The organism is Streptomyces sp. NPDC057099 (assembly GCF_042671245.1).
Lineage (GTDB): Bacteria > Actinomycetota > Actinomycetes > Streptomycetales > Streptomycetaceae > Streptomyces > Streptomyces purpurascens.
This window is the reverse complement of record NZ_JBHUTX010000041.1, coordinates 1-56858: the sequence shown is the minus strand read 5'-3', so window position 1 is coordinate 56858 and position 56858 is coordinate 1. Positions and strand designations below refer to the sequence as shown.

Here is a 56858-nt window from a genome sequence, read left to right as displayed (position 1 = left end):
TGGGGTACGTCTTGATCGCCTTCTGGTATTCGGCGTCCGTGAGCTTCTTGTCGTTGTGCATCTGCTGGAGGATCCAGCCCCAGCGCTCCTCGGAACGCTTGCGGTTGGCGTCGGCGGTCGCCGTCTTGTCAAGGCTGTCGTTACCCGCAGGGTCGTAGTACGTCGGACCCTTGAGCAGGGCCGCGAGGAAGGCGCACTCGCTCGGCTCGAGCTTGACCGCGTCCTTGCCGTAGTACGTCTGGGCGGCAGCCTGGATGCCGTAGGCGCCGCGGCCGTAGTACGAGGTGTTGAGGTACCCCTGGAGGATCTCGTCCTTGGTGAGCTTCGTGCCCACCTTGATCGAGATGAACATCTCCTTGAACTTACGGGTGACCGTCTGGTCCTGGCTCAGGTAGGTGTTCTTGACGAACTGCTGGGTGATGGTCGAACCACCCTGCGTGTCGCCGCCCCGGGCCATGTTCGCCAGCGCTCGGGCGATGCCCATGGGGTCGACGCCGGAGTCCTGGTAGAAGCTCTTGTTCTCGGCCGAGATCACCGCCTGCTGCATGGCCTCGGGGATCCGGTCGATCGTGACGTTCTGGCGGTTCTGGCCACTACCGGTCGCGATCATCTGCTTGCCGTTGGCCCAGTAGTAGACGTTGTTCTGCGACAGGGCCGCCGCGTTCTCCTCGTTGGGGACGCCCACCATGGCGTACCCGATGCCCGCCACGGCCACCAGGCTCCCGAAGAAGCCGATGCACAGGCCGGAGACGAGCCTCCAGGACGGCACCCAGCGCTGCCAGCCGTACTTGCCGGCCCGCGGATAGTCGATCAGCCGCTTCTTGTCGTACATGGCCGGGCGCCCTCTGCCCCTGCCGGGCCCGGCAGGCCCGCCCGGAGCGGCGCGCCGGCCGCCTCGTGTCGGTTCGGCCGCTCTGCGGCGGCCGCCCCCACTTCTCTGCGCCGCACGCCGGGCATCCGCACGGCCGCCGTACTGGCGCTCCTCACCCCCCGAGTCGTAGGAGTCCGACCCATAGGAGTCGGACGGAGACCCGGTGGCGCCTCGCGGTGCCGCGCGGCGGCCGGAGGACGAGCCGGACTGGCCGCGTCGGGCCGCGGCACGTCCGCCTCCCTGCGGCTGCGGCGGTTTGCGACGGTGCTCGCTCATCGAACGACTACTCCTCGGGCAGGCGCACCCCTGCGCGCCTGGAAACGGTTGCTAGTTTCCGGTCCCCCCGAAGTACGGATGCGGTCGGCTCCGCATTCATCGGTCCCGCGTGCACCCGTACTACACCGAAGACGAGGACGCCCTCAGGCGTCCCACGGTTCCCGGTGATGTGCATGGCGCACAGACTACGCACCGCCAAAACCTGCCGAGGACCGAAGTTCACCTCAAATCAGGCAACTCGCGTCTGACGAATCAGTGATGTGACCCCGGTCACCACACCCCCTCTTGTCGCATCCGTAAGGCCGTTCTATCGTCGTGATGTATCGAGTCGATACATCAGCTCGACACATCTGACCGAGACATCGGTACCGCGGGAGAGAGGAGGCGACGATGAGCCGGCGTTCCGGGATCCTCGAGTTCGCCGTACTCGGCCTGCTCCGCGAATCTCCGATGCACGGCTATGAGCTGCGCAAACGACTCAACACATCACTGGGTGTGTTCCGTGCGTTCAGCTACGGGACGCTGTACCCCTGCCTCAAGACGCTGGTCGCCAACGGCTGGTTGATCGAGGAGCCGGGGAACACCACCGAGGACGCCCTCGCAGCCCCCCTCACGGGGCGGCGCGCCAAGATCGTCTACCGGTTGACGGCGGAGGGCAAGGAGCACTTCGAACAGCTGCTCTCGCAGACCGGGCCCGACGCGTACGAGGACGAGCACTTCGCCGCCCGTTTCGCATTCTTCGGGCAAACCTCACGCGATGTACGCATGCGCGTGCTGGAAGGCCGCCGCAGCCGGCTGGAGGAGCGCCTCGAGAAGATGCGCGTCTCCCTGGCCCGGACCCGGGAGCGCCTCGACGACTACACGCTTGAGCTTCAGCGCCATGGGATGGAGTCCGTGGAGCGCGAGGTGCGCTGGCTGAACGAGCTCATCGAGAGCGAGCGGGCGGGGCGGGACCTCAACGGTTCCTCCTCCGGAGAGCCCGCTTCGCGTGACACCACATCTGGAGCGTCGGGCGGCCTGCCCCGGCCGGGGGACGACCCCCGTCCGGATACGCCCGACGACACCGCCACGTGAGAGCCCCTGAGGGCCTCACTCATACACACAGGGAGCAACCGGAATGGGTTCGGTTCGCGTAGCCATCGTCGGCGTGGGCAACTGCGCCGCATCGCTGGTACAGGGAGTCGAGTACTACAAGGACGCCGACCCGGCGTCCAAGGTGCCGGGCCTGATGCACGTCCAGTTCGGCGACTACCACGTCCGCGACCTCGAGTTCGTCGCCGCGTTCGACGTGGACGCCAAGAAGGTCGGTCTCGACCTCGCGGACGCCATCGGCGCCTCCGAGAACAACACCATCAAGATCTGCGACGTGCCCAGCACCGGCGTGACGGTCCAGCGCGGCCACACCCTCGACGGCCTCGGCCGGTACTACCGGGAGACGATCGAGGAGTCCGCCGAGGAGCCGGCCGACGTCGTCCAGATCCTCAAGGACAAGCAGATCGACGTCCTGGTCTGCTACCTGCCCGTCGGCTCCGAGGACGCGGCGAAGTTCTACGCCCAGTGCGCCATCGACGCCAAGGTCGCCTTCGTCAACGCCCTTCCGGTCTTCATCGCCGGCACCAAGGAGTGGGCGGACAAGTTCACCGAGGCGGGCGTCCCGATCGTCGGCGACGACATCAAGTCCCAGGTCGGCGCCACCATCACGCACCGCGTCATGGCGAAGCTGTTCGAGGACCGGGGCGTCGTCCTGGACCGCACGATGCAGCTGAACGTCGGCGGCAACATGGACTTCAAGAACATGCTCGAGCGCGACCGCCTCGAGTCGAAGAAGATCTCCAAGACGCAGGCCGTCACCTCCCAGATCCGCGACCGCGAACTGGGCGAGGGCAACGTCCACATCGGCCCGTCCGACTACGTCGCCTGGCTGGACGACCGCAAGTGGGCCTATGTCCGCCTCGAGGGCCGCGCCTTCGGTGACGTCCCGCTGAACCTGGAGTACAAGCTGGAGGTCTGGGACTCCCCGAACTCCGCCGGCGTCATCATCGACGCCGTGCGCGCCGCGAAGATCGCCAAGGACCGCGGCATCGGTGGTCCGATCCTCTCCGCGTCGAGCTACTTCATGAAGTCCCCGCCGGTCCAGTACTTCGACGACGAGGCCCGCGAGAACGTCGAGAAGTTCATCAAGGGTGAGGTCGAGCGCTGACGCGCCGCAACGAGTCGCTCCTGCCAGGGCTGTGAGGGTCCCCGGGTCGTACGACCCGGGGACCCTCCCCGTATGTGAGGCTGTGCCCCATGGCCGTCGTCCGTGACCTGCGCGTCCTGTTGCGCTTCCAGGGCTTCCGGCGTCTGCTCGCCGTGCGTCTGCTCTCCCAGGGTGCCGACGGCGTGTACCAGGTCGCGCTCGCCGCGTACGTCGTCTTCTCTCCGGAGAAGCAGACCTCGGCCGCTGCGGTCGCCTCCGCGATGGCGGTGCTGCTGCTCCCGTACTCCCTCGTCGGCCCCTTCGCCGGTGTCCTGCTGGACCGTTGGCGCCGCCGCCAGGTCCTGCTGTACGGCAGCCTGTTGCGCGCCCTGCTGGCCTCGGCGACGGCCCTGCTGATGCTCAGCCCGGCCCCCGACTGGCTCTTCTACGTCTCCGCCCTGTGCGTCACCGCGGTCAACCGTTTCGTTCTCTCGGGCCTCTCCGCAGCCCTGCCGCGCGTGGTCGACGCAGATCGCCTGGTCATCGCCAACTCCCTCTCCCCGACCGCCGGGACGCTGGCGGCGACCGCGGGCGGCGGCCTCGCCTTCGCCGTCCGCCTGGTGGTGGCGGACTCCGACGCCGCCGTGGTGCTCGTGGGAGCCGGGCTGTATCTGTGTGCGGCCGTGGCGTCGCTGAGCATGGCGCGGGAACTCCTCGGCCCCGACCGGACCTCGGTGGGCGAGCGGCTCGGGCCCGCTCTCACGGGCACCGCTCGCGACCTGGCGGCCGGCGTACGTCACCTGGCCGCGCCGCAGCGCAGGGAGGCCGCCTGGGCGCTGGCGGCGATGTCGCTGATGCGGTTCTGCTACGGCGCCCTGCTGGTCATGCTGCTGATGCTCTGCCGGTACGCGCTCACCTCGACCACGGACGACGGACTCGCCCTGCTGGGGCTGGCGTTGGGCGTCTCCGGCGCGGGATTCTTCGCGGCGGCCGTGGTGACGCCCTGGGCCGCGGGGCGGCTGGGTCCGGGCCGCTGGATCGTCGTGTGCGCGGGGGCCGCCGCGCTGCTGGAGCCCGCTCTCGGGCTGCCGTTCGCCACCGCCCCCTTGCTGGTCGCGGCCTTCGTCCTGGGGCTGACCACCCAGGGCGCGAAGATCGCCACGGACACCATCGTCCAGTCCTCCGTGGAGGACGGCTTCCGTGGCCGGATCTTCTCCGTTTACGACGTCCTGTTCAACGTCTTCTTCGTCGGCGCCGCCGCCGTGGCGGCCCTGATGCTGCCTCCGGACGGCCGGTCCGTGCCTCTGGTGATCACGATCGCCGTTGTCTACGCGGCAGTAGCGGCGGCTATGGCCCGGTTTGGCCACCGGTAAGTGTCACATCAATGACACAGAGCCACTTCTGACTACTGCGCTGTCAGTGGGGACCGATAACTTACGTGCGTCTTATCTCGCGACATGTTCGCGTCATTCACCATGCACTAGGGGGAACCCCGAATGACCACTCCGCCGCCCCAGGGCAACCCGTTCGCACAGAGCCAGCCCGCGGGTCAGCCCCAGGCTCCGTACCCGCCGCAGGGCGGCTACCCCCAGCAGCCCGGACAGCCCGGCTTCCCGCCCCAGGGCGCTCCGTACGCCCCGGTCCCGCCCCAGCCGTCCGGCCGCAAGCTCAGCTTCAAGACCATCAAGAACATCGTGATCGTCATCGCGGTGGCGGGTATGGCCATCGGCGGCTACATAGCCAGCCGCGACGACGCCAACACGGCGGCCGTCGGCGACTGCATGCACCGTGGCAGCACCAGCGACAACAACCCGGACCTCGAGGTCGTCGAGTGCAGCGACGCGAAGGCTGAGTACGTGGTGCTGGCCAAGATCGAGGGCTCGTTCCTCACGGACACGCTGGCGTCGAGCAAGTGCGAGTCCGCGGCCAAGGACTTCCAGTACTCGTACACCGAGAGCGGTGACGGCAAGGACTTCCTGCTCTGCCTGAAGGACTACAAGAAGTAGGGCAGCCACGCAGACACGGAGAGGGGCGGTGTTTCACGTGAAACACCGCCCCTCCGGCTGTCTCCTGCGGGGTCATGTTTCACGTGAAACATGACCCCGTTTCACAGCCTCAGCCCTCCTGCCCGGCCCACCACTCCTTGAGTGCTGCGAGGGCGGCGTCCTGCTCCATCGGCCCGTTCTCCAGCCGTAGCTCAAGCATGTGCTTGTACGCGCGGCCGATGACCGGGCCGGGACCGACGCCGAGGATCTCCATGATCTGGTTGCCGTCGAGGTCCGGGCGGATGGAGTCCAGCTCCTCCTGCTCCTGAAGGCCGGCGATCCGCTCCTCCAGGCCGTCGTACGCACGCGACAGGGCTGTCGCCTTGCGCTTGTTGCGCGTGGTGCAGTCCGAGCGGGTCAGCTTGTGAAGACGGTCGAGGAGCGGTCCGGCGTCACGGACGTAGCGGCGGACCGCCGAGTCCGTCCACTCGCCGGTGCCGTAGCCGTGGAAGCGCAGATGGAGCTCGACCAGACGGGAGACGTCCTTCACCAGCTCGTTGGAGTACTTGAGGGCCGTCATGCGCTTCTTGGTCATCTTCGCCCCGACCACCTCGTGGTGGTGGAACGAGACCCGGCCGTCGCTCTCGAAGCGACGCGTGCGCGGCTTGCCGATGTCATGGAGCAGGGCTGCCAGGCGGAGCGTCAGGTCGGGACCGTCGTCCTCCAGGGCCATCGCCTGCTCCAGGACGATCAGCGTGTGGTCGTAGACGTCCTTGTGCCGGTGGTGCTCATCACGCTCCAGGCGCAAGGCGGGCAGCTCGGGCAGCACACGGTCGGCGAGGCCGGTCTCGACGAGCAGCGTCAGGCCCTTGCGCGGGTACCGGGACAGGACCAGCTTGTTCAGCTCGTCGCGCACCCGCTCGGCCGAGACGATGTCCAGACGCCCAGCCATGTCCGTCATCGCCGCGACGACCTCGGGAGCGACCTCGAAATCGAGCTGAGCCGCGAAGCGCGCGGCCCGCATCATCCGCAGCGGGTCGTCCGAGAAGGACTCCTCCGGGGTGCCAGGCGTGCGCAGCACACGCGCCGCGAGGTCCTCGAGGCCGCCGTGCGGGTCGACGAACTCCTTCTCCGGCAGCCCGACGGCCATCGCGTTCACGGTGAAGTCACGGCGGACGAGGTCTTCCTCGATGGAGTCGCCGTACGACACCTCGGGCTTGCGCGAGGTCCGGTCGTAGGCCTCCGAACGGTAGGTCGTCACCTCGATCTGATAGCCGTCCTTCTGGGCGCCGACGGTGCCGAAGGCGATCCCGACCTCCCAGACGGCGTCGGCCCACGGGCGCACGATCTTGAGGACGTCCTGGGGACGGGCGTCGGTCGTGAAGTCGAGGTCGTTGCCGAGCCGGCCCAGCAGCGCGTCCCGCACCGAGCCGCCGACCAGGGCGAGTGAGAACCCGGCCTCCTGGAAGCGGCGGGCGAGGACGTCGGCGACAGGAGCGACCCGCAGCAGTTCACTCACCGCGCGGTGCTGCACCTGGCTGAGGGCACTGGACGTTTCTTCGTTGGCGTTCGGCACAACAGAAGAGGGTACGTGGCCCGGGCGACCACAGGCTCCCCCTATTACGCGTGCGGACTCGTCCGTGAATAGACGCACAAGAGCTGCTCTTGAGATGTAAAAAGCCGCTCCCTTTTATACGGTCACATACCGGGCAGGACAGTGCCCGCCCGCGATCTTGTGGAGCGGACCGCGGCACTTCCCCTCAGCGCGCATCGTTACCATGCGTGGACGCACATTCCGACGACCACTGACGACGACGAGGGACGGGCGAAGCGCGTGGCCGACGCGGCAGACTTCCAGGGGACCAGTGCCTCACCTGCCCGCCGGTGGCTGCGGCGCACCGGGGCACTGCTCGCCGGCGCGCCTCTGCTGGCCGGGCTGCTCCAGCTGCCCGCCGCGGCCCCGGCGGACGCGGCCGGACAGGAGGCCCCGCAGGCGGCCGGAGGCTCGGGCTCGGTGGCCGTCGCTGTCGACTCGCTCACTCCCACCGCCCCCACCGACGGGGACACGGTGAACGTGTCGGGCACGGTCACCAACAACGGCAAGCAAGCGGTCACCGACGCGCACGCCGATCTGCGAGTGGGCCCCTCACTGGACACCCGCTCCTCCATCGACGCCCTCGCCAAGAAGAGCGGCGACGTCCAGGGACCCGCCGGCAAGGCGGTCGGCGGCAAGTACAGCGAGAAGTTCGCCAAGCTCACCCCCGGCGTGGCCCAGCCCTTCAACATCTCCGTACCGGCCGACGAGCTGGACCTCGGTCCGGACGGCGTCTACCAGCTGGCCGTCGCGCTCTCCGGTGAGACCTCCGCGCAGCCCTGGGACCAGGTCCTGGGGGTCCAGCGCACGTTCCTGCCGTGGCAGCCCGAGGAAGCCGGCACCAAGACGAAGACCACGTTCATGTGGCCGCTCACCTCCACCGTCCACATGACGGCCGAGACGGGGTCGAACGAGCAGCAGACGCCGGTCTTCCGCAACGACGACCTCGCCGAGGAGATCGCCCCGGGCGGCCGTCTCGACCAGATGGTGTCGCTGGGCAAGGGCCTCGACATCACCTGGGTGATCGACCCCGACCTGCTGGCATCCGTCGACGCGATGACGCGGAACTACCAGGTCAGAGGCGAGGACGGCACCACCACCGCAGGCCGGAACCAGGCGGTCGCCAAGCAGTGGCTCGCCCAGCTCCAGCAGGCCGTCACGGGCAAGGAGGTCGTCGCCCTGCCCTTCGGCGACCCGGACCTGGCCTCCCTCGCCCACAACGGCACGAACGTCACGGGTTCGCTGAGCCACCTCAAGGAGGCCACCGACGTCGTCGAGGACACGGTGGAGACGATCCTCCATGTGAAGCCGTCCACCGACTTCGCCTGGCCCGCGGACGGCGCCGTCGATCCGTCGATCGTGAAGGTCGCCACCTCGGCGGGCGCCGACAAGGTGATCGCCCGCAGCGACAGCCTCCAGGACAACCTGTCGTACACGCCCTCCGCGGCCCGGCCCGTCGGAGGCGGCACCACGGCGGTCGTCGCGGACGCCAGGCTGTCCACGGCGTTCCAGGGCAACCTGACGAAGGCCTCCGCCTCCACGCAAGCCGTGCAGCGCTTCCTGGCCCAGAGCCTGACGCTCGGCCTGCAGTCCGGCAAGCAGCGCAGTGTCGTCGTCGCCCCGCAGCGCATGCCCTCCGTGAGCCAGGCGCAGGCCATGGCCGAGGCGCTGGCGACCCTGCAGAGCGGGAACTGGTCCGAGTCGCAGGACCTCGCGGACGCCGCCAAGGCCAAGCCGGACCCGGCGGCCAACACCAGGGTGCCGCCGACCTCCGCGTATCCCTCCTCGCTGCGCAACCAGGAGCTGCTGCGGGCCGGCTTCGAGCAGATCGCCAGGACACAGGGCAAGCTCGACCGCTTCAAGGTGATCCTCACCGACCAGTCCCGGGTGGTGACCCCCTTCGGGCGGGCCATGAACCGTGAGATGTCCACGTCGTGGCGTGGCCGGGGCGTCGCGGCGGTGGGGTACCGCGACGGCGTCGAGTCGTACCTCGACGGGCTCGCCGACGGGGTCAAGCTGATCGAGAAGTCGGAGACCAAGCTCTCCGGCCGCAGCGCCACGATCCCCGTGACCGTCCAGAACAACCTGGTCCAAGGCGTCGAGCACCTCCATCTGCGGCTCACGTCGAAGAACCCGACGCGCCTGAAGATCGGCGACGACGCCTACGAGGAACAGCCCGTCACCGTGAACGGCGGCCACAGCCAGTCGGTGAAGTTCACCACGTCCGCCAACGCCAACGGCCGGGCGGAGGTCGTCGCCCAGCTGTACACCGAGGACGGCCAGAAGTACGGCGCCCCCGTCACCTTCGACGTGAAGGTCACCGAGGTCACGGCCACCGTGATGCTGGTCATCGGCGGCGGTGTCCTGCTCCTGGTCCTCGCCGGCTTCCGCATGTACACCCAGCGCAAGCGCGCCGCCGCCGCCCGCGAGACGGACGAGGACGGAACCGCAGAGGCGGACGACGACGCCGAAAGCCCGCAGAACCCCGAGGCCCCCGGCGACCGTCTCAAGCAGGAGACCGAGGCCGGATCGCGCGCGGAGGGCCCGGAGCAGCCGAGTGACCCGGCCCCGGACACCGCAGCGGAAAGCGCCGACCCGTCCGGCACGGGTGAGAGAGTGGACCGTTAGATGTCGTGGCCGGTGGGCCGGGGACGATGAGGTGGGGTAACCATGAACGCGCCGTACGACGGTGACCGCGGCCGTGCCGCGGGCAGCTCGGGCTACCCCGAGTCGGGCGGGCCCGAGGGCTCGCCGGCCGAGCACGGCCAGGTACCGCCGCAGCCCCCCGCGGACATGTACCTCCAGGACGCCTACGACCAGGACCCCTACCGGGCACAGGACCTAGCCGCCCAGGACCCGGTCGCCGAGGCCCTCTACGACCGCGCCGCGCACCCACCGCCCCCGGCGGGCACGTACCAGCCGCAGCAGATGTACGCCCAGCCTCCGCAGTCGCCGTACGCGCCCGACCCGCAGGTGTGGGCCCAGACGCCCGCGCCGGAGCCGGAGGGCCCGACACGGCACCTGCCCTACGGAGACGACCCCAGAACCACCCAGTTCGTGGGGGTGGACGATCTGGTCTCCCAGGCGGGCGAGCCGCGCCAGGAGCCGGACGCCTTCGCCCACCTCTACAGGGACCAGCAGCAGAACAGCGGTCACCCGTCGTACGAGCAGCCGTCGGTCCCCGGCCCCTCCCAGGCCCCGGGGCAGAGGGGACAGGGCCAGTACGCGGCACAGGGCCAGTACGGAGCCCAGGGCGCGTACGGCGCGCCCGGCCAGACCGCTCCGGCGCAGCCCCTCGTGGAAGAACCTCCCGCCCAGGAGCCCGCTGCCTCGCCGGCCCCCAAGAAGGGCGGCCGCGCCGCGGGCCTCATGAAGTCCAGCGCCGTGATGGCGGCGGGCACCATGGTCTCCCGCCTCACCGGCTTCATCCGCTCCGCGCTGATCGTGTCGGCCATCGGCGTCGGCTTCCTCGGTGACACCTTCCAGGTCGCCTACCAGCTGCCGACGATGCTCTACATCCTCACGGTCGGCGGCGGTCTCAACTCCGTCTTCGTGCCGCAGCTCGTACGCGCCATGAAGGACGACGAGGACGGCGGCGAGGCGTACGCCAACCGCCTGCTGACCCTCGTCATGGTGGCGCTCGGCGGGCTCACCGCGCTCGCGATCTTCGCCGCGCCGCTCCTGATCCGCCTGATGTCCCCCTCGATCGCCAGCGATCCCGCGGCGAATCAGGTCGCGATCACCTTCGTCCAGTACTTCCTGCCCTCGATCTTCTTCATGGGCATCCATGTGGTGATGGGCCAGATCCTCAACGCGCGCGGGAAGTTCGGCGCGATGATGTGGACCCCGGTCCTGAACAACATCGTCATCATCGTGACGCTGGGCATGTTCATCTTCGTCTACGGCACGGCCGCCGACTCCAAGATGGAGGTCTCGACCATCCCGCCGGAGGGCCAGCGGCTCCTCGGCGTCGGTGTCCTGCTCGGCCTCGTGGTCCAGGCGCTGGCGATGATCCCCTACCTGCGCGAGACCGGCTTCCGGCTGCGGCTGCGCTTCGACTGGAAGGGCCATGGCCTCGGCAAGGCCATGACGCTCGCCAAGTGGACGATCCTGTTCGTCCTCGCCAACCAGGCGGGCGCCATGGTCGTCATCTGGCTGTCCACCGCGGCGGGCAAGGCCTCGCCCATGAAGGGCACCGGTTTCGCCGCCTACGCCAACGCACAGCTCATCTGGGGCCTTCCGCAGGCGATCATCACGGTCTCCCTGATGGCCGCTCTGCTGCCGCGTCTGTCGCGGTCGGCGGCCGAGGGCGACGCGGGCGCCGTCCGCGACGACATCTCCCAGGGCCTGCGCACCACGGCGGTCGCGATCGTGCCGATCGCGTTCGGTTTCCTCTCGCTCGGCATCCCCATGTGCACGCTGATGTTCGGCTCCTCGGGCACCAGCGCGGCCACCAACATGGGCTTCATGCTGATGGCGTTCGGTCTCGGCCTGATCCCGTACTCGGTGCAGTACGTCGTCCTGCGCGCCTTCTACGCCTACGAGGACACCCGAACCCCCTTCTACAACACGGTCATCGTGGCCGCGGTCAACGCGGGCGCGTCGGCGGTCTGCTACTTCGTCGTCCCGGCCCGCTGGGCCGTGGTCGGCATGGCCGCCTCGTACGGCCTGGCGTACGCGATCGGTGTCGGCGTCGCCTGGAGCCGGCTGCGCAAGCGGCTGGGCGGGGACCTCGACGGCGCCCGTGTCCTGCGGACCTACGCCCGGCTGTGCATCGCGTCGATCCCGGCCGCGCTGCTCAGCGGCGCGGCCTGCTACGGCATCGGCCAGACCATCGGCCAGGGCGTCATGGGCTCGCTCGCCGGGGTACTGGCCGGCGGTGCCGTGCTTCTCGGGATCTTCTTCGTCGCCGCCCGCCGCATGCGTATCGAGGAGCTCAACTCGCTGGTCGGCATGGTCCGCGGACGCCTGGGACGCTGAGTCGGGGGGTAGACGCACAACCATCGTCAGCCGCTGCGTGTCGTGCATAGCGGCGGACTGTGGGCACAATTGGTTTCGGCGTCGGACGGCGCGCAACGGATGCCGGCCGGCGCGCACATGGATGGGGAGGCAGGAACGACGGTGGCGGAACGTAGTACGGCTGCCGTCGACGTGGCAGACAACAGCGACGACACGTCGCTGACCGCGAAGGCGGACCAGTCCACGGCCGACGGGGTGGCCAAGAACCGGGAGCGGGACACGGACAGCGACGAGGTACAGGAGAGCACCCGGACCGACGGGCCCGGAACGACCTCGCCGCCCGAACTGCACAGTGGGCACAAACTCGCCAGACGCTACCGCCTCGAGGAGTGCGTCACCCGTCTGGACGGTTTCAGCAGCTGGCGTGCCGTGGACGAGAAGCTCCGCCGTGCCGTCGGCGTGCACATCCTGCCCGCCGACCACTCACGGGCCCGCTCGGTCCTGGCCGCCGCACGCTCCTCCGCGCTTCTCGGCGACCCCCGCTTCGTCCAGGTGCTGGACGCGGTGGAGGAGAACGACCTCGTCTACGTCGTCCACGAGTGGCTTCCCGACGCGACGGAGCTGACCCCGCTCCTCGCCTCCGGGCCGCTGGAGCCGTACGACGCCTACCAGATGGTCAGTCAGATCTCCTCCGCCATGGCCGCCGCGCACCGCGAGGGTCTCGCCCATCTGCGGCTGAACCCCAACGCCGTGCTGCGCACCTCGACCGGTCAGTGGCGCATCCGCGGGCTCGCCGTGAACGCCGCCCTGCGCGGCGTCACGACCGAGACCCCGCAGCGCACCGACACCGAGGCCATCGGCGCCCTGCTGTACGCGGCGCTCACCCAGCGCTGGCCGTACGAGAGCGACGCGTACGGCCTGGCGGGCCTGCCGAAGGACATCGGTCTGATCGCACCCGACCAGGTGCGTGCCGGTGTGCACCGCGGGCTCTCCGAGCTGTCCATGCGCGCGCTCGTCAACGACGGTGCCACCGCGTCCCGGCACGAGTCGCCGTGCACGACGCCCGAGGAACTGGTGAAGGCGATCGGCGAGATGCCCCGCATCCGCCCGCCGGAGCCGGCGTTCACGGCCCCGCCCGAGTACCAGCGCACGACGTACCAACAGGGCACGTACGGCCGCCAGGCCCCGCGCCTCGGCGCCACCCAGCCGGTCCCGACCCCGCCGCCCCCGCTGCAGAGCCGCACGGGCAAGGCCCTGAAGTGGGCCGTGTCCGCGCTCCTGATCGCCGCACTGGGCCTCGGCAGCTGGCAGCTCGCGGACGCGCTCATGGACCAGGGCGGCAAGAACGAGGAGCCGGGCCCGACGCAGACGAGCGACGGGAACGACAAGGGCCCCAAGAAGCCGGCGGGCGGCAAGCCCATCTCCATCAGCGGTGCCCGGGACTTCGACCCCTTCGGCGACCAGACCGAGAAGCCGTCCGACGTAGGGAAGGTCTACGACAGCAGCACCGCCTCGTACTGGCAGACGGACTACTACCTGAGCTCGGACTTCGGGCGCCTGAAGCCGGGTGTCGGCATAATCCTCGACCTCGGCAAGGTCCAGCAGGTGGGCAAGGTGAAGGTCACCTTCGTCGGGGACACCTCGGTCGAGCTCCGCAGCGCGAGCGCGGACGCGGGCTCGGAGCCGACGTCCTTCGACGCCTACTCCAAGGTCGCCGACGGCACCGGTACGACTGTGGAACTCAAGCCCAAGTCCCTCAAGAGCCGCTACCTCCTGGTGTGGCTGACCGAGCTGCCCACGCAGGACGACGGCAAGTGGCGCGGCAGGGTGGCGGACATCAAGGTGACCAGCTGACGGCATCTGCCTCGAGGAAGGAGGCCGATGGCAGACGGCACCGGGTACGACGGAGTAAGCGATCAGGATCTGCTCGCCCGCCACGTCGAAGGCGACCCCGACGCCTTCGGTGAGATCGTGCGGCGGCATCGCGATCGTCTCTGGGCCGTCGCCCTGCGGACGCTGGGGGACCGCGAGGAGGCCGCTGACGCGGTGCAGGACGCCCTCGTGTCCGCCTACCGGGCCGCCCACACCTTCCGGGGCCAGTCGGCCGTCACAACCTGGTTGCACAGGATCACGGTGAACGCCTGCCTGGACCGCGCCCGCAAGGTCGCCTCCCGGAAGACCTCTCCTGTCGACGACACCGAGCGTCTCGAGCAGCTGCTGGAGCCGCACGAGTCGGCCTCCGCGCCCGCCGAGCGCAACGATCTCCACCGGCAGCTGATCGAAGCCCTGGGCACCCTGCCGGCCGACCAGCGCGCCGCGCTCGTCCTGGTGGACATGCAGGGCTACCCGGTCGCCGAGGCGGCCCGCATCCTCGACGTGCCGACCGGCACGGTGAAGAGCCGATGCGCACGCGGCAGAGCCAGACTCCTACCGCTGCTCACCCACCTACGGCCGGACAGCGGCGGCAAGGGCAAGAACCCGGGCGGGGAACGGAACCGGACGCAAGAGCCAACCGTCCCACCCGCAGCGGGACCACGCCGAACGGGACCGCCGGACACAGGACCGAGCGACTCAGCTGCAGTGAAGGGCGGAGGTGGACGAGCGTGACGTCGACGACAGACATGGCCGGGCACCCGGACGTCGCGGAGATCTCCGACCTCTCCGAGGGCATCCTCCCTGCGCCCCGGAGCAGCGACGTGCGTCGCCATCTGGACGGCTGTGAGCTCTGCGCGGACGTCTATGCCTCCCTGGAGGAGATCCGCGGCCTGCTCGGCACACTGCCGGGCCCGCCGCGCATGCCCTCCGACGTCGCAGGCCGCATCGATGCCGCACTCGCCGCCGAGGCGCTGCTGAACGCCACGGAGCCCGAGGCCGCAGAGGAGCCGGCGCCGGTAGGCGCTCCCCGCTCCGCTTCCGAGCACGACAGTTCCGAGCACGACAGCGGTGCGCGTGTTTCACGTGAAACATCGACGCCCGCCGACCGGCCCGCCGGGCGCCCCCGCTCTTCCACCACCGGACCGGGCCGCAAGGGGCACACACGGAACGGACGGCGCAGGATCGCCGTTCTGGGGACCGTCTTCACGGTGGCGGCCCTGGGGCTGGGCTCCGTCCTGCTGTCATCGCTCGGCGACAACCAGCCGCCCCACGACACAGCGGGCGGCAGGCAGACCACCGCCGCGGACACCTTCTCCGAGGGAAAGCTGCAGAAGCAGGTCAACGACCTCCTGACCGAGAACCAGAGCGAGGAAGGCGGCGGCTCCCGCACCCCCCTCGGCGCGGCGACCGCCCCCGGCACCAACCACCCCAGGGTCCTCAGGGAACCCACCGTGCCCGGCTGTGTCCGTGACGGCATCGGGCGCAAGGACGCGGCCCTGGCCGTCGAGAACGGCACGTACCAGGGGAAGAAGGCCATGCTCGTGCTGCTTCCCAACGCCTCCGACGCCACCCGGGTCACCGCCTACATCGTCGACGCGACCTGTGTGGATCACCAGGCGTCCGCCGCCGAGGGCAAGGTCCTCCTGGAGCGCTCCTACCCGTCCTCCTGAGCGAGTGCGTCGGATTCGCCCTGCGTGGTATCCAGCACAGTGCCGCATCTCCGTGTGCCCGGACACAGCGGGAATGCACGCCCCTTAGGATCCGTTGGGTGGTGTGAGAGTTCCGAGAGACGCTCCCACCGGTCGAACGACGCAGACCAGAGACGAGGAAACAACCCGTGAGCGACGTCCGTAACGTGATCATCATCGGCTCCGGGCCCGCCGGCTACACGGCGGCGCTCTACACCGCGCGCGCGTCGCTGAAGCCACTGGTGTTCGAAGGCGCCGTCACCGCCGGCGGCGCGCTCATGAACACCACCGACGTCGAGAACTTCCCCGGCTTCCAGGACGGCATCATGGGCCCTGAGCTCATGGACAACATGCGTGCCCAGGCGGAGCGCTTCGGTGCCGAGCTCGTCCCGGACGATGTCGTGACCGTCGACCTGTCCGGCGAGATCAAGACCGTCACGGACACCGCCGGTACCGTCCACCGGGCGAAGGCCGTCATCGTCTCCACCGGCTCGCAGCACCGCAAGCTCGGCCTGCCGAACGAGGACGCTCTCTCCGGCCGTGGAGTGTCCTGGTGCGCCACCTGTGACGGGTTCTTCTTCAAGGACCAGGACATCGCCGTGATCGGTGGTGGCGACACCGCCATGGAGGAGGCCACCTTCCTCTCGCGGTTCGCCAAGTCGGTGACCGTCGTCCACCGCCGCGACACCCTGCGCGCTTCCAAGGCCATGCAGGAGCGCGCCTTCGCCGACCCGAAGATCAAGTTCGTGTGGGACAGCGAGGTCGCCGAGATCCAGGGCGACCCGAAGCTCTCGGGCCTGAAGCTGCGCAACCTCAAGACCGGTGAGCTCTCCGACCTGCCGGTGACCGGCCTGTTCATCGCGATCGGCCACGACCCCCGCACCGAGCTCTTCAAGGGTCAGCTCGACCTGGACGAGGAGGGCTACCTGAAGGTGGAGGCGCCGTCGACGCGCACGAACCTGACCGGTGTCTTCGGAGCCGGCGACGTGGTCGACCACACCTACCGTCAGGCGATCACCGCGGCCGGGACCGGCTGCTCCGCCGCGCTCGACGCCGAGCGCTTCCTCGCCGCCCTCGCGGACGAGGAGCAGCCCGAGCCCGAGAAGACCTCTGTCTGAACTCCTCCCTACCCGCCCCACGCACCAACCAGTTAAGGAGCCCGCCGTGGCCGGCACCCTGAAGAACGTGACCGACGACTCCTTCGAGCAGGACGTCCTCAAGAGCGACAAGCCTGTCCTGGTGGACTTCTGGGCCGCCTGGTGCGGTCCGTGCCGCCAGATCGCGCCGTCCCTCGAGGCGATCGCCTCCGAGTACGGCGAGAAGATCGAGGTCGTCAAGCTGAACATCGACGAGAACCCGGGTACGGCCGCCAAGTACGGCGTCATGTCCATCCCGACCCTGAACGTCTACCAGGGTGGCGAGGTCGCCAAGACCATCGTGGGCGCGAAGCCGAAGGCCGCGATCGTTCGCGACCTCGAGGAGTTCATCGCCGAGTGAATCGGCTGAGCCGTCGCAGCGACGGTGCATGTTTCACGTGAAACACGAATGGGCCAACCCGGAAGGGTTGGCCCATTCGTTTGACTGCCTGCCTCTACAGCGGTCGCAGGGCCGGCTCCTTCTGTACGGCGCCCAGGAGCCGGTCCAGCGCCATCTCGACGTCTTCCTTCCAGGAGAGCGTCGATCTCAGATCCAGTCTCAGCCGGGGATTGGTGGGGTGCTGCCTGACCGTCTTGAAGCCCACCGCCAGGAGATGGTCCGCGGGCAGCACACAGGCCGGCTCCTTCCAGCGCACGTCTCCGAACGCCTCGATCGCCTTGAAGTCACGCCGCAGCAGATCCTTGGCGACCGTCTGGACCATCACCCGGCCCAGTCCCTGCCCCTGATAGCCCGGCATGATGAACGCGGTCATCAACTGAACCGCGTCGGGGGAGATGGGACTCGTGGGAAACGCCGTGGAACGGGGGACGTAGGCGGGAGGGGCGTAGAGCACGAAGCCCACCGGCACATCGTCGACGTACACGACCCGTCCGCAGGATCCCCAGTCCAGCAGAACAGCCGAGATCCAGGATTCCTTCTCCAGGGCGGGTGTGCCCGCCTTTACCGCGGCCTCACCGCTGACTGGGTCGAGCTCCCAGAAGACACACGAGCGACAGCGCTTGGGAAGGTCCTGAAGGTTGTCCAGCGTGAGCGGTACGAGCCGACGCCCCATGAAGGCTGTTCCTCGCTTCCTTCGCCCGCCGCGTCGCGGGCGGCTGTCAGAGCGCTCCGTTCCCTGAGGAGGCTGCCGATGAACCCACCGACCGCCCCCAGTCCCAAACCGGCGCTCACCAGTCCGGTGCGGCTCATCGTTCCCATGGCCCCTGCCTGCCTTTCAGAGGTGCTGCCGGGGTGGTAGCGCCGTACCCCAACGCATCGTATCCACGATGCGATTCCATCGATACCGCCAGAAAGGAAAGAGCGGGCCACGTTCCGGTACACACCGGACACGGCCCGCTCTGTCGGATGCACAGCGGAGGCTCCTGCCGGAGGCTCAGGAGTCGCTCTCCTCGGAGTCGCTCTCCATGAGGCTCTTCTGCAGGACCGGTCCCTCTCCGGGAGCGAAGGACCCGAGAATCCGCTCGAGGTCCTCCATGGAGGCGAACTCGACGGTGATCTTGCCCTTCTTCTGGCCCAGGTCGACCTTCACCCGCGTCTCGAAACGGTCCGACAGCCGCGTGGCGAGGTCGGACAGCGCGGGGGAGACCAGGGCACCGGCGCGCGGGCCCTTGGGTCGCTGTGCCTTCTGAGGCCGTGAGCCCATCAGGGTCACGATCTCCTCGACGGCCCGCACCGAGAGTCCCTCGGCCACGATGCGGTGGGCCAGCCTGTCCTGCTCCTCCGAGTCCTCGACGGACAGCAGTGCCCGTGCGTGGCCGGCGGAGAGCACCCCGGCGGCGACCCGGCGCTGCACGGCCGGCGAGAGCTTCAGCAGCCGCAGGGTGTTGGAGACCTGCGGGCGGGATCGGCCGATGCGGTCCGCCAGCTGGTCGTGCGTGCAGTTGAAGTCCCTCAGCAACTGGTCGTAGGCGGCTGCCTCTTCCAGCGGGTTCAGCTGGGCGCGGTGCAGGTTCTCCAGCAGGGCGTCCAGGAGGAGCTTCTCGTCCTCCGTGGCCCGCACGATCGCCGGGATCGCCTCCAGTCCCGCCTCGCGGCAGGCACGCCAGCGTCGCTCGCCCATGATGAGCTCGTAGCGGGCGGGACCCACCTGCCGTACGACGACCGGCTGGAGGAGCCCGACCTCCTTGATGGAGGTGATGAGCTCGGCCAGTGCGTCATCGTCGAAGACCTCACGCGGCTGCCGTGGGTTCGGCGTGATGTCGTCGAGGGGGATCTCGGCGAAGTGCGCACCGACGGGCGCCGCAGGCAGGGCTGGAGCGCTGGGCTGAACCGGCTCCTCTGTTTCACGTGAAACATTCGGCAGAGTCGCTACCTTCGCTGCCGCCACCCCACGCTCGTTCGGCAGCGAAGGCACGGCCGCGGGGGCTGTGGAAGCAGCTCCCCCTGCCGCCGCCTGGGCCACCGACTTCTCCGTGGGGGCAGCAGGGATCAGCGCGCCGAGTCCACGGCCCAGTCCCCTCCGTCGATCGCTCACTGGATGCCCTCCACCATGCTCGGGTCGTTCTGCTGTACGCCGATATGGGCGTGCGTGGCTTCATAGCTGATGCCGACGCCCTTCAGCGCGATCTCTCGTGCCGCCTCCAGGTAAGAGAGGGCACCACTCGATCCTGGATCGTATGTCAGTACCGTCTGCCCATAACTCGGCGCCTCGGAGATACGGACGGAGCGGGGGATGCTCGTCCGCAGTACCTCGTCGCCGAAGTGGGTGCGCACCTCGTCCGCGACCTGGGAAGCGAGTCGCGTCCGGCCGTCGTACATGGTGAGCAGGATGGTCGACACATGCAGGGCGGGGTTGAGGTGCCCGCGCACGAGGTCGACGTTGCGCAACAGCTGACCCAGGCCCTCCAGCGCGTAGTACTCGCACTGGATGGGGATCAGGACCTCCTGGCCCGCCACCAACGCATTGACCGTCAGGAGGCCGAGTGAGGGCGGGCAGTCGATGAGGATGTAGTCCAGCGGCTGCTCGTACGCCTGGATGGCACGCTGCAGCCTGCTCTCCCGGGCCACCAGGGACACCAGCTCGATCTCGGCACCGGCGAGATCGATCGTGGCGGGGGCGCAGAAGAGACCTTCCACATCAGGGACCGGCTGGACGACCTCGGAGAGCGGCTTGCTCTCCACCAACACGTCGTAGATGGAAGGAACTTCTGCGTGATGGTCGATACCCAGTGCCGTGGACGCATTGCCCTGTGGGTCGAGGTCGACCACCAAGACGCGGCCGCCGTGCAGGGCCAGCGACGCGGCAAGGTTGACGGTCGTCGTTGTCTTGCCCACACCGCCCTTCTGGTTGGCGACCACCATGATTCGGGTTTGCTCGGGCCGTGGCAGGCCCTCGCCGGCGCGGCCCAGTGCCTCCACCGCCAGTTGGGCAGCACGACCGATGGGAGTGTCGTCCATCGGAGGCGGTGTTTCACGTGAAACATCCGCCCCCATCGACTCGGTACGGGGACCGGGGACCGGATCGGTCATCGGTCCCGCGATGTTGGCGTCGGACCGCAAGGATTCACTCTCCTCGACTTCAGGCTCGCTATGAACAGAGCCTCCCATGCCTTCGGGGTCGTGAACCAGTGAGGCCTGGCGTTCTGTGGAGAAATCCACCTCTGTGGACAACTCGGTACCCTCACCGAGTGAACCGAGAGGCTTACGGTCGCGGGGTTCGGCCGCAGCGCGGCCACGACTGATGATGCCGTGCAGCAGTGAGCGACGTTTCACGTGAAACACGATGCACAGCAGCCGGGGCCGAACTGCCGCGACACTCCGGCATGCATCGGTTTGGCAGCTTGTGTGGAGTACGTCTCGTCGTCAGGACGGATCAGCGTCGCCGACGCGTTCGACCTGTGCGAGCCGCCTTGGCGCGCTTCGCGGCGAAGCGCACACCGCCGGGACTCTCCCCGACCTCGACGCGTACGACCGTGGACATCGGGTCCACCACGCCTTCACCCACATGCAGGATGGACGTCTCCACAGCGCCCAGCTTGCTCAGTGCCGCCGACGCGCTCTTCAGCTCCTCCTCGGCGGCATCGCCCTTGAGCGCGAGCATCTCCCCGTAGGGCCGCAGCAGCGGGACGCCCCAGGTGGCGAGACGGTCGAGCGGTGCAACGGCCCGAGCGGTCACGACGTGCACAGGCTGGATCTTCCCCATGACCTCTTCGGCCCGGCCGCGAACGACCGTCACGTGATCCAGGCCGAGCAGCTCCACGACCTCGGTGAGGAAGTTGGTGCGCCGCAGCAGCGGCTCCAGCAGCGTGATCTTCAGGTCCTCCCGGACGAGCGCCAGGGGAATGCCGGGTAGCCCGGCACCCGAGCCGACATCGCACACGGTCACGCCCTCGGGCACGACCTCCGAGAGCACCGCGCAGTTCAGCAGGTGCCGCTCCCACAGGCGGGGCACTTCACGCGGGCCGATGAGACCACGCTGCACACCCGCCTGAGCGAGCAGCTCGGCATACCGCACCGCATCCGCGAAGCGATCACCGAAGACCTCGCGTGCCTGCTCGGGCGCGGGGGGAAGCTCCGCTGCCTCCGTCACGGGGGACCGTCCTTCCGTACCGCGTCAGCGCGCCCAGCGCCGACGCCAGAACCACCAGAACTATCAAGGCTGACAAAGTTCGGCCCCGCCTGCGCAACAGACGGGGCCGGGGAACCTAGGGGCCGATCAGGCGGGCAGCACGACGACGAAGCGCTGCGGCTCCTCGCCCTCGGACTCGCTGCGCAGACCCGCGGCCTTGACCGCGTCGTGCACGACCTTGCGCTCGAACGGCGTCATCGGCTTCATCTTCACGGCCTCACCGCTGCTCTTGGCCTCGGCGGCGGCCTTGGCGCCCAGCTCGGACAGCTCGGAGCGCTTCTGGGCGCGGTATCCCGCGATGTCGAGCATCAGTCGGCTGCGGTCGCCGGTCTCCCGGTGCACCGCCAGACGGGTGAGCTCCTGGAGCGCCTCCAGCACCTCACCGTCGCGGCCGACCAGCTTCTGCAGGTCGCGGCCCGCGTCGCTGATGATCGAGACGGAGGCACGGTCGGCCTCGACGTCCATGTCGATGTCGCCGTCGAGGTCGGCGATGTCGAGCAGACCCTCCAGGTAGTCCGCAGCGATCTCGCCTTCCTGCTCCAGGCGGGACAGGGTGTCTGCACCCTCGGCAGCGGCGGAGGTGGTGCCTTCCGTCACGGGATGGACTCCTTCTTACTTCTTGGACGGGGACTTGGGCCGCTGCGGGCCCTTGCGCTGTCCGGACTGGGCCTTGCTGCGGGTACCACCGCCGGACTTCGTGCCGCCCTTCTGGGCAGCCGCGGCGGGCTTGGCGTCGTCGGGCTCGTCGGACTTGCTCAGCGACGTCTTCGGCTCGGCCTCGCCGACCGCCTTCGCGGCACCGGACTGGCGCTGGGACTTGCTCTGGCGCTTGGGCTGCTGACGCTTCTGGCTGGCCGTGGTCGGCGTACCGTCCTCGGTCTCGACAGCGGCAGAGGTGTCGCCCTTGATCACGGTGCCGTCGGCCTGGGCGACGAGTCCGGCCTTGCTGAGGCCGTTGATGAACTTGCGCTCGAACTCGTTGCGGTCGCGTCCCTTGGCGACGATCGCCTTGACGATGGCCCGGTCACGGCGCCGGCCGACCTTGCTGTGCTGCGAGACGTGCTTGTCCAGACGCTCCAGGTACGAGGCCTGGGCCTTCGAACCCGGGGTCGGGTTGTTGTGGATGACGTACATCTGCTGGCCCATGGTCCACACGTTGGTGGTCAGCCAGTAGACGAGGACACCGACGGGGAAGTTGATGCCGAAGACGGCGAACATGACGGGGAAGACGTACATCAGCATCTTCTGCTGCTGCATGAACGGCGTCTTCACCGTGGTGTCCACGTTCTTCGTCATCAGCTGGCGCTGGGTGAAGAACTGCGACGCCGACATCAGGACGATCATGATGGCGGTGACCACGCGGACGTCGGTGAGGGAGGCACCGAGTGCTTCCACCTTCGACGAGCTGTCGGTGAACTTCGCCGCCAGCGGCGCACCGACGATGTGGGCCTTCTGCGCGCTCTGCAGCAGGCTCTGGTTGATCACACCGATGGTGTCGCCCGTCGCGATGCTGTTGAGCACGTGGTACAGGGCGAAGAAGAACGGCGACTGCGCCAGGATGGGAAGGCACGAGGAGAGCGGGTTGGTGCCCGTCTCCTTGTACAGCTTCATCATCTCTTCGGACTGACGCTGCTTGTCGTTCTTGTAGCGCTCCTGGATCTTCTTCATCTCGGGCTGCAGCGTCTGCATGGCCCGGGTCGACTTGATCTGCTTCACGAAGAGCGGGATGAGGCAGATACGGATCAGGATCACCAGGGACACGATCGACAGGCCCCAGGCCCAGCCGGTGTCAGGCCCGAAGAGGGCGCCGTACACCGAATGGAACTGGACGATGACCCAGGAGACGGGTGTGGTGATAAAGCTGAAGAGGCTGGCAATCGTGTCCACTAATCATGCTCCTTGGGCATGGGACGGTGTCTCTGCGGCCGGGCTCGAAGGACCGGACTGACTCGTGGGAGAAGTCTGTCCCTCGGTGGCCGGGTCGGCGGCGGAGGGCCCGCCCTTGCGTGCACGCCACGCGGTACGCAGCATTTCGTGCCACCGCGGGCGCTTGCGCGGCGGGACATGGTCCACACCACCCAGCGACCACGGATTGCACCGCAGGATGCGCCAGGCCGTGAGTGCCGTTCCCTTGATGGCACCGTGCCGGTCGATGGCCGTGTAGCCGTAGTGGGAGCACGACGGGTAGTACTTGCAGACCGGCCCGAGCAGCGGACTGATCGTCCACTGGTAGAGCTTGATCAGAGCCAGCAGCGGGTACTTCATCGCGCGCCCCCTCCCAGCAACCGCTGGAGAGCGGCATCCAGGTCTCGGGCCAGCTGTGCATGGTCGGCGTCGCCCGATCCGGGCAGCGCTCGTACGACTACCAGGCTACCGGGGGGCAGCTGGGCGACTCGCTCGCGCATCAGATGGCGAAGCCTGCGCTTCACCTTGTTGCGCACGACCGCGCCACCCACCGCTTTGCTCACGACGAAACCCGCACGCGTCGGGGGAGCGCTCTCCCCAGGCGCATGCGGGTCCGTGGCACCGCTACGAAGGTGGACGACGAGAAGCGGGCGTCCTGCCCGACGTCCTCGTCGTACCGCGGTCGCGAAGTCTTCGCGCCGCCTCAGCCGATGCTCGGTAGGCAGCACGACGTCATGACCTGATCGGGATCAGGCGGACAGGTTGGCGCGACCCTTGCTGCGGCGGTTCGCGAGAATCGCGCGGCCGGCACGGGTACGCATCCGCAGGCGGAAGCCGTGGGTCTTCGCGCGACGACGGTTGTTCGGCTGGAAGGTGCGCTTGCTCACTCGGGGGCTCCAGAAGAAATCGGTAGATGCGGGGTGCCGTCCTGGCTGTCACCGTGCGCCCACGAGTAGCTCGCAGTTACGCCCGAGTGCACCGCTGACCGATCACCCAAATGACCTGTGCCCATCGGAGGCAGGCGGCAGCAGCCATCGACAACTCGACCTGGTTACGGTACGCGCGGCTACGCCATCCGGTCAAACCAGGAGTCGCCGGGAGACACTTGTCCACAGGCTGGGGACAACAACTTGAACCCTACCGGCCGCCCTGACTACCGTGACGGAACTCCGATTCGTTCCCTTATCCCTGCCCCACTCGAATTACATCCCGAGCCGTCCCAGAACCACACGTTCGTGGGACCTGTGAGAGAGCGTGCCCTGTGGCTGACGTACCTGCCGATCTTGCCGCAGTGTGGCCACGCGTATTGGAGCAACTCCTCGGGGAGGGTCGCGGTCAGGGCGTCGAGACGAAGGACGAGCACTGGATCCGGCGCTGCCAGCCGCTCGCACTGGTCGCGGACACCGCCCTGCTCGCCGTACCGAACGAATTCGCGAAGGGCGTACTCGAGGGCCGTCTCGCGCCCATCGTCAGCGAGACCCTGAGCCGCGAGTGCGGCCGCCCGATCCGGATCGCGATCACCGTCGACGACTCCGCGGGCGAGCCCCCGGCCCCGCCGGCGCCCCCGGCCCGCCCCCAGCAGCCGCGCTACGAGGAGCCCGAGATCCCCGCCGCGCGCCAGGACCGCGACGGATACGAGGGATACGGCCGCCACCGCGCCGACCCGATGCCGGGAGCGCCCGGCGATCAGCATCCGCCTACGCGCGCAGATCAACTGCCCACCCCGCGCCCCGCGTACCCGTCCGAGTACCAGCGCCCCGAGCCCGGCGCCTGGCCGCGGCCCACGCAGGACGAGTACGGCTGGCAGCAGCAGCGCCTCGGCTTCCCCGAGCGTGACCCGTACGCGTCACCCGGACAGGACTCCTACGGCTCGCAGGACCAGTACGGCGGCCAGGACCAGTACGGCAACCAAGATCAGTACGGCGGCGGCCAGGACTCGTACAGCGCGCAGGACTCCTATAAATCCCACGGATCCCAGGACTCATACGGATCCCACGGCTCACAGGACTCCTACGGCTCTCACGGATCCCGTGGCTCCCACGGGACCCACGGATCACACGGCTCCCACGGATCACAAGACTCGTACGGCTCGTCCGCCCAGGACTACCGCCCGCAGTCCATGGAGCGCCCCTCCTACGAACCGCCGCGCTCCGACTACGACACCTCACGCCCCGAGTACGACCAGCGCGACGCCGTCCGCCGGGAGCTGCCCGAGCCGCCGGCCGGCTCGGGACACGTGCACCGCGGCGGCCCCGTCGGCCCGAACCTCCCGACGACCGGTGCGCCCGGCCCCCTGGCCGCGCAGCCCGCGCCGGCGACCGGCCCCGGTGAGCCCACCGCGCGCCTGAACCCCAAGTACCTCTTCGACACGTTCGTCATCGGCGCCTCCAACCGCTTCGCGCACGCCGCCGCGGTCGCTGTCGCCGAGGCGCCGGCGAAGGCGTACAACCCGTTGTTCATCTACGGGGAGTCCGGGCTCGGCAAGACCCACCTGCTGCACGCGATCGGGCACTACGCCCGCAGCCTCTACCCGGGCACCCGGGTGCGGTACGTGAGCTCGGAGGAGTTCACCAACGAGTTCATCAACTCCATCCGCGACGGCAAGGGCGACAGCTTCCGCAAGCGGTACCGCGAGATGGACATCCTGCTCGTCGACGACATCCAGTTCCTGGCGGACAAGGAGTCGACGCAGGAGGAGTTCTTCCACACCTTCAACACGCTCCACAACGCCAACAAGCAGATCGTGCTGTCCAGCGACCGGCCGCCGAAGCAGCTGGTCACGCTGGAGGACCGGCTGCGGAACCGTTTCGAGTGGGGCCTGATCACCGACGTCCAGCCGCCCGAGCTGGAGACGCGTATCGCGATCCTCCGCAAGAAGGCGGTCCAGGAGCAGCTGAACGCTCCGCCGGAGGTGCTGGAGTTCATCGCGTCCCGGATCTCGCGCAACATCCGCGAGCTGGAGGGCGCCCTGATCCGGGTCACGGCCTTCGCCTCGCTCAACCGGCAGCCGGTGGACCTGGGGCTGACGGAGATCGTCCTCAAGGACCTCATCCCCGGCGGCGAGGACTCGGCCCCCGAGATCACCTCGACGGCCATCATGAGCGCGACGGCGGACTACTTCGGGCTGACCGTCGAGGACCTGTGCGGCACGTCCCGGGGCCGCGCCCTCGTCACCGCCCGGCAGATCGCCATGTACCTGTGCCGTGAGCTGACGGACCTGTCACTGCCCAAGATCGGCGCGCTGTTCGGCGGCCGCGACCACACGACGGTCATGCACGCGGACCGCAAGATCCGCAATCTGATGGCCGAGCGGCGCTCCATCTACAACCAGGTCACCGAGCTGACCAACCGCATCAAGAACGGCTGACGTACCGAGCGACAGGCCACTGAGGGCGCTCCCGGAGGAGGTTCCGGGGGCGCCCTTCGTCATGTCGCGGTCCCCGGCCTCGTCATGTCACGGTCCCCGGCTGTTCGATTACCTGCGAGGTTACGGCCGCCCTCCACAGATTCGGTGACTTTTTCCCGTCCACATCCTGGGGACTGGGAAGTTGTCCAGACTGTGTCCACAGGGGCTCCTGCCGAGGGGCCATCAGGCCAGGTCACCCGCTTGTGGATTCGTGGACGAAGGATCTCCACAGACTGTGGACAGAGGGAGGATCCACAGGCTGTGCATGGAGTTTTCCACCGACAACCCACAGGCTGGGGTCAGTTGTCCCCAGCGATCACCGGCTTCTCCACATCGCTGTCCACTGTTCGGCAACACGACGCGCCTCCTCACCGGGTCGAGTGAAAGGCGTCACACAAAGCTGCCGGGTTGGGCTGTGGGAAAGGTGGGTAAAGCTGGGGACGACGCTGGGGAGAACTCGCCCCTCCCTGTGCACGGCGTGTGCAGAACTTTCTGTTCTCCACAGAGACACCAGGTTGTCCACTGCCGTCGCCCACAGGCCCGGTGGACAAAATTCCTGCTCTGAGCTGGGAAAACGCGGTTATCCACGGTATCCACAGCCCCTACTACTACTCCCAACTAGAGAGAGCTGGGAATTCGTTTCGAAGTGGGTCCTGTGCACAACTCGCTCTTCGGCGCCCGGCTGCCCCTCGTCACGACTTGACCCCGAGAGGCACCTACTGTCAGTGCGGTGCGTCAGACTGGTCCCCGGTGTCCTCCCCATCCCAGGGACCGTCGACACCGAGACAGACGACGAGGGCCAGGCAGAGCGAGAAGCGCCGGCAACAGCAGGAGGCGGCAACAGTGAAGATCCGGGTGGAACGCGACGTACTCGCGGAGGCAGTGGCCTGGGCAGCGCGCAGCCTCCCGGCCCGGCCGCCGGCGCCTGTCCTCGCCGGACTGCTGCTGAAGGCCGAGGAAGGCCAGCTGAGCCTGTCCAGCTTCGACTACGAGGTCTCGGCGCGGGTGTCGGTGGAGACGGAGGTCGACGAGGAGGGCACGGTCCTGGTCTCGGGCCGTCTGCTCGCGGACATCTGCCGCGCGCTCCCCAACCGGCCGGTGGAGATCTCCACAGACGGTGTACGGGCGACCGTGGTCTGCGGCTCCTCGCGGTTCACACTCCACACCCTGCCTGTGGAGGAGTACCCGGCCCTGCCGCAGATGCCGAACGCGACGGGCACGGTCCCCGGCGAGGTCTTCGCCTCCGCGGCCGCCCAGGTGGCCATCGCGGCCGGCCGTGACGACACGCTGCCCGTCCTGACGGGTGTGCGCATCGAGATCGAGGGCGACACCGTCACGCTGGCGTCCACCGACCGCTACCGCTTCGCGGTCCGCGAGTTCCTGTGGAAGCCGGAGAACCCGGAGGCCTCCGCGGTCGCCCTGGTGCCCGCCAAGACGCTCCTGGACACCGCCAAGGCCCTGACCAGCGGCGACCAGGTGATCCTGGCGCTGTCCGGCTCGGGCTCGGGCGAGGGCCTGATCGGCTTCGAGGGCGCGGGCCGCCGTACGACGACCCGGCTGCTGGAGGGCGACCTCCCGAAGTACCGCTCGCTGTTCCCGACCGAGTTCAACAGCGTCGCCGTGATCGAGACCGCCCCCTTCGTGGAGGCCGTCAAGCGTGTGGCCCTGGTCGCCGAGCGCAACACCCCGGTGCGGCTCAGCTTCGAGCAGGGCGTGCTGATCCTGGAGGCCGGTTCCAGCGACGACGCACAGGCTGTGGAGCGGGTCGACGCGCAGCTGGAGGGCGACGACGTGTCGATCGCCTTCAACCCGACGTTCCTGCTGGACGGCCTGAGCGCGATCGACTCCCCGGTCGCTCAGCTGTCGTTCACGACGTCCACGAAGCCCGCGCTGCTCAGCGGCAAGCCGGCGCTGGACGCCGAGGCGGACGACGCCTACAAGTACCTGATCATGCCGGTGCGGCTCAGCGGCTGAGCCCTCGGAGGCCGTCGGTGGTTGTCCACAGGCTGGGGGCAAAGCCGCAGGTGAGGGCCTACGACTGAGCGCGTATGCCCACAGATGTGCGCGAGCGTCCGGGTTTAGGCTCGGACGCGGCACGCGAGTGCCGCAACGCCACGTCGGACACCTGCACACCTAAGGAAAACAACTGATGGAGCTCGGTCTCGTCGGCCTCGGCAAGATGGGCGGCAACATGCGCGAGCGGATCCGCCGCGCCGGCCACACCGTCCTCGGATACGACCGCAACCCGGATCTCGCCGATGTCCACAGCCTGCCGGACCTCGTGGGCAAGCTCAGCGGCCCCCGCGTCGTCTGGGTGATGGTCCCGGCAGGCGAGGCCACGCAGTCCACGATCGACGAGCTCGCCGAGCTGCTGGAGCCCGGTGACGTCGTCGTGGACGGCGGCAACTCCCGCTGGACCGACGACGAGAAGCACGCCGGGGAGCTGGCGGCCAAGGGCATCGGCTTCGTCGACTGCGGTGTCTCCGGCGGCGTCTGGGGCCTGGAGAACGGCTACGCGCTGATGTACGGCGGCGACAAGGAGAACGTCGCCAAGGTGCAGCCGGTCTTCGACGCTCTCAAGCCGGAGGGCGAATTCGGCGCGGTGCACGCGGGCAAGGTCGGTGCGGGCCACTTCGCGAAGATGGTCCACAACGGCATCGAGTACGCCATGATGCAGGCCTACGCCGAGGGCTGGGAGCTCCTGGAGAAGGTCGACTCCGTGACCGACGTCCGGGACGTCTTCCGTTCCTGGCAGGAGGGCACGGTCATCCGCTCCTGGCTGCTGGACCTCGCGGTCAACGCGCTCGACGAGGACGAGCACCTGGACGGGCTCCGGGGTTATGCACAGGACTCCGGCGAGGGACGCTGGACGGTGGAGGCCGCCATCGACCACGCGGTGCCGCTGCCGGCGATCACCGCGTCGCTGTTCGCGCGGTTCGCCTCCCGTCAGGAGGACTCGCCTCAGATGAAGATGATCGCGGCGCTGCGGAACCAGTTCGGCGGCCACGCGGTCGAGAAGAAGTAAGCAGCACCCGAGCGCCTGGGAGGTCGGCGAAACGACCATGCACGTCACGCATCTGTCGCTGGCCGACTTCCGCTCCTATCCCCGGGTCGAGGTCCCGCTCGATCCGGGGGTGACGGCCTTCGTCGGGCCGAACGGGCAGGGCAAGACCAACCTCGTCGAGGCCGTCGGCTATCTCGCCACCCTCGGCAGTCACCGGGTCTCCTCCGACGCTCCCCTGGTCCGCATGGGCGCCGAGCGCGCCATCATCCGGGCGCAGGTCCGGCAGGGCGACCGGCAGCAGCTGGTCGAGCTGGAGCTGAACCCGGGGCGCGCCAACCGGGCCCGTATCAACCGGTCGTCGCAGGTCAAGCCGCGTGACGTGCTGGGGATCATCAGGACGGTCCTCTTCGCGCCCGAGGATCTCGCCCTGGTCAAGGGCGATCCCGGTGAGCGGCGCCGGTTCCTCGACGAGCTGATCACCGCCCGCTCCCCGCGCATGGCCGGGGTGCGCTCCGACTACGACCGGGTCCTCAAGCAGCGCAACACCCTGCTGAAGTCGGCCGCGCTGGCGCGTCGGCACGGTGGCCGCAGCGTGGACATGTCCACGCTCGACATCTGGGACCAGCACCTCGCGCGCGCGGGTGCGGAGCTGCTCGCCCAGCGGCTGGATCTGATCGCCGCAGTCCAGCCGCTCGCCGACAAGGCGTACGAGCAGCTCGCCCCCGGTGGCGGCCCGATCGCGCTGGAGTACAAGCCGTCCGCGCCGGGTGAGGCGCACGCGCGCGAGGACCTCTTCGAGCAGTTGATGGCGGCGCTCGCCGAGGCCCGTAAGCAGGAGATCGAGCGGGGTGTCACCCTGGTCGGCCCGCACCGTGACGACCTTCAGCTCAAGCTGGGCCAGCTGCCCGCCAAGGGCTACGCGTCGCACGGCGAGTCCTGGTCCTACGCGCTGGCGCTGCGCCTGGCCTCGTACGACCTGCTGCGTGCCGAGGGCAATGAGCCGGTGTTGGTGCTGGACGATGTCTTCGCCGAGCTGGACACCCGCCGCCGTGAGCGCCTGGCCGAGCTGGTGGCGCCCGGCGAGCAGGTCCTGGTGACGGCCGCGGTCGAGGACGACGTGCCGCATGTGCTGTCCGGGACGCGGTTCGCCGTGTCCGAGGGGGCGGTGGAGCGGGTATGACGGAGAACACACCCGGGAAGGACCCCAGGTCCCCGTCCGGCAAGCCCCCTGCTGCCGAGCCCTCCGGTGTGGACCTCGCGCGCGTGGCGCTTCGCGCGGCGAAGGAAGCCGCACGCGCGCGTGGGGACGCGGCGCAGCAGAAGAGGCAGGCGCGTCGCGGCGGGCTGCGCTCCGGCGCGCGCGCCGACGGCCGCGATCCGATGGCGCTCGGCTCGGCGATCAACCGGCTGATCACCGAGCGCGGCTGGGAGGCCCCGGCCGCGGTGGGCGGGGTGATGGGCCGCTGGCCGCAGATCGTCGGCGAGGACGTGGCCAATCACTGTGTGCCGGAGAAGTACGACGAGGACGAGCACGTGCTGGTCGTGCGCTGTGATTCGACGGCCTGGGCGACGAACCTGCGGCTGCTCGCCCCGACCCTGGTCGCACGTCTCAACGAGGACCTGGGCCACGGCACCGTGCGGCAGATCAAGGTCCTGGGCCCCAGTGCCCCCACCCGCCGCTACGGCCCCCTGCGTGCCCCGGGCAGCAGTGGACCTGGTGATACCTACAGGTGACTTACGTCACGTCTTAGCGGGCCGGGGCGGCCCGGTCGGAGCCGTTCCGGGCACCCTTTTCTGCCACCGCACACGGTTGCGAACAGCGACCTGACTCCGAAGTAGCCAAGGGTTGACGGCCGGAAGCGCTGAGTGCCTCCGTGAGCCTCTTGGAGCCCCCATCCGCATATCGGGAGTCGGGGAAGACCCGTCGAGGGCGGCACATGCGGACTCAGGTACCGGCAAACCCCCATCAGTGTCGGTGCTACCGGTAGACTGGAGGCAATCCCGCCCCACTCGCTGGGGACCGTCCGGGACAAGCTGAGCAACGCTGATCAAGGCTTACCAACGCAACATGCCGCAGCCGCTCCGGCAACCCGCCGGCGAGCCTGGCTCGTGCTGTGCCAGAAAGGGCGCTTCGTGGCCGATTCCGGCAACCCCAACGAGAACATCCCGTCCACCGACGAAGGCGTGACCAGCGAGGCGATCACCTCCAACGGCGAGGTCACCGCCTCGTACGACGCCAGTGCCATCACCGTCCTCGAGGGTCTGGACGCGGTCCGCAAGCGGCCCGGCATGTACATCGGCTCGACCGGTGAGCGCGGACTTCACCACCTGGTGCAGGAGGTCGTCGACAACTCCGTCGACGAGGCGCTGGCCGGGCACGCGGACACGATCGACGTGACGATCCTCGCCGACGGCGGCGTACGGGTCGTGGACAACGGCCGTGGCATCCCGGTCGGCATCGTCCCCTCCGAGGGCAAGCCGGCCGTCGAGGTCGTGCTGACGGTGCTGCACGCGGGCGGCAAGTTCGGCGGCGGCGGCTACGCGGTCTCCGGTGGTCTGCACGGCGTGGGTGTCTCCGTCGTGAACGCCCTGTCGACCAAGGTGTCCGTCGAGATCAAGACCGACGGCTACCGCTGGACCCAGGACTACAAGTTGGGCGTCCCGACGGCCCCGCTTGCCCAGCACGAGGCCACGGACGAGCACGGCACCACGGTCACCTTCTGGGCCGACCCGGACATCTTCGAGACCACGAACTACTCCTTCGAGACGCTGTCGCGGCGCTTCCAGGAGATGGCGTTCCTCAACAAGGGTCTGCGGATCAACCTCGCCGACGAGCGCGAGTCGGCGAAGGCCACGGCCGGTGCGGACGAGGCCGGTGAGGACGAGAAGCACGAGGTCAAGGCCGTCTCGTACCACTACGAGGGCGGCATCGTCGACTTCGTGACGTACCTCAACTCCCGCAAGGGCGAGGCGGTGCACCCCACCGTGATCGACCTGGAGGCCGAGGACAAGGACAAGCTCCTGTCCCTCGAGGTCGCCATGCAGTGGAACGGCGGCTACACCGAGGGTGTGTACTCCTTCGCCAACATCATCCACACGCACGAGGGCGGTACGCACGAAGAGGGCTTCCGGTCCGCGCTGACCTCGCTGATCAACAAGTACGCGCGCGACAAGCGGCTGCTGCGGGAGAAGGACGACAACCTCACGGGTGACGACATCCGCGAGGGTCTGACCGCGATCATCTCGGTCAAGCTGAGCGAGCCCCAGTTCGAGGGCCAGACGAAGACCAAGCTGGGCAACACCGAGGTCAAGACCTTCGTCCAGCGGGTCGTCTACGAGCACCTGGCCGACTGGCTGGACCGCAACCCCAACGAGGCCTCGGACATCATCCGCAAGGGCATCCAGGCGGCCACCGCGCGCGTGGCGGCCCGTAAGGCGCGCGACCTGACGCGCCGCAAGGGCCTGCTGGAGACGGCCTCCCTCCCGGGCAAGCTGAGCGACTGCCAGTCGAACGACCCCACCAAGTGCGAGATCTTCATCGTCGAGGGTGACTCCGCCGGCGGCTCGGCCAAGTCCGGCCGTAACCCCGAGTACCAGGCGATCCTCCCGATCCGAGGCAAGATCCTCAACGTCGAGAAGGCGCGGATCGACAAGATCCTGCAGAACCAGGAGATCCAGGCGCTGATCTCCGCCTTCGGCACCGGGGTCCACGAGGACTTCGACATCGAGAAGCTGCGCTATCACAAGATCATCCTGATGGCGGACGCCGACGTCGACGGCCAGCACATCAACACCCTGCTGCTGACCTTCCTGTTCCGCTTCATGCGGCCGCTGGTCGAGGCCGGGCACGTGTACCTCTCCCGTCCGCCGCTCTACAAGATCAAGTGGGGCAAGGACGACTTCGAGTACGCGTACTCCGACCGGGAGCGCGACGCCCTCATCGAGATGGGCCGCAATGCCGGCAAGCGCATCAAGGACGACTCGGTGCAGCGCTTCAAGGGTCTCGGCGAGATGAACGCCGAGGAACTGCGCATCACGACCATGGACCAGGAGCACCGCGTCCTCGGCCAGGTCACCCTCGACGACGCCGCCCAGGCCGACGACCTGTTCTCGGTCCTCATGGGTGAGGACGTCGAGGCCCGTCGCGCGTTCATCCAGCGCAACGCCAAGGACGTCCGCTTCCTCGACATCTGAGTCGGTCTCAGCTGACCGCACCAGGAAGGACCTTCACCAGCAATGACCGACGAGAACACTCCCGTGACGACGCCCGAGGGTGACGCCTTGGCCATGCGCGTCGAGCCGGTCGGGCTCGAGACGGAGATGCAGCGCTCGTACCTCGACTACGCGATGTCCGTCATCGTCTCGCGTGCGCTGCCGGACGTCCGCGACGGCCTCAAGCCCGTCCACCGCCGCGTGCTGTACGCCATGTACGACGGCGGCTACCGCCCCGAGCGCGGCTTCTACAAGTGCGCCCGCGTCGTCGGCGACGTCATGGGCAACTACCACCCGCACGGCGACTCCTCGATCTACGACGCGCTCGTGCGCCTCGCCCAGTCCTGGTCGATGCGCATGCCGCTCGTCGACTCCAACGGCAACTTCGGCTCTCCGGGCAACGACCCGGCGGCGGCCATGCGCTACACCGAGTGCAAGATGGCGCCGCTGTCGATGGAGATGGTCCGTGACATCGACGAGGAGACCGTCGACTTCACGGACAACTACGACGGCCGCTCCCAGGAGCCGACCGTCCTGCCGGCCCGCTTCCCGAACCTGCTGATCAACGGCTCGGCCGGTATCGCGGTCGGCATGGCGACCAACATCCCGCCGCACAACCTCCGCGAGGTCGCGGCGGGTGCCCAGTGGTACCTGGAGAACCCCGAGGCCTCGCACGAGGACCTCCTGGACGCGCTGCTCGAGCGCATCAAGGGCCCCGACTTCCCGACCGGCGCGCTCGTCGTCGGCCGCAAGGGGATCGAGGAGGCGTACCGCACCGGCCGCGGCTCCATCACGATGCGCGCGGTCATCGAGGTCGAGGAGATCCAGAACCGCCAGTGCCTGGTGGTGACGGAGCTGCCGTACCAGGTGAACCCGGACAACCTCGCGCAGAAGATCGCCGACCTGGTGAAGGACGGCAAGATCGGCGGCATCGCCGACGTCCGTGACGAGACGTCCTCGCGCACGGGCCAGCGCCTGGTCATCGTGCTGAAGCGGGACGCGGTCGCCAAGGTCGTCCTGAACAACCTGTACAAGCACACCGACCTGCAGACGAACTTCGGCGCCAACATGCTGGCGCTGGTGGACGGCGTGCCGCGCACGCTCTCGCTCGACGCGTTCATCCGCCACTGGGTGACGCACCAGATCGAGGTCATCGTCCGCCGTACGCGCTTCCGGCTGCGCAAGGCCGAGGAGCGGGCGCACATCCTGCGCGGTCTGCTGAAGGCCCTGGACGCCATCGACGAGGTCATCGCGCTGATCCGGCGCAGTGACACCGTCGAGATCGCCCGCCACGGCCTGATGGACCTCCTGGAGATCGACGAGATCCAGGCCAACGCCATCCTCGAGATGCAGCTGCGCCGGCTCGCGGCCCTGGAGCGCCAGAAGATCGTCCAGGAGCACGACGAGCTCCAGGCGAAGATCAACGAGTACAACCAGATCCTCGCCAGCCCGGTCCGCCAGCGCGAGATCGTCAGCGAGGAGCTGGCCGCGATCGTCGACAAGTACGGCGACGACCGCCAGACGAAGCTGATCCCCTACGAGGGCGACATGTCCATCGAGGACCTGATCGCCGAGGAGGACATCGTCGTCACGGTCACCCGGGGCGGCTACATCAAGCGCACCAAGACCGACGACTACCGGGCCCAGAAGCGCGGCGGCAAGGGCGTGCGCGGCACGAAGCTCAAGGAAGACGACATCGTCGACCACTTCTTCGTGTCCACCACGCACCACTGGCTGCTGTTCTTCACCAACAAGGGCCGCGTCTACCGCGTCAAGGGCTACGAGCTGCCCGACGCCGGCCGGGACGCGCGCGGCCAGCACGTCGCGAACCTGCTCGCCTTCCAGCCGGACGAGGCGATCGCCGAGATCCTGGCGATCCGCAATTACGAGGCGGTTCCCTACCTCGTCCTCGCCACCAAGGCCGGACTGGTGAAGAAGACGCCTCTGAAGGATTACGATTCGCCCCGTTCCGGCGGTGTGATCGCCATCAACCTCCGTGAGCAGGAGGACGGTTCGGACGATGAACTGATCGGAGCCGAACTGGTCTCGGCAGACGATGATCTGCTTCTGATCAGCAAGAAGGCCCAATCGATCAGGTTCACCGCGTCGGACGAAACCCTGCGCCCCATGGGCCGTGCCACCTCGGGTGTCAAGGGCATGAGCTTCCGCGAGAGCGACGAGCTGCTCTCGATGAATGTTGTTCGACCCGGTACGTTCGTGTTCACTGCCACAGACGGCGGGTACGCGAAGCGGACCAACGTCGACGAGTACCGCGTCCAGGGTCGCGGCGGCCTCGGCATCAAGGCCGCCAAGATCGTCGAGGACCGGGGCTCCCTCGTCGGCGCGCTGGTGGTCGAGGAGACCGACGAGATCCTCGCCATCACGCTGTCGGGCGGTGTGATTCGTACGCGAGTCAACGAGATCAGGGAAACCGGCCGTGACACCATGGGCGTCCAACTGATCAATCTGGGCAAGCGCGATGCCGTGGTCGGCATCGCTCGCAACGCCGAGGCGGGACGCGAGGCGGAAGAGGTCGACGGCGACATCGTCGTCGACGAGACCGCCGAAGGCGCCGCGGCCACCGGCACGGACGAGGGTGAGGCGCCCTCGTCTGAGTAGCACGAGGAGTGAGTCAGCGTGAGCGGAGCCACGGGCGCCGGACCGAGCGGTACCTCGACGGGTACGGACACGGACGACGGCGGCCGTGGCTCCGCCGCGCGTGCGGCGGACCCGCACACGACCAACCTCAAGGCGGTCAAGCCGGCCGCCGAGGACGACTCGCCCTCGCCTGACACGCATGGATCCCAGGGGGGAACTGTGACGGACACCCGAGGTCCGCAGACCCAGCAGCACAGCGCTGGAGCGGGCCCGGCCGCATCCGGCGCCCAGCCACAACCGCAGCCGCAGCCCAAGGGGGCCGCGCGGGAGCAGGGCACCTCGCACACGGCCTCCCCGCTGCCGGGGGAACGGCAGGCACAGCAGCAGGCCGGGCCGTACCACCCGCCGCAGGCCTATCCGGCGCAGCAGGCGGCGGCCGGTGCCGGCGCCGGTGCCTCCGCCGGTGCCGCACGGCGGCCCCGCACGGGAGCGGCGCGCACCGTGCCGCGCGTCCGCAAGGCGCGGCTGCGGGTGTCGAAGGCCGATCCCTGGTCGGTGATGAAGGTCAGCTTCCTGCTCTCCATCGCGCTGGGCATCTGCACGATCGTCGCGTCCGCCGTGCTGTGGATGGTGATGGACGCGATGGGCGTCTTCTCGACGGTCGGCGGCACCATCTCGGAGGCGACCGGCTCGAACGAGTCCAACGGCTTCGACCTGCAGGCTTTCCTGTCGCTGCCCAACGTCCTGATGTTCACGTCGGTCATCGCGGTCATCGACGTCGTCCTGGCGACGGCCCTCGCGACCCTCGGCGCGTTCATCTACAACCTGTCCGCGGGCTTCGTCGGCGGTGTGGAGCTGACGCTCGCCGAGGACGAGTGACACGACCCCTTTGACATGGTTTGACGTTGTCCCGACAACCGATTTTGGGACTGCCCATGTCGTGCGCTAATCTTCAGGAGTCAGCGCGCGGGACACACCCCCGCACAGCGCGGCGGGGCTATAGCTCAGTTGGTTAGAGCGCATCCCTGATAAGGATGAGGCCACAGGTTCAAATCCTGTTAGCCCCACCAGCGAAAAGACCCCCAGTCGGTAGCGACTGGGGGTCTTTGACATCCATGGCTGACATCAGCCGATGAGTGGATCTTCCAGAAGCTCGGCGAGCATGCCGACCGCTTCCCGCTCGCTGTCCCCTACCACGTGCGTGTAGACATCCATGGTCATGCTGATCTGGCTGTGTCGAAGGATCGCCTGAGCGACCTTGGGATGCACCTTCAGGAAGGCGAGCAGGGTGCCGCAGGTGTGCCGGGCGAGGCGGACCGTGATCCGGCGGACGCCTGCGCGCTTGACGAGCCGATCGAAGGTGCGGGAGAAGCCCACCGGGTCGATCATGCCGCCGTGCTCCGAGGAGAAGATCAGGTCCTTACCCCGCTCCTGGGACCAGTGCTCACCGGCGATCTTCCGTTCCAGGGCTTGCAGCTCGCGCCGCTCCTCCAGGACCCGGGCGCAGAACTCGGGAAGCGGGAGCACGGCCTGTGAGGACTCCGTCTTGAGGTCCTTGAGGACCAGGCCGACGCCCTTGACCCGCTGTACCTGTTTGACCGGGGTGAAGCGGCCAGCCTCGAAGTCGATGTCCTGCCAGCGCAGCCCGAGCACCTCGCTGCGGCGGAGCCCGAGGACCAGGACGAGGACGCAGGCCGCGTAGAGCCGGTGGGCGCGGACCGACCGCAGGAACGCGATGGCTTCCCGGGCGTTCCATGCCGTGCCCCTGTCCTTGGTGACCTTGGGCATGTCGACCAGGAGCGCGACGTTGCGCGTGATCAGCTCCTCGCGCATGGCCCGGTTGAGGGCGTTGCGGAGGACCCGGAGGACCTCGAAACGGGCCGAAGCGCCGACTTTCTCCCGAGTCAGAGCTGCCATGAAGACACGGATCTGCGCCGGGGTGAGCTTGATCAGCGCTTTCTTGCCGAGGTGAGGCAGCAGATAGAGCCGCACCTTGGACTCGTACTTCACGTACGTGTTGTGCTCGCGTTCCGGCTTGACGATGTGCTCCAGCCAGTAGGCCAGCCACTCGCCGAGCGTCCAGGACCGGGACGGGACCGGGATGCCGTTGCGCTCCTGGTCTTGGAGCTTGCCGAGCTTCTCGTTCGCCTCGTCCCAGGTCTTGCCGTACACGTACTTGCGGACTCGGTTGCCGTCGGTGTCGGTCACGTACGCGGCGCCCTGGTACCGGCCATCGGACCGCTTAGTGATCGTGCCGCCACCGTTGGGCCGTCGCTTAGCCATCAGGCAGCCTCTCCGATCTGGCCGGCGATGAAGTCGCCGACCGCGTGAGCCGGTATGCGCCGGCAACCGTCGACCTTGATGGACACCAGGCGGTGCGTGCGGATCAGGTCGTAGACCTTGGTCCGGCCCACCTTCAGCCGCGCCATGACCTCCGGCACGGTCAGGAGCTCGGGGGCGGCGGTGGTCATGTTGCGGCTCCTTCCAGTTCGAGCAGGGCGGGTAGTTCCTCGCGGGCGATTTCGCGGTTGTGCTGGATGTCGCGGCGGATGTTGGCGGCGATCCAGGATTCGCCGGGGGTGTGGCCGTGGCCGGCGTAGGTCCAGTGGGCGAGGGTCAGGGTGGTTGCCTCTTCGTCGTCGGGGTCGGGCAGGCCGAGGGCTTCGCGTTGTTGGGCGGCGCGGTAGTCGGCGCGGGTCTGGCGCAGGGCGCCGAGGGTGGTGGAGTACTGGCGGGACTTGGTGGAGAAGTGGCCGCGAAAGCCGAGCATGTGAGCCCAGTCCCGGAGCTTCCGATCGGGATAGAGCGGATGCAGGTCAAGGCACGCTTCGATCAGTCGGCGGGGGTGGTCGGGCACGCCGAGCAGGACTAGGGCTTCCTTGTTGCCGACGCGGCGGTCGACGGTGCCGGTGGTCTCGGCTGCCTTGGTGGCGTACTTGGCCACATAGGAGGCGACGGCCTGTTCGGTGATCTCCTCGCCGTGGCCGAAGGCGCCGATCGGCTGCACGTCGAGCTGCGTACCCCAACGCAGGACGCGGGCCGGTTGAGTGTGGACCGGTTCTTCGGGGTTCGGCTGGTACGAAGCCGCGGGGACGTCGACCGAGACACGACCAGCAGCGGCGCGGATCGAGTCGGCGAGCAGGTCGAGCGTGGCCCAGGCCGGCGGCGGGTCATCGGGCCCGTCGGGGCCATCGAAGCGGATCACCGCGTGGAAGTGGACGGCCCCGCGCTTCTGGTATTCGGCGACCTTGCCGAAGGAGACCCGGGACTGTTCTTTGGCAGCCTTCTGGGTCAGCCCGGCCCGCTTGGCGATCTCGCGGCGCAGGTAGATCGTGAAGTAGCGCCACAGCTCGGAGGCGTGGTTGTTCCACAGCACGGCGCCGGCGTAGTCGTACGTGGCGGGGTCGAGCGGTGTGCCGAGTTCGGGGGCGTCCTCGCCGTGGTGTTGGCCGCAGAGGCAGGGCCGGTTGCCGGGGCGGTTGTGGACCGGGCCGAAGGACGGGGCGGTCAGGGTGGCGAAGACCCGGGGGTGATCCCGGATTGTGTGCGGGGTGCCCTTGGCAGGGTCACCGACGAGTCCGGCGCGGATGAGGTGATAGGTGTCTCCGGCGTAAGTCCAGGCGCAGGCCGGGCAGCGGGAGGCACGGCGGTTACCGCAGGCGACCCGGAGCCGGCCGCCGGGCTCGGTGTCGGTGGAGTACGAGTGCAGGACCTGCCCGGTAGCCGCGTCACGGGTGACGGTCGAGCCCTGGAGGTGGATGGGGTCGGAGCAGCCGCCGGTGCGGCGGATCTGTTCTTGGATGCGGTCGAAGCCGGGAGACCCGGCCACCCTCAGCACGTCGGAGAGGGTGGCCGGGTCCAGGCCCGCCATGGTGGCGGTGTCGGTCACGCTGTCACCTCTTCGTGTGGGCGGAGCCGTGGTTGGACTCCCAGCCCTGGACCAGGAGGCGGACCTGGGCGTCACCGTTCGCGGTGGCGCGCGCGCCGCAGTGGCACACGGCGGACCCACGGGCCGGGGCGTCCGGGGAGGGCTTGCTGATGTGCAGGCCGGGACGGTCCGGGTTCGGCGTCAGGTCGCCCATGCCGGTCACCTACCGGCCCGCGCGAGGGAGGCGGACAGGATGCCGCCCGTGCCCTGGCAGGTCGGGCAGTCGACGCGGAGGGTGGCGCGGGTGCCGTCGGCGTGGCGTCCACCGGTGGTGATGGCGGCGGTGGCGAAGCCGTCGCAGTCGCGGCAGAGGGGCGTGTTCTGGGCGTGCTGGGGCATGATGGGGCTTCCCTTTCGGGTCCGTTGGATCTGGATGGGTGGAGCCGTCCGGGGCGGCGGATACTTGGCGGTAGAGGCCGCCCCGGGCGGGCGTTACTTGCGGCGGTTGCGTCCGCGCGGGATGGGCGGAATGGAGTCGTAGCCCTCGCGGCCCTGCTCGAACGAGGCACGGTCGCTGTCGCTCATGCCGGACGTACCGATCTGGCGGTTGATGCGACCCATGGCCTTGCGGTCGCCATGGCGCTTGGCGATGGCGTACTCGCGGCCCAGCTCAGCCATCTCAGGGTTGGACGGGGTGTCATTGCTCTTGCGGCTGAAGATGCCCATGTCAGCGGTTCCTTTCGGCGTTGAGGAGCGAGCGGAGGACGACCGCGCACACGGCCACGGAGGTGGCGGTGATGGCGACCGCGAGGAGCATGGAGACCAGGACCGCGCCGACGACGAGGACCACGGCGCCACCGCCGGCGGCGAGGGCGAGCGCGCTGCCGGGGGTGAGCTGGACGGTGGGCCGGTTCGAGACCGGGGCGACCGGGACCGGGACCGGGGCGGACGGCTGGACGGGCGCTGGGGTGTGGGCGGTCGGGGCGGTGGCCGTGGCCGGGGGTGCGCTGTCCTGGGGCGGGTATTTCGGCGTGAGCACGAGGCGTTTCCCTTCTACTTGAGGACGGTTCCGAGGGTGGGGGCGAGGAAGCTTCCGGCGACGAGGTAGCCGCCGATCAGGAGCACGGCGACCAGCCACCACGGCGGGCGGGCGAGCTTGACGCCGAGCCATCCGACGACGAGCAGGGCGAGCCAGAGCGGTACGTCCATGGCGAGATCTCCTCTCAGGCCTTGCAGCGGTGGGTGCGGGCGGCGAGTTCGGCGCCGGCGCGGGTGTCGTAGTCGGCGGCGAAGCCGCAGCCGGGGGCGGTGCAGGCGGCGGTGTGCTTGTCGCGGCCACGGCCGTCGTAGGCGGTGGCGACCTGCACGGGGCCGATGCGGATCACGTTGCGGAAGCGGCGGTTGGCGGTCATGGGCGGTTTCTCCCTTCTGGTCAGGTGAGTTGGAGTTCGGCGGCGATGGCGTCGGTCATCGGGGCGGGCAGTTGGAGCCGGGCGGACAGGGCGTCGGCGGGCATCGGTGAGCCCGTGGAGGCGCGGTGGGCGTCGGCGATCTTCCGGGCGTGGTCGAGCAGCGCGGCCGGAACCACAGGGGCGCCGGGCGGTGTGGGCTGTGCCGGGGCGGGGGTCAGCTCCGGCACGGTCTCGGCCGGGGCGGGGTCGGGTTCGTCGGTGCGGTGCATCTCGACTTCCGGCGCCGCCGATTCGTCCACAGGCTGTGCAGGAGTGGCCGGGGCGTCGGGCGAGTGGACCAGGAGGGTTCCGCCGAGGAAGGCCAGGGCGGGCCAGCCGGCGACGAGGATGCGCAGCCAGGCGGGCACGTGGGTCAGATCGAGCAGGCCGGCGGTCGCGATGTTCGCGCCGAGCGAGGCGAACAGGGCGATGACGAACCAGGTCCAGGCGGAGCGGTCGCGGCGGGCCGTGCGCAGCCGACGCCAGGCGGCGACAAGCAGCAGGTCGACCGAGACCGGGTAGGCCCAGGCCTTCCAGCCGGTCTGTCCGGCAGCTTCCGCCAGGTCGTGCAGGTGGGCGAAGGACAGCGCGCCGGCGATGACGGCCTGTACGAGTACGGCATCCGGACGGATCGAGCGGGACATAGGAGGCACCTCCCTTCAAGGGGAGTCGGGCCAGGGGCGGGCGGGGAGCGGTGTCCAGCCGCCCGGCCCCGGCGGGGGTTCAGTCGGTGGAGGCTTCGCCGGACCCGAGGCAGGTCAGGCACAGGCCGGTCTGCTGGCCGACGGGCCGGCGCTTGCGGCCGACGTGGACGGTGCGGGAGACCTCTCCGGAGCCCTGGCAGGTCGGGCACTTCGCGGGCTCCGGCGTGGTGGCCTTTCGCGTCGCCATAGCGATCACTCGCCCTCGGTGGCGGGGTCACGGACGTAGTCGTCGGCGTGGTCGACCAGCCACGTTTCGATCTCACGGTGTTCGTCGAAGTCGGCGGTCCGGAACACCGCTTCGGCGGTCTCGACAGCCTCAACGAACCGGGTCTGTCGGGTCAGTTCGGCCGAGCGCTCCAAGGCCCGGCGGGTGGAATCACGCATGGGGATCACTCCGTTTTCGGCATGGCTCGGGTAGGGACCTGGCGCGATGCGGTCGCGCCTACCGTGGTGGAGCGGGGCTGCTAGTCAGTGACCGGACGGGGCTTGACCATCGACGGACCGGCCGCCGGCGCGGGGGCGGGCACGTAGGGGCGGAAGGGATCGAGGACCGGCAGCTTCGGGACCAGGTGGGCGAACTCCCGGCAGGTGGCGGCCACTTCGTCCCGCGAGGTGTTCGGGGTGCGGATCTTCGACCAGCCGCCGGAGGCGTCAGCCGCGACAGCGGTGCCGGGGCGGTTCATCTGGATCAGGCTCGCGGCCGGGACCGCGTCCGGGGCCACGTCCGCCAGGCCCATTTCGGCGGTCTGCTTGTCGTTGACGCGGTGCACCACACGGCCGGTGAGCTGAGCCCGCAGCATGGTCGCGCCCTTGCCCAGGTCGGAGCCGAAGCGCTGCCCGCAGATCTCCAGGTAGATGCCGATCGCACGGGCCAACTGTGCCAGCCGGATCAACGCCGTGACGATCCGCTCCCGGCGTTCCTCATCCTTCCTGGAGGAGATCAGGAACAGTTCCGCCACCTCGTCGACCAGGACGACCACCGGCACCGGCCGCACCTTGTCGGGCAGTTCCCACAGGTCCGAGACACCGTGACGACTCAGCAGGTCGAAGCGGTCTTCCATTTCCGCGACCAGGATGCCGAGTAGCGAGGCGGCATCATCGGGGGTGGTGACCAGCGCCGACAGGCGGGGCGCGAAGGCGGACTGTTCCACACCGCGCTTGCAGTCGACCCCGACCAGGGCCACCGGCAGTTGAGCCAGCCCCTTGATCAGGTTGCGCTGATACATGGACTTGCCGGAGTGGTTGGCGCCCAGGGTGAGTGCCATCGGTGCCTTGCGGTAGTCCCGCTCGAACGCGGTCCCGTCCTCGCGCACCGCGACCGGAACGGCCATGTCGTGCGGGCGGGCCTTGCGGGGCATCCGCACCCGGCGCAGCACGTCATAGCCGGTCATGCGCAGTTCCACGAAGCCGGGCTTCGTCTCGACCACGGTCACGGAGTGGACGCCCCAGGCGTGCCGGAGCCGTTCCGAGGAAGCGATCACGTCGGCGGGCTCCAGGCCGGCGGGAAGCCGCAGGGTGACCCGCAGCCCCGTCGACGTGCCGCGTACCCGGCGGATCTTCGGCGGGACCGGCTGCACCTCCCGGCGAGCGACGTTGCGGGTCATGAACGCCCGCAGTCCCGACGGGTGCACCGTCAGCCCGCACACGTCCATCGTCGAGCGGTACGAGAGGATGAAGCGGCCCCAGGTCACCGGCATCCCGACCAGCGACCAGTACACGCGCGGAGCGCGTACCTTCGCGTAGCCGAGACCACCGGCACCGGCTAAGGCGCCCGTGGCCTCCAGCCACATCGTCAGGTCGGTCATGGTCAGGCCACCGGGGTGATCGCGACCGCACGGAACGAGATCCCGTGCCGCTTCTGGCCGTTGAACTCGTTCTCCCAGTCACGCGCCTTCAGGCCGATGACCTTCACCGGCATACCCGGCGCCAGACCCTCCGGGTAACCCGTCTCCGGGACGGTCACCTGGTACAGGTTCCCCTCCCCCTCATCCGAGACCAGAAGGCCCACCGTGGAGAGACCCACGTCCGGGTTCTCCCGGTCCATGGCCCGCTCCCCGGTCTTCTTGTTCACGAGCTTCGGCTCCGGCGCAGTCGCGACGAACACCACAGCAGTCGAAGTGTCGATCTTGAAAGACGGCATAGCTGTCCCCTCGTCCCTGAGGCCGCCCCTTGTGAGCAACCTCTCTAGAGATGACTCAATGGAACAGCACATCTCTAGAGACGTCAACAGATCTCTAGAGAGGTTTCAGGTTGGCCACTGAGGCCAGCCGCAGTTGTGCCGGCCAACCCAAGTCCCCCTAAGGTGTCTAGAGAGGAAAGGAGGGATCACATGGCCACCCAGGGCAGCGGACGCCAGTCGAAGTACCAGCGCATCGCCGACAAACTGAGGGAAGCGATCCAGGCAGGCGAGTACGGCCCAGGCGATCGGCTACCAGGAGAGAACGACCTCATGGCCACGTACGAAGTGGCCCGCATGACCGCAAGGCAAGCACTTGGCGTGCTCCAGAACGAGGGCTTGGCCGAGTCCCGCAAGGGCGCGGGTGTGTTCGTACGCACCTTCAAGCCGCTCAGGCGGCGGGGCATACAGCGACTGTCCCGTGATCAGTGGGGTTCGGGGCGTTCGATCTGGTCGGCGGACATTGGGGACCGCACACTGGTCGTCGATCAAGTGCAGGTATCCGAGGTGGCTGCACCCGATCGGATCAATCAGGTGCTCGGTATCGAGGCCGGCGCTTCGGCTTGCGTGCGAAGCCGACGCTTCGTGCTGGACGAGAAGCCCGTCCTGTTGTCCACGTCCTATCTGCCTGCTGATCTAGTGGCAGGTTCAGCGATCACGCAGGAGAACACCGGGCCCGGCGGCACGTACGCCCGCTTGGCAGAGCTTGGCTACAAGCCCGTGCACTTCCGCGAGGAAATCCGCTCCCGGATGCCGTCGCAGGAGGAAGCAAGCCGGCTCCAGCTCTCCACCGGCACCCCCGTGATCATGATTTGCCGCACGGCGTTCGCGGACGAGGGACGCCCTGTCGAGGTGAACGAGATGATCCTTGACGCTAACGCGTACGTGCTGGAGTACGACTTCGACGCCTGATCAGGCAACCCAGGTCCGAGCATCCCTCGCCGCACCGTAGATATGCGCCACCCGGTCGGCGTCGAACATCGGCGCCAGGCCCGACAAGACGCGGTCGAGGTGCTCGACAGCTAGGACGAGCACCGGCGGGTTCGCGTTCTTGACCGTGAGCTTCGCTGCGTGCACCACGGAGATCACGGGGCGGACGGGCACGTCGATTCCACAGGACCGGGACAGGGCGCGAGACACACGGCGTGCCTCGGACTGACTGACGGCGATGTGACGCTGCACGGACCCGTTCACTGTGATCGCGGAGTCGCCGTACCAGACGGCCTTGCCCCGGTGCCGTTTGGAATTGATGGAGAAGACGCCGGCCGGACCGATGGCGAGGTGGTCGATGTCCGCGCCGCTCGCCCACTGGATGGCATGGAGGGTGAACCAGCCGCGGCTCCGAAGGCTGTTCAGTCGTTTGCCGGTGATGCGCTCGCCTGTAAGGCCATCTGACCAGCTACGGATCTCCGACTCAGGGCGCCAGCGATCAAGCAGTCTCAGCAGTGGGTTCGGCTGCAACTCATGGATCTTGCGGCGCACCGCGTCGCCCGGTCGGTTCCGTGCCAAGTCCTCTAATAGCGGCTGCACCCTGCCCCCTCGTGCGCGGATCTCTCCCAGATCACCACGGAGGCGTGACCAGCGCCAAGACCCGTACTGGCCATGAGCTGTTACAGGTTTCTCTACCTCATCAAGCCCCGGCTGCGCTCCGCTCCGCCGGGCGCGCTTCCCGGCTCTGGCTGCGCCCGCGCTCCTGCCTTCGGCCCGCTCGGCGCTGCCGCCGCCGACGCGCGCCCACATGTGGATAGGGCCGGGTGGCCATGAGTCGATCACCGCATAGCGCGGCCCATGGTCAAGACGATGCCTCCGGCGGGGGATCGGCCGGCACCGGGATGGAGGGGGCGCCGTTCCCGAGTGCAGGTCCGTAGTGGCGTGCGCGGGGAGCTTCCATCCCGTCCACCGTCGACCCAGGCAGAGCCGAGCAGACGCGGCCCATGGCGTCCAGGTCGTTCGTACAGTGGCGCGCTCCACCTGGACGCCATGAACCACGCCCGCTCCACGGTGTGTGGGTCGACGGCGGACGGGATGGAAGCTGGGGTGAGTGGTGGGTGAAGGGGGTCTGTCAGTGGGTGCCGGTAGCCTGAAAGGTTCGCGGCTACCCCCACATCTAGTGGTTGGAAGACCTGATGTGCCCACAAGTTGTGGTCACTGGACCCCATTTGAGCCACAGGAGGCGCTATCCTTCTCGACAGCGCGAAAGACCCCAGTTCAGAAGGACTGACGCGGGGTCGGTACCTGTTCGAACTGGGGTCGTATGCGTTCCTAGGCGCCCGTCGACCCTACACGGCTCCGCCCTTCACCCAGAAGGGCGGGGCGTATCTCGAGCGGTATCCAGCTCGGAGGGTAGGTGATCAGGATGGCCAAGAAGCTCACGCCGGGTACGCCGGCGCCGAAGTCGGGCCAGTACAAGGTCCCCGGCTCCAAGACCGAGGTCACGGCCGTGAAGGGCAAGCCCCTTCCGCCGACGCCCAAGGCTGGCCAGGGTTACAAGCTCGTTGATCCGACCAAGCACAAGCCGAAGGGCAAGTGACCTGAGGGGCAGGTTCTCCGGGACCTGCCCCTCTGGCTTCCACCGACGACTTCTTAGGCAGAGGCATCACGATGAAGGCATATCCCGACTTTGGTCACCCGGAGGGCATCGACCCCAGCCCCTGGTTCAAGATCAAGGGTGACAAGCTGTACCCGGACTTCGGCCACCCCAAGGGCATCGACCCCAGCCCCTGGTACAAGCTTCGCTAGTGGCTGAGACTCCCTGACGTTGGTCGTCAAGCCCGCCCTCGCTGTCTGACACCAGTGACTGACACCAACAGGTCCGGACAGCAGCGGTCAGCGCCGGACTTCAGCGGACCATTCGTCGAGGCACAGAGACGGTGACCGATGTCGACGGCGCACCGTGATCGACCTGATAAGGATGAGGCCACAGGTTCAAATCCTGTTAGCCCCACCAGCATGATGAACCCCCAACCGGTAGCGGTTGGGGGTTTTCTGCGTCCTGAGGGGCGTGTCCTAAGGGGGCGTGGGCGGGGCATGAAGAAGCCCGGCGGCTCTGTCGAGCTGCCGGGCCTGTACGCAGGGTCGCCGTGCGGATGGGTCCGAGGGTGGTTCAGCGTTGCAGGGGGGCGAGATAGTCCGCCGTGGGTTCGGATTCCGCGTCGGTGTCCGCGAGGGGGCGGTGGCGGCAGCGGGGGGTCTTGCCGTGGGCCTCGGCCCGGATGCGCTGTTTCATCGTGGGGGGCAGGGCTTTCGCCAAGGACGCGGGAGATGTCGCCGATGCCGTTCGCTGGTGCGGGATGCGATCGCTGCCGCTGTTGCGCTCCGGCTCCGCCTGCGGTACTGCCGCGGTGGCGGTCGTGGTGACGAATCCGAGCTTCGTGCACAGCGCCAGGAAGGCGCTGACGATGGCGGTCCACAGCTTCATGACCTTGTTCCGGGCCATGGCCCCTCACTTTCGGGTCGGGCGATTTGCGTACTTTCCTCATGATGTGTATGAGGGTCGAGAAGTGGTGGACCGACGCCCGTGGCGCGGCGATGTTCCGATGAACACCACTCGGATGGACGCAGGAGGGGCGAAAATATAAGGAGAGAGGAGGAAGGCGCCCAAAGTAACCGTCCGTCGGGGTGTGATCACCCTCCGATCGGAGTGGTGGACTCCGCTTCTATCCCGGTTGCCCGGACGGGAGTTGAGGTCCGACTCAGGTCACCGATCGGTATCGGTCGGTGTGTATAGTCGGGCGCCAGAGGTCCCCTACGTCAACGAAAGACGAGGTCGCGCGGTGAAGAAGCTTCTCCTGGTCGCACTGGCCGCCATCGGCGGGCTCCTCGTGTACCGCCAGATCCAGGCGGATCGCGCCGAGCAGGATCTGTGGACGGAGGCGACTGACTCCGTGCCCACGGGTTCGTGAGTCACGACATCCAAAGCGAGCACACCCCGGCCGCCTCGCGGTCGGGGTTTTGTGTGTCCTGGGGCCGGCCGTACGGGCAGGATGGGCCACGGCTCACGGAATTTCGTCGTTGAGGGGTGGCGCGTGAGGGGACGGGGTCGTACGGCGTGGGGGCGTGCGGGCGCGTGGCGGGGGCGTCCGTCGGTGGCGGTGCGCCTTGGCGTCGTGGGGGTGGTGCTGGGTGCGACGGCCGCCGTGGTGCCGGGCCGGGCCGCCCTGGCCGCCGACCTGGCCGTCGCCGGGGCCTCCGGTGCGGACTCCGGCGCGACCCTGACACCGAGCCCGTACGCCTTCGCCGACGGTGCCCGGAGCGTCGAGGGGGCGCGGAGCACCGCGGACGCCCAGGTCCTGAAGCCCGGCACCGCCTACAAGAGCTCGCTCCCCAGCAGCGGCAAGGTCAACTACAGCATCGAACTCGACGCCGCCTCGAACGCGTACGTGTCCGTCACCGCCGCCCCCTCCCCCGACAGCACCGTCTCCGTCATCGACGGGCTGCGGGTGTCCATGCAGGACGCCGAGGGCAATTCCTGCTCCGTGGACACCGCGAGCTTCGGCGCCGCCCGTAGTCCGCACCCGATCGCGGCCTGGGGCATGCGCGAGATCTCGCCCGCCAAGCCTCTGTGCCGGAAGGCCGGCACCTACTACGTCTCCGTCGAGCGGGTCGACCCGAAGGGCGAGGGCTCCTCGCCGGACGCCTGGGACCTGGAACTCCTCGCCATGACGGAACCGCGGACGGCGAAGACCGGCGCGACCAGCGCGCCCGAGGCGTGGAACTCCGCCACGCCCCAGCCGCTCCAGGGGAAGGCGGAGCGCCGCCGGGGCGGTGCGGGATTCGCCGGGGCGACGCCCCTCGACCAGGGCGTCTGGCGGGACTACCTCCGGCCCGGACAGACGGTCTTCTACGAGGTGCCGGTCGACTGGGGCCGGCAGCTCCACGCCACCGCCGAGCTGGGCAGCACGGACTCCGGCGGCACCGGCTACACGACCGGCGCCCTTGACCTGGCCCTCTACAACCCCGCCCGCGGCCATGTCGCCGACGTGAGCGTCGGCTACGACGGCGACCAGAATTCCGGCAGCCTGCCTCCCCTGCCGCCGGTCGACCACGCCAACCGCAATGCCGCCGTCGGCCAGGTCGGCGCCCTGCGCTTCGCCGGCTCCTACTACCTCGTCGCGCATCTCGCCGAGAGCGTCGCCGACAGCTTCGGGGACGGGCCGTTCGCGATGACCCTGCGCGTCCGGGTGAGCGGAGCGGCGAAGAGCGGGCCCGCGTACACGGGGGAGTCCGAGCCCGCGGGCGTCTTCGAAGTCTCGGACCAGGAGCGGGAGGCGGCGGCGGAAGGCGTGGCCGGGGGCGACGACACCGCGATGAGGGCGCTCGCCGTGGGCGGCATCGGCACCGGGAGCGCGCTGCTGGTGGGGCTCGGGGTGTGGACCGTGATGGCCCGTCGGCGGGGTCCTGCCCGGTAGCGCCGGTTCCTCGCCGGGGCTCATGCCCATGCGGGCTCAGATGCGGGTCAGGGCCCAGAAGCCGACGGCGTAGCAGGCCAGCGCGAGGAGCAGGAGCGGGACCGCCACCTTGGCCGGAGGGCCGGGGCGGCGGCGCGGCCGTTCCGCGCGATGCCGTGAAGCGGGCCGGGCGGGCTGGGCGGGCGGAGGGGCCTGTGGCGCTTGTGGGGCCTGGTGTGGGTTCTGGGCGGTGTACGAGGCCGTGGAGGTGCCGGTGGAGTAGTGCGCTGCGGGGGGCAGGGGCTGACCGGGGTGGCCCTCGTGGCCGGCGTACGCCGGTGGGAGCGGCTGGGAGGTGTGCAGCCGGTGGGTGGTGTCGTAGGGCGGGCCGTCGGGCGCGGGGGAGTACGTGCCGGTGGCCTGCGGAGGCGGCAGATGGAAGCTGCCGGTGTCCGACATGGAGGCAGGCTGAGCAGGCGTGGACGGGGTGGCTGACGGGTCGGTCTCCTGGCGCGGGCCGGGCGGTACGGCCTCGGGGGACGGCCAGGCGTCGCTGTGGTCGCCCGACGGTGCCTCGTCCGTTCTCGGGCCGGACGGCTCTTCCCTGCGGTCCTGCCGACCCAGCCCCCGCGCTCTCTCCAGCGGGCCCTCGGGGGCGAACCCCGGGGGCAGCGGGCCGAGTTGGTCGAAGATCTCGATCAGCTCGTCGTCCGGGCCGGGCTCCGGGAGGAGTTCCGCGGCGGCGGCGAGCGCCTTGCGCGCCCCCGTGGCCGTACGGAACCGCGCCTGCGGGTCCGGCTGCAGCAGGGTGGCCACCACCTGCCACAGCGGCTCCGGGATGCCCTTGGGCGCGCCGGGCGTCCCGTGCTCGGCGAAGTACTGGATGAGCGCCTTGCTGTCCGGCTTGGCCCCCTCCAGCAGATACAGCGCGACCAGTCCTACGGCGAACAGGTCGGCGGGGAAGTCGGGTTCGGCGCCCATCAGCTGCTCGGGCGCGAGATAGCCGGGCGTTCCCACGACGAGGTTGGTCTCCGTCAACCGGGGTTCGCCCAGCCGCATGGCGATGCCGAAGTCGGACAGCCGCAGCCGCGGCCGGCCGGTGCCGGTGGCCTCCAGCAGCACGTTGGCCGGTTTGACGTCACGATGCACGACGTCCTCCGCGTGCACCGCGGCCAGCCCCGCCAGCAGCTGGTCGAGCAGGGTGCAGACGAAGGCCGGTGGCAGAGGGCCGTAGTCCCCGACGAGGTGGGCCAGGGAACCGCCGGCCACCAGGTCCATGGTGAACAGGACCTTGTCGTCGTCGGCCGCCCAGCTGGAGGGGGCGAGCACATGGGGGTGGTCGATCCGCAGGGCCTGTTCGCGCACGAAGCGCAGCAGCGAGTGCGCGTCGCTCTGGAGCAGGACCTTGGCGGCAACATAGCGGCGGCGGCGGTGGTCCCAGGCGCGCCAGACGGCACCGACCCCTCCGCGCCCGATCGGGTCGACCAGTTCGTACCGGCCGGCGAAGACCTCACCCATGGCTGTACGTCGCTCCTCCCCCTGCGGCTTTCCCCCTTGCTTCCCCCGCGCCGGGCGCTACGACTCCCCGACGAGCGAGAGGACTCCCCCGATGAGTGATACGACTCCCCCGTCGAGCGGGAGAACCCGCTCGCTCCGATCGGTCCCCCGTGCGTGACACGCCCCCTCGTGCCCGCCCGTGCGTGGTCCCCCGTCACGCCGATCGGTGTCCCCCGTCAGATCACTCCGCGTCGGCTGCCGAACCCCCTTCGGCGGCCGGGCGGTGTGATCAGCTCTGGTGGGACTGGTAGTGCGCGACCGCGTCCGAGGTACGGCCGGCGCCGTACACCCGGAGGAACTCTGCCAGTTCCGGGTGGGTCGGGGCGAGGGTCTCCGCGGCCTCGATGATGTCGCCAGCCGCCGCGACCGAGCGCAGCAGCGACTGGATCTCCCGGACCACGCGCTTGACCGTGGGCGCTCCCGAACTGGTCGTCGTCTGCGTGGTGTTGCTCAGCACCGAACCCCCCTGTGACTTCTTGATCTCCTCCATGCGCTCAGTGGCCTCGGCCGCGCTCACGCTGCCGTCCGCGACCTGTCCGGCCAGGTCCTGCAGCAGTTGCACGCGCTGCACGACGGCCGGGTTGCCGATCTTCGCCCGCTGCCCGCTCATCAGCTGCGACAGCATCGGTGCGGACAGTCCCAGAACCCCCGCGAGACGAGCCTGGTTGAGACCAAGATCGTCGATGAGCCTACGGAAGAGCGCCCCCAACGGCTCCCCGTACCAGTTCCGCTGCAGTTCCCGCGCTCTTGCGGTGGCTTCCTGCTGTGCGGCGTCCATTGCGTCTCCCCATCGCTTCCCCATGTACGGCGGTTCGCGGTAGCGAACCACGCCGAGCATCTTACGGAGAGTGGTCGGCGACGGGGACCCCCAATCCTTTTGCGGAATCACGGGGGTGACCCGGTACTCTGGTCTCCGACGCCCGCCGGGACGTGCTTCGTCCGGGCGGATGTCCCCTTCCGGGGCCTTAGCTCAGTTGGTAGAGCGCTGTCTTTGCATGGCAGATGTCAGGGGTTCGACTCCCCTAGGCTCCACTTGATCAGACCCCTCTGAACTGCGGAAACGCAGGCAGGGGGGTCTTCTCGTGCCGGTCGGCGCATCGGGTCAGGCAGTGTTCACGGGTTCGGCCTTGTTCACGTCGTACGTGCCGAGGTGGCGGTTGAGGACGACCCAGGCGATGGAGGTCGCGAGGCCGCAGGACGCGATGACCAGGGCCGTGGTGGGGCTGAGGAACTGGGAGACGGTGCCGCCCACGATCGCGCCGACGGGTTCGAAGCCCAGCGTCGTGAAGCGCATGGCGGAGGTGACCTGGCCGATCATGTGCGTCGGCGTCACCATCTGCTTGATCGTCTCGCTCATGACCAGGTTCACGACGATGGCGAAGCTCCACAGGAACATCCCCGCGGCCACGGCGAGGAACCGCAGCAGGGAGGAGTCCAGCAGTCCGGAGCCGGGGACGAGGAAGGCGCCCACGGTGGGCACGACCAGGGACAGGACGTAGAGCAGCCGGGTCCGCACCCTGCTCATGAACGAGGAGGCGGCCGTCGCGGACAGGACGCCGCCGAGCCCTCCGGCCGCGCTCGCGAGACCCACGAGGAGGGGGCTGAAGCCCAACTCCTTGACCACGTAGAAGGTGTAGACGGCGAAGAACATCGCCGTGAAGAAGTTGAAGTGGGCCGCGGAGACGATCACCGGTCGCAGGATGGGGTGGGAGAAGGCCCAGGTGAAGCCGGTCAGGGCGCCCTTGACCGTCTCCTGCTCCGGCTCCTGGTCCGCGTTCTCCCGCTCGGCGTCCTCGACCTCTGTGGTCTCCGCGCCCTTCTTCGTACCGTCTCCGGATCCCAGCAGCAGCACCGTGCTCGCGACGTAGCTGCAGACATCGGCGACCAGGGCCATGGGCGCGCCCAGCGCCTGGACCAGGATCCCGCCCAGGCCCGGGCCCGCGACCTCGCTGACCGCGGTGCTGCCCTCCATATACGAGTTGATCTTGGGGAGTTGGCGGCGGTCGAAGGTCAGCACCATGTGGGAGGACAGCGCGGAGTCGTACAGAAGGGTGAGGGCGCCGACCAGGAAGACGGTCGTGAAGAGCAGGGGGATGCTCAGCAGGTCCAGCGCGTAGGCCACCGGGATCATCCCGATCAGCAGCAGGCGCGCGATGTTCGCCGTCACCATGACCGACCTGCGCGGGTAGCGGTCGGCGGTCATGCCCACCCACAGCCCCAGGAGCAGCACGGCCAGCGACTCGGCGCTGCCGAGCAGGCCCATCTCGAACGCGGAGGCGTCGAGGGTTTCCAGGGCGAGCAGCGGGATGATGACCACGCTGGCCTGGGTGCCGAACAGGGACACCGTCTGGGCGGTCCACAGGTTTCTGAAACTGCGGTCTTTGAGCACGTCTGGACTCCTGGCGGCACGCCGGTAGATCTGATGAGAGCGGTGCGGACGTCACCGCACGGCCCTGCCGGTGGCGGCCAGAGCCGTGCGGGGATCAACAGCCGGACGCCGAAGGCTCGTTGGGGCGGGCCGTCGTCCGTGAACGGCCGCTACTTGGCCGTGCCGAAGTGTACGGCGATGGAGTAGCGCACCCAGGACCGCGAGCGGATCCCGCACACGCTGTGGTGGTATCCGGGGTTGATCCGCAGGAGTGCCACGCGTCCCTGCTCGGGCTGGGTGGCCAGGGCGGCGCCGCTGGGGGCCTCCACCACGAGTTCACCGCCGTCGCCCGCGGCCCACCCGGGGGAGAGGAAGAAGACGAGGCCGAAGCGCCGGTCGTCGAAGGTGTCGGAGTGGCGGCGCAGATAGTGGCCGGCCTCGTACTTGGCGATGTCGGCCGAGCGGAAGGAGACCCGCTCGCCGAAGGCCTCCGAGAACGCGTCGGCCACGTCGGTGCTCTTGAGCGCGGAGATGAAGGCACGGATGCCCAGGGCGTCCCGGGGGATGTCGCGCAGACAGCCGCTGCGCGAGAAGCGCCGCTCCGGAGGAGCCTCGGCGAACTCCTCGGCGTCGCACGGCTTCACGTTGTCATCGGGGGTGAGCAGCCAGTGCTCCGTGGCCCAGGTCGGTAAGGCCGCCAGCTCGGAGACGAGGGGGTGTGTCATGTCCGCAGGCATCAGAGGCAGGCTGGTGGCCGGAGCGTCGCTTCCCGGCCGCAGCCGGCCGAGTGCTTCCGCCACGGGGGCCGCGGTCAGCATGCCGATCGTCTTGCCGTGGAAGGCGATCGCGGCGTCCCTGCTCATGTGGTCCATGACGGAAGCGCTCTGCGCCGAGTCCTGCATCTTGCCTCTCCTTCGGTCGGTAGGGGCCCGCGTCCAGTGATCAGCGGGCCCTGGTCACCCGGTTCTCGTCCCACACCGGTTCCTGCGTCTGCACCACCTCGCCGTCGGAGCGGAAGAGGAGGTAGCGGTTGAAGGAGCTCGCGAGCCAGCGGTCGTGGGTGACCACGACGACCGTGCCGTTGAACTCCTCGATGGCCTGCTGCAGCGCCTCGGCCGAGACCAGGTCGAGGTTGTCCGTCGGTTCGTCGAGCAGGAGCAGCGTCGCGCCGCCGAGTTCCAGGAGCAGGATCTGGAACCGGGCCTGCTGTCCTCCGGAGAGCGTTTCGAAGCGCTGGTCCGCCGCGGCCGCCAGCTCGTAGCGCGAGAGCATGCCCGCGGCGGCCCCGCGGTCCAGGCCCTCGCGGATGCCCTCACCGCGGCCCATGATCTCCACGAGGGTCTTGCCCACCCACTCCGGGTGCTGGTGGGTCTGGGTGAAGAAGCCGGGTACGACCCGGGCGCCCAGCCGCCAGGAGCCCGCGTGGTCGACGTCGAGTCCGGCCAGCAGCTTCAGCAGGTGGCTCTTGCCTGAGCCGTTCGATCCGAGCACCGCGACCCGGTCTCCCAGGTAGATCTCCAGGTCGAACGGCTTCATCAGCCCGGTCAGTTCCAGCCGCTCACAGGTGATGACGCGGGTTCCGGTACGGCCGCCCGTCAGCCGGGGGACCACACGCTGCTCCCGGGGCAGCTCGGGCGGCCGGCCGGCTTCCTCGTACTTGCGCAGCCGGGTCTGGGCGGCGCGGTAGCGGGGCGCCATGGCGGCGCTGATCTTCGCCTGTTCGCCGAGGGTGTGCACCAGGTCCTTGAGCCGCTCGTGCTCCTCGTCCCACCGGCGGTGCAGCTCGGCCAGCCGTTCGCGCCGCGCCTGGCGGGCTTCCTTCCAGCCGGTGAAGGAGCCGCCGTGCACCCAGGTGCCGCGGCCTTCGAGAGCGACGACCTTGGTGGCGACGTTGCCCAGCAGGGCCCGGTCGTGGCTGACCAGCAGCACCGCCTTGTCGGTGGTGCGCAGCTGCTCCTCCAGCCACCGCTTGCCCGGGACGTCGAGGTAGTTGTCCGGCTCGTCGAGGATGAGCACCTGCTCGCGCCCGCGCAGCAGCGCCTCCAGGACGAGGCGCTTCTGCTCGCCGCCGGAGAGGGTGTTGACGTCGCGGAAGCGGGCGCGGTCGAAGGGCATGCCGAGCGCCGCGGTGGTCACCACGTCCCACAGCACCTCGATCTCGTAGCCGCCGGCCTCGCCCCAGGTGCTCAGCGCCTCGGCGTACCGCATCTGCGTGGGCTCGTCGTCGCGCTCCATCAGCTCGAGTTCGAGGGCGTCGATGTCCGCCGCGGCCGTGGCGATCCGTTCGGGGGCGGCGGCCAGCAGCAGATCGCGCACGGTGGACTCGTCCCGCACCGAACCGATGAACTGCGGCATCATCGCCAGGCCGCCCTGCACGTGGACGGTGCCGGCCCGCGGCTTGAGGCGCTTGCCCGCCACGTTGACCAGGGTGCTCTTCCCCGCGCCGTTGTGGCCGATCAGCGCCGCGACCTCCCCTGCCCCCACGGAGAAGCTGACGTCTGCGAACAGTGTTCGCCCGTCGGCGAGATTGCAGCGGACGCTGTTGAATTCAAGGAATCCCATGATTCTGAGCTTCGTTCTCTCGCTTTGGAAGATGCGCTGTGTGCGGCGCGGAATTCAACGCTCCGGTTTTAGGTGGTCCGCCCAAGGGGTTCACTACCCCTCCCCGGTGGCCCTTCAATCCCCCCGCATCAATCCCCCCGTAGTGCGGCGTCAAAGGCGTTCACGCGTTTCACGGATCCTGCCTGGCCAGATCTCTGAACACAAGGGGAAGAAATGTCCGTGTTGCAGGCATTGAGCATGCTTTGCGGTGAAAAATAAATCAGGATGAGGGACGCTTGACAAGGGCCTGTCTGAATGGTGAAGCTTCCTGACGTCAGAGCAATTCAGTTCCGCTGCACATGAGGAGCGACAGTGAACGAGAACGTTGCTGAGTCCGCAATTCAGGTTGCCTCGCAGGAGCAGGATGACATCTTCTTCATCGAGGAGATGGACGTGGCCGACGCCGCTCAGGTGATGGTCCACCGCTGTTGACAGAGTGAGCGGGTGTGCGGCCCCTGTCTCTTATACA

56 protein-coding genes and 2 tRNA genes (1 of these 58 running past the window's edge) are annotated in these 56858 nt (G+C 68.8%); 26 read left to right on the top strand and 32 right to left on the bottom strand.

Annotated features, from left to right (window positions below; genetic code table 11):
• Positions 1-1147, bottom strand: partial view of a transglycosylase domain-containing protein gene (locus ACFT4A_RS33225; protein ID WP_382837664.1) — the beginning only. Its footprint begins 1490 nt before the window's first position; the window shows 1147 of its 2637 coding nt (coding positions 1-1147); it begins with the start codon at positions 1145-1147; its stop codon lies off the left edge, out of view.
• Positions 1148-1537: 390 nt separating this feature from the next.
• Here ACFT4A_RS33225 and ACFT4A_RS33220 point away from each other — a divergent pair, with 390 nt between their 5' ends.
• The 4 genes from ACFT4A_RS33220 (at position 1538) to ACFT4A_RS33205 (ending at position 5332) form a co-directional block, all read left to right on the top strand.
• On the top strand, positions 1538-2221 hold the full coding sequence (locus tag ACFT4A_RS33220; RefSeq protein ID WP_184593854.1) for a PadR family transcriptional regulator: 684 nt from the start codon (positions 1538-1540) through the stop codon (positions 2219-2221).
• Positions 2222-2264: 43 nt separating this feature from the next.
• Positions 2265-3347, top strand: a complete 1083-nt coding sequence (locus tag ACFT4A_RS33215) for an inositol-3-phosphate synthase (protein WP_382837661.1) — start codon at positions 2265-2267, stop codon at positions 3345-3347.
• A gap of 89 nt (positions 3348-3436) precedes the next feature.
• A complete protein-coding gene (locus tag ACFT4A_RS33210) occupies positions 3437-4699 on the top strand; it encodes an MFS transporter (protein WP_382837658.1) in 1263 nt (420 codons plus the stop codon).
• Between the two features lie 123 nt (positions 4700-4822).
• Positions 4823-5332: a hypothetical protein gene (locus ACFT4A_RS33205; protein ID WP_382837655.1), complete on the top strand. Its 510-nt coding sequence runs from the start codon at positions 4823-4825 to the stop codon at positions 5330-5332.
• A gap of 109 nt (positions 5333-5441) precedes the next feature.
• Here ACFT4A_RS33205 and ACFT4A_RS33200 read toward each other — a convergent pair whose 3' ends face one another.
• On the bottom strand, positions 5442-6887 hold the full coding sequence (locus ACFT4A_RS33200) for a CCA tRNA nucleotidyltransferase (protein WP_382837652.1): 1446 nt from the start codon (positions 6885-6887) through the stop codon (positions 5442-5444).
• Positions 6888-7145: 258 nt separating this feature from the next.
• On the opposite strand from ACFT4A_RS33200, the gene ACFT4A_RS33195 reads away from it, so the two are divergent.
• The 7 genes from ACFT4A_RS33195 (at position 7146) to trxA (ending at position 16924) form a co-directional block, all read left to right on the top strand.
• Complete coding sequence (locus tag ACFT4A_RS33195; RefSeq protein WP_382837649.1) at positions 7146-9533, top strand: DUF6049 family protein; 2388 nt, start codon at positions 7146-7148, stop codon at positions 9531-9533.
• Between the two features lie 42 nt (positions 9534-9575).
• Positions 9576-11885, top strand: coding sequence for a murein biosynthesis integral membrane protein MurJ (murJ, locus tag ACFT4A_RS33190; RefSeq protein WP_382837646.1), 2310 nt, complete (start codon positions 9576-9578; stop codon positions 11883-11885).
• A 141-nt stretch (positions 11886-12026) separates the two neighbouring features.
• The gene (locus tag ACFT4A_RS33185; protein ID WP_382837644.1) at positions 12027-13718 is read left to right on the top strand and encodes a protein kinase family protein; all 1692 of its coding nucleotides are present in this window, start codon (positions 12027-12029) and stop codon (positions 13716-13718) included.
• A 27-nt stretch (positions 13719-13745) separates the two neighbouring features.
• Positions 13746-14471, top strand: coding sequence for an RNA polymerase sigma factor SigM (gene sigM, locus ACFT4A_RS33180; RefSeq protein WP_382837641.1), 726 nt, complete (start codon positions 13746-13748; stop codon positions 14469-14471).
• Positions 14468-15409, top strand: coding sequence for an anti-sigma factor family protein (locus tag ACFT4A_RS33175; protein ID WP_382837638.1), 942 nt, complete (start codon positions 14468-14470; stop codon positions 15407-15409). Before sigM ends, ACFT4A_RS33175 begins: the two co-directional genes overlap by 4 nt.
• A 167-nt stretch (positions 15410-15576) precedes the next feature.
• A complete protein-coding gene (gene trxB / locus ACFT4A_RS33170; protein ID WP_184593873.1) occupies positions 15577-16545 on the top strand; it encodes a thioredoxin-disulfide reductase in 969 nt (322 codons plus the stop codon).
• A gap of 46 nt (positions 16546-16591) precedes the next feature.
• Positions 16592-16924 carry a thioredoxin gene (gene trxA, locus ACFT4A_RS33165; protein ID WP_184593875.1) on the top strand — a complete coding sequence of 111 codons (333 nt, stop codon included), beginning with the start codon at positions 16592-16594 and terminating at the stop codon, positions 16922-16924.
• A gap of 94 nt (positions 16925-17018) precedes the next feature.
• On the opposite strand, the gene ACFT4A_RS33160 is transcribed toward trxA, so the two are convergent.
• The 9 genes from ACFT4A_RS33160 to rpmH form a co-directional block, all read right to left on the bottom strand.
• Positions 17019-17636: a GNAT family N-acetyltransferase gene (locus tag ACFT4A_RS33160; RefSeq protein ID WP_382837635.1), complete on the bottom strand. Its 618-nt coding sequence runs from the start codon at positions 17634-17636 to the stop codon at positions 17019-17021.
• Positions 17637-17957: 321 nt separating this feature from the next.
• The gene (locus tag ACFT4A_RS33155; RefSeq protein WP_382837632.1) at positions 17958-19058 is read right to left on the bottom strand and encodes a ParB/RepB/Spo0J family partition protein; all 1101 of its coding nucleotides are present in this window, start codon (positions 19056-19058) and stop codon (positions 17958-17960) included.
• On the bottom strand, positions 19055-20131 hold the full coding sequence (locus ACFT4A_RS33150; protein ID WP_189727359.1) for a ParA family protein: 1077 nt from the start codon (positions 20129-20131) through the stop codon (positions 19055-19057). Before ACFT4A_RS33150 ends, ACFT4A_RS33155 begins: the two co-directional genes overlap by 4 nt.
• Positions 20132-20396: 265 nt before the next feature.
• The gene (rsmG, locus tag ACFT4A_RS33145) at positions 20397-21113 is read right to left on the bottom strand and encodes a 16S rRNA (guanine(527)-N(7))-methyltransferase RsmG (RefSeq protein WP_189727187.1); all 717 of its coding nucleotides are present in this window, start codon (positions 21111-21113) and stop codon (positions 20397-20399) included.
• A 126-nt stretch (positions 21114-21239) separates the two neighbouring features.
• The gene (locus tag ACFT4A_RS33140) at positions 21240-21749 is read right to left on the bottom strand and encodes a R3H domain-containing nucleic acid-binding protein (RefSeq protein ID WP_261680245.1); all 510 of its coding nucleotides are present in this window, start codon (positions 21747-21749) and stop codon (positions 21240-21242) included.
• A gap of 15 nt (positions 21750-21764) precedes the next feature.
• The gene (gene yidC, locus ACFT4A_RS33135) at positions 21765-23039 is read right to left on the bottom strand and encodes a membrane protein insertase YidC (protein ID WP_382837627.1); all 1275 of its coding nucleotides are present in this window, start codon (positions 23037-23039) and stop codon (positions 21765-21767) included.
• 3 nt (positions 23040-23042) lie between these two features.
• Positions 23043-23417, bottom strand: coding sequence for a membrane protein insertion efficiency factor YidD (gene yidD / locus ACFT4A_RS33130; RefSeq protein ID WP_382837624.1), 375 nt, complete (start codon positions 23415-23417; stop codon positions 23043-23045).
• Positions 23414-23785 (bottom strand): ribonuclease P protein component, encoded by a 372-nt coding sequence (rnpA, locus tag ACFT4A_RS33125; RefSeq protein ID WP_184593889.1) that lies wholly within the window; start codon positions 23783-23785, stop codon positions 23414-23416. Before rnpA ends, yidD begins: the two co-directional genes overlap by 4 nt.
• 21 nt (positions 23786-23806) lie before the next feature.
• Entirely contained in the window at positions 23807-23944 is a 138-nt protein-coding gene (rpmH, locus tag ACFT4A_RS33120) for a 50S ribosomal protein L34 (protein ID WP_018846094.1), read from the bottom strand.
• A gap of 374 nt (positions 23945-24318) precedes the next feature.
• Between rpmH and dnaA the strand changes: the two genes are divergently transcribed.
• From dnaA to ACFT4A_RS33075, 9 genes are all read left to right on the top strand, one after another.
• A complete protein-coding gene (gene dnaA / locus ACFT4A_RS33115; RefSeq protein WP_382837621.1) occupies positions 24319-26424 on the top strand; it encodes a chromosomal replication initiator protein DnaA in 2106 nt (701 codons plus the stop codon).
• An 882-nt stretch (positions 26425-27306) separates the two neighbouring features.
• Complete coding sequence (gene dnaN / locus ACFT4A_RS33110) at positions 27307-28437, top strand: DNA polymerase III subunit beta (RefSeq protein WP_382492188.1); 1131 nt, start codon at positions 27307-27309, stop codon at positions 28435-28437.
• Positions 28438-28612: 175 nt separating this feature from the next.
• The gene (gnd, locus tag ACFT4A_RS33105; protein WP_382837618.1) at positions 28613-29488 is read left to right on the top strand and encodes a phosphogluconate dehydrogenase (NAD(+)-dependent, decarboxylating); all 876 of its coding nucleotides are present in this window, start codon (positions 28613-28615) and stop codon (positions 29486-29488) included.
• A 37-nt stretch (positions 29489-29525) separates the two neighbouring features.
• On the top strand, positions 29526-30647 hold the full coding sequence (gene recF / locus ACFT4A_RS33100; RefSeq protein ID WP_382837615.1) for a DNA replication/repair protein RecF: 1122 nt from the start codon (positions 29526-29528) through the stop codon (positions 30645-30647).
• A complete protein-coding gene (locus ACFT4A_RS33095) occupies positions 30644-31201 on the top strand; it encodes a DUF721 domain-containing protein (RefSeq protein WP_382837612.1) in 558 nt (185 codons plus the stop codon). The genes recF and ACFT4A_RS33095 overlap by 4 nt, the downstream gene beginning before the upstream one ends.
• Positions 31202-31600: 399 nt before the next feature.
• Entirely contained in the window at positions 31601-33661 is a 2061-nt protein-coding gene (gene gyrB, locus ACFT4A_RS33090; protein WP_382837609.1) for a DNA topoisomerase (ATP-hydrolyzing) subunit B, read from the top strand.
• Positions 33662-33703: 42 nt separating this feature from the next.
• Positions 33704-36298 (top strand): DNA gyrase subunit A, encoded by a 2595-nt coding sequence (gene gyrA, locus ACFT4A_RS33085; protein WP_382837606.1) that lies wholly within the window; start codon positions 33704-33706, stop codon positions 36296-36298.
• Positions 36299-36316: 18 nt separating this feature from the next.
• Entirely contained in the window at positions 36317-37156 is an 840-nt protein-coding gene (locus ACFT4A_RS33080; protein WP_382837603.1) for a DUF3566 domain-containing protein, read from the top strand.
• 114 nt (positions 37157-37270) lie between these two features.
• Positions 37271-37347 (top strand) — tRNA-Ile (locus tag ACFT4A_RS33075).
• A gap of 55 nt (positions 37348-37402) precedes the next feature.
• On the opposite strand, the gene ACFT4A_RS33070 is transcribed toward ACFT4A_RS33075, so the two are convergent.
• From ACFT4A_RS33070 to ACFT4A_RS33005, 14 genes are all read right to left on the bottom strand, one after another.
• Positions 37403-38485: a tyrosine-type recombinase/integrase gene (locus tag ACFT4A_RS33070; protein WP_382837600.1), complete on the bottom strand. Its 1083-nt coding sequence runs from the start codon at positions 38483-38485 to the stop codon at positions 37403-37405.
• 74 nt (positions 38486-38559) lie between these two features.
• Positions 38560-38748: a helix-turn-helix domain-containing protein gene (locus ACFT4A_RS33065; protein WP_382837597.1), complete on the bottom strand. Its 189-nt coding sequence runs from the start codon at positions 38746-38748 to the stop codon at positions 38560-38562.
• Positions 38745-40166: a replication initiator protein RepSA gene (gene repSA / locus ACFT4A_RS33060; RefSeq protein WP_382837594.1), complete on the bottom strand. Its 1422-nt coding sequence runs from the start codon at positions 40164-40166 to the stop codon at positions 38745-38747. The genes ACFT4A_RS33065 and repSA overlap by 4 nt, the downstream gene beginning before the upstream one ends.
• A 4-nt stretch (positions 40167-40170) precedes the next feature.
• A complete protein-coding gene (locus ACFT4A_RS33055) occupies positions 40171-40359 on the bottom strand; it encodes a hypothetical protein (protein ID WP_382837591.1) in 189 nt (62 codons plus the stop codon).
• 5 nt (positions 40360-40364) lie between these two features.
• A complete protein-coding gene (locus tag ACFT4A_RS33050) occupies positions 40365-40544 on the bottom strand; it encodes a hypothetical protein (RefSeq protein WP_382837588.1) in 180 nt (59 codons plus the stop codon).
• A 93-nt stretch (positions 40545-40637) separates the two neighbouring features.
• Positions 40638-40871 carry a hypothetical protein gene (locus tag ACFT4A_RS33045; protein WP_382837585.1) on the bottom strand — a complete coding sequence of 78 codons (234 nt, stop codon included), beginning with the start codon at positions 40869-40871 and terminating at the stop codon, positions 40638-40640.
• 1 nt (position 40872) lies between these two features.
• Positions 40873-41184 carry a SpdD protein gene (locus tag ACFT4A_RS33040; protein WP_382837582.1) on the bottom strand — a complete coding sequence of 104 codons (312 nt, stop codon included), beginning with the start codon at positions 41182-41184 and terminating at the stop codon, positions 40873-40875.
• A 14-nt stretch (positions 41185-41198) separates the two neighbouring features.
• Complete coding sequence (locus ACFT4A_RS33035) at positions 41199-41354, bottom strand: hypothetical protein (protein ID WP_382837579.1); 156 nt, start codon at positions 41352-41354, stop codon at positions 41199-41201.
• Between the two features lie 14 nt (positions 41355-41368).
• On the bottom strand, positions 41369-41557 hold the full coding sequence (locus tag ACFT4A_RS33030) for a mobile element transfer protein (protein ID WP_382837576.1): 189 nt from the start codon (positions 41555-41557) through the stop codon (positions 41369-41371).
• 20 nt (positions 41558-41577) lie between these two features.
• A complete protein-coding gene (locus tag ACFT4A_RS33025; RefSeq protein ID WP_382837574.1) occupies positions 41578-42240 on the bottom strand; it encodes a DUF2637 domain-containing protein in 663 nt (220 codons plus the stop codon).
• Between the two features lie 79 nt (positions 42241-42319).
• Positions 42320-42487, bottom strand: coding sequence for a hypothetical protein (locus ACFT4A_RS33020; RefSeq protein WP_382837572.1), 168 nt, complete (start codon positions 42485-42487; stop codon positions 42320-42322).
• Positions 42488-42492: 5 nt separating this feature from the next.
• Positions 42493-42684 (bottom strand): hypothetical protein, encoded by a 192-nt coding sequence (locus ACFT4A_RS33015; protein WP_382837569.1) that lies wholly within the window; start codon positions 42682-42684, stop codon positions 42493-42495.
• 80 nt (positions 42685-42764) lie between these two features.
• Entirely contained in the window at positions 42765-44105 is a 1341-nt protein-coding gene (locus ACFT4A_RS33010; RefSeq protein ID WP_382837566.1) for an FtsK/SpoIIIE domain-containing protein, read from the bottom strand.
• Between the two features lie 2 nt (positions 44106-44107).
• Positions 44108-44440 (bottom strand): hypothetical protein, encoded by a 333-nt coding sequence (locus ACFT4A_RS33005; protein WP_382837564.1) that lies wholly within the window; start codon positions 44438-44440, stop codon positions 44108-44110.
• 189 nt (positions 44441-44629) lie between these two features.
• Here ACFT4A_RS33005 and ACFT4A_RS33000 point away from each other — a divergent pair, with 189 nt between their 5' ends.
• Positions 44630-45388: a GntR family transcriptional regulator gene (locus ACFT4A_RS33000; RefSeq protein ID WP_382837561.1), complete on the top strand. Its 759-nt coding sequence runs from the start codon at positions 44630-44632 to the stop codon at positions 45386-45388.
• Here ACFT4A_RS33000 and ACFT4A_RS32995 read toward each other — a convergent pair whose 3' ends face one another.
• Positions 45389-45958, bottom strand: a complete 570-nt coding sequence (locus ACFT4A_RS32995; protein WP_382837558.1) for a nuclease-related domain-containing protein — start codon at positions 45956-45958, stop codon at positions 45389-45391.
• Positions 45959-46832: 874 nt separating this feature from the next.
• On the opposite strand from ACFT4A_RS32995, the gene ACFT4A_RS32990 reads away from it, so the two are divergent.
• Entirely contained in the window at positions 46833-47006 is a 174-nt protein-coding gene (locus ACFT4A_RS32990; RefSeq protein ID WP_167516023.1) for a hypothetical protein, read from the top strand.
• 71 nt (positions 47007-47077) lie between these two features.
• Positions 47078-47215, top strand: coding sequence for a hypothetical protein (locus tag ACFT4A_RS32985; RefSeq protein WP_382837554.1), 138 nt, complete (start codon positions 47078-47080; stop codon positions 47213-47215).
• Positions 47216-47579: 364 nt separating this feature from the next.
• On the opposite strand, the gene ACFT4A_RS32980 is transcribed toward ACFT4A_RS32985, so the two are convergent.
• Entirely contained in the window at positions 47580-47912 is a 333-nt protein-coding gene (locus ACFT4A_RS32980; RefSeq protein ID WP_382837550.1) for a DUF6344 domain-containing protein, read from the bottom strand.
• 337 nt (positions 47913-48249) lie between these two features.
• Between ACFT4A_RS32980 and ACFT4A_RS32975 the strand changes: the two genes are divergently transcribed.
• Together ACFT4A_RS32975 and ACFT4A_RS32970 are read left to right on the top strand one after the other, a co-directional pair.
• A complete protein-coding gene (locus ACFT4A_RS32975) occupies positions 48250-48378 on the top strand; it encodes a DLW-39 family protein (protein WP_003999697.1) in 129 nt (42 codons plus the stop codon).
• A 183-nt stretch (positions 48379-48561) separates the two neighbouring features.
• Entirely contained in the window at positions 48562-49884 is a 1323-nt protein-coding gene (locus ACFT4A_RS32970) for a hypothetical protein (RefSeq protein ID WP_382837547.1), read from the top strand.
• A gap of 36 nt (positions 49885-49920) precedes the next feature.
• On the opposite strand, the gene ACFT4A_RS32965 is transcribed toward ACFT4A_RS32970, so the two are convergent.
• Both ACFT4A_RS32965 and ACFT4A_RS32960 read right to left on the bottom strand, forming a co-directional pair.
• The gene (locus tag ACFT4A_RS32965) at positions 49921-51381 is read right to left on the bottom strand and encodes a protein kinase (RefSeq protein WP_382837545.1); all 1461 of its coding nucleotides are present in this window, start codon (positions 51379-51381) and stop codon (positions 49921-49923) included.
• Positions 51382-51649: 268 nt separating this feature from the next.
• Positions 51650-52198 (bottom strand): DNA-binding protein, encoded by a 549-nt coding sequence (locus ACFT4A_RS32960; RefSeq protein WP_189727172.1) that lies wholly within the window; start codon positions 52196-52198, stop codon positions 51650-51652.
• 181 nt (positions 52199-52379) lie between these two features.
• On the opposite strand from ACFT4A_RS32960, the gene ACFT4A_RS32955 reads away from it, so the two are divergent.
• Positions 52380-52452 (top strand) — tRNA-Ala (locus tag ACFT4A_RS32955).
• 70 nt (positions 52453-52522) lie between these two features.
• Here ACFT4A_RS32955 and ACFT4A_RS32950 read toward each other — a convergent pair.
• From ACFT4A_RS32950 to ACFT4A_RS32940, 3 genes are all read right to left on the bottom strand, one after another.
• Positions 52523-53809, bottom strand: coding sequence for an MFS transporter (locus ACFT4A_RS32950; RefSeq protein WP_382837542.1), 1287 nt, complete (start codon positions 53807-53809; stop codon positions 52523-52525).
• A gap of 149 nt (positions 53810-53958) precedes the next feature.
• Complete coding sequence (locus tag ACFT4A_RS32945) at positions 53959-54690, bottom strand: 2OG-Fe(II) oxygenase (protein WP_382837539.1); 732 nt, start codon at positions 54688-54690, stop codon at positions 53959-53961.
• Positions 54691-54730: 40 nt separating this feature from the next.
• Complete coding sequence (locus tag ACFT4A_RS32940; protein WP_382837537.1) at positions 54731-56350, bottom strand: ABC-F family ATP-binding cassette domain-containing protein; 1620 nt, start codon at positions 56348-56350, stop codon at positions 54731-54733.
• Positions 56351-56858 lie beyond the last annotated feature (508 nt).

Bases quoted from the DNA above. Each gene is read 5' to 3' on its own strand.
- ACFT4A_RS33220 (WP_184593854.1), top strand. From the start codon at position 1,538: ATGAGCCGGCGTTCCGGGATCCTCGAGTTCGCCGTACTCGGCCTGCTC.
- ACFT4A_RS33215 (WP_382837661.1), top strand. From the start codon at position 2,265: ATGGGTTCGGTTCGCGTAGCCATCGTCGGCGTGGGCAACTGCGCCGCA.
- ACFT4A_RS33210 (WP_382837658.1), top strand. From the start codon at position 3,437: ATGGCCGTCGTCCGTGACCTGCGCGTCCTGTTGCGCTTCCAGGGCTTC.
- ACFT4A_RS33205 (WP_382837655.1), top strand. From the start codon at position 4,823: ATGACCACTCCGCCGCCCCAGGGCAACCCGTTCGCACAGAGCCAGCCC.
- murJ (WP_382837646.1), top strand. From the start codon at position 9,576: ATGAACGCGCCGTACGACGGTGACCGCGGCCGTGCCGCGGGCAGCTCG.
- sigM (WP_382837641.1), top strand. From the start codon at position 13,746: ATGGCAGACGGCACCGGGTACGACGGAGTAAGCGATCAGGATCTGCTC.
- ACFT4A_RS33160 (WP_382837635.1), bottom strand. From the start codon at position 17,636: ATGGGGCGTCGGCTCGTACCGCTCACGCTGGACAACCTTCAGGACCTT.
- ACFT4A_RS33150 (WP_189727359.1), bottom strand. From the start codon at position 20,131: ATGGGAGGCTCTGTTCATAGCGAGCCTGAAGTCGAGGAGAGTGAATCC.
- yidD (WP_382837624.1), bottom strand. From the start codon at position 23,417: ATGAAGTACCCGCTGCTGGCTCTGATCAAGCTCTACCAGTGGACGATC.
- gnd (WP_382837618.1), top strand. From the start codon at position 28,613: ATGGAGCTCGGTCTCGTCGGCCTCGGCAAGATGGGCGGCAACATGCGC.
- recF (WP_382837615.1), top strand. From the start codon at position 29,526: ATGCACGTCACGCATCTGTCGCTGGCCGACTTCCGCTCCTATCCCCGG.
- ACFT4A_RS33095 (WP_382837612.1), top strand. From the start codon at position 30,644: ATGACGGAGAACACACCCGGGAAGGACCCCAGGTCCCCGTCCGGCAAG.
- gyrA (WP_382837606.1), top strand. From the start codon at position 33,704: ATGACCGACGAGAACACTCCCGTGACGACGCCCGAGGGTGACGCCTTG.
- ACFT4A_RS33065 (WP_382837597.1), bottom strand. From the start codon at position 38,748: ATGACCACCGCCGCCCCCGAGCTCCTGACCGTGCCGGAGGTCATGGCG.
- ACFT4A_RS33055 (WP_382837591.1), bottom strand. From the start codon at position 40,359: ATGGGCGACCTGACGCCGAACCCGGACCGTCCCGGCCTGCACATCAGC.
- ACFT4A_RS33050 (WP_382837588.1), bottom strand. From the start codon at position 40,544: ATGCCCCAGCACGCCCAGAACACGCCCCTCTGCCGCGACTGCGACGGC.
- ACFT4A_RS33045 (WP_382837585.1), bottom strand. From the start codon at position 40,871: ATGGGCATCTTCAGCCGCAAGAGCAATGACACCCCGTCCAACCCTGAG.
- ACFT4A_RS33035 (WP_382837579.1), bottom strand. From the start codon at position 41,354: ATGGACGTACCGCTCTGGCTCGCCCTGCTCGTCGTCGGATGGCTCGGC.
- ACFT4A_RS33030 (WP_382837576.1), bottom strand. From the start codon at position 41,557: ATGACCGCCAACCGCCGCTTCCGCAACGTGATCCGCATCGGCCCCGTG.
- ACFT4A_RS33025 (WP_382837574.1), bottom strand. From the start codon at position 42,240: ATGTCCCGCTCGATCCGTCCGGATGCCGTACTCGTACAGGCCGTCATC.
- ACFT4A_RS33020 (WP_382837572.1), bottom strand. From the start codon at position 42,487: ATGGCGACGCGAAAGGCCACCACGCCGGAGCCCGCGAAGTGCCCGACC.
- ACFT4A_RS33015 (WP_382837569.1), bottom strand. From the start codon at position 42,684: ATGCGTGATTCCACCCGCCGGGCCTTGGAGCGCTCGGCCGAACTGACC.
- ACFT4A_RS33010 (WP_382837566.1), bottom strand. From the start codon at position 44,105: ATGACCGACCTGACGATGTGGCTGGAGGCCACGGGCGCCTTAGCCGGT.
- ACFT4A_RS33005 (WP_382837564.1), bottom strand. From the start codon at position 44,440: ATGCCGTCTTTCAAGATCGACACTTCGACTGCTGTGGTGTTCGTCGCG.
- ACFT4A_RS33000 (WP_382837561.1), top strand. From the start codon at position 44,630: ATGGCCACCCAGGGCAGCGGACGCCAGTCGAAGTACCAGCGCATCGCC.
- ACFT4A_RS32990 (WP_167516023.1), top strand. From the start codon at position 46,833: ATGGCCAAGAAGCTCACGCCGGGTACGCCGGCGCCGAAGTCGGGCCAG.
- ACFT4A_RS32985 (WP_382837554.1), top strand. From the start codon at position 47,078: ATGAAGGCATATCCCGACTTTGGTCACCCGGAGGGCATCGACCCCAGC.
- ACFT4A_RS32980 (WP_382837550.1), bottom strand. From the start codon at position 47,912: ATGGCCCGGAACAAGGTCATGAAGCTGTGGACCGCCATCGTCAGCGCC.
- ACFT4A_RS32965 (WP_382837545.1), bottom strand. From the start codon at position 51,381: ATGGGTGAGGTCTTCGCCGGCCGGTACGAACTGGTCGACCCGATCGGG.
- ACFT4A_RS32960 (WP_189727172.1), bottom strand. From the start codon at position 52,198: ATGGACGCCGCACAGCAGGAAGCCACCGCAAGAGCGCGGGAACTGCAG.
- ACFT4A_RS32945 (WP_382837539.1), bottom strand. From the start codon at position 54,690: ATGCAGGACTCGGCGCAGAGCGCTTCCGTCATGGACCACATGAGCAGG.
- ACFT4A_RS32940 (WP_382837537.1), bottom strand. From the start codon at position 56,350: ATGGGATTCCTTGAATTCAACAGCGTCCGCTGCAATCTCGCCGACGGG.